Origin of the sequence: Streptomyces sp. ISL-96 (assembly GCF_018614035.1) — a bacterium.
Taxonomy (GTDB): domain Bacteria; phylum Actinomycetota; class Actinomycetes; order Streptomycetales; family Streptomycetaceae; genus Streptomyces.
The window spans coordinates 57,672-103,551 of record NZ_JAGGPA010000022.1 but is presented as its reverse complement, the minus strand read 5'-3'; the positions used below and the strand labels follow the sequence as shown (position 1 = coordinate 103,551).

The following is a 45,880-nucleotide window of genomic DNA, read 5'->3' as shown; positions in this document are numbered from 1 at the left end:
GGTTGCGGGTTCGGGGGGCGGGGGCGGCGGCGGTGGGGGTGGTGGCGGAGGGGGTGGCGGTGGTGGCGGTGGTGGCGCCGGGGTGGGCGTCGGCGGAGGCTTCGGTTTCGGGCCCGCCGTGCACGTCGCGCTCCCCGCGACGGCGACCGCCGAGCCCGACGACATCTCACCGCTGGGCGAAATGGAGGCGTACGAACAGTTGTCGGCGGCGGCCGGTACGGGGCTCAGCAGCAGCCAGACCAAGGTGGTGGCGGCCAACAGGCGTCCTGGGAACGGAGGGTGCACGTTCGGGATCATCGACCCGGCGGGCCACCGGCACGCCACGGTCCCGCTCGCTTCCCCTGATGGGTGGGACTTCAGGGGTTTTGCGTTTGAGATGGCCGGGGCCGCCGCGAAGGTCATTGGGAAATTTCTGCGAACGCATTGAACACCGGGACACTTCCCGCCCGTACCTAGGGCCATGAGCGACGCACAACGGCGTCGCAACACACCCTCGGTGCACAGGAGTCCACATGAAGACCTGGCGGAACGTCTCGCTCGCGGTGACGGCGGCGGCTGTGATGGCGCTGACGACGGCGTGCGGTCAGGACACGGCCACCGAGTCCCCCAACGGTCAGGCGGTGGGAAACGCCAACCCAGCGCAGCAGCCCGCCGACACCGGCTACGGCTCCGACAAGGGCGGTTACGGCGACGACGCCGCCGGCGAGGCCGCCGCCCCCAAGGCCGCGGGTCAACTCGCCGTCTGGGACAGCAAGAAGCTCGGCGAGGTCGTCACCGACAGCGAGGGCTTCACGCTCTACCGGTTCGACAAGGACACCGCCAGTCCGCCGAAGTCGAATTGCGAGGGAGACTGCGCGAAGGCATGGCCGGTCGTACCGGCCGGCGACGCCACGGCCGCCCCCGGTACCGACGCCTCGATGCTCGGCGAGGTGGCGAGGGCCGACGGCACCAAGCAGCTCACCATCGGCGGCTGGCCCATGTACCGCTTCGCCAAGGACGCCAAGCCCGGCGACGCCAAGGGCCAGGGTGTCGGCGGCACTTGGTTCGCCTCCGCCCCCGACGGCAAGAAGGCCGCACCGGGCGCGGCGGGCGGCGGCGCCGGTGACGCGGGTGACGCCGGTGACGCGGGCGAGGCCCAGAACCCCGCCGACCTCGCGGGCATGTCCGTACGCAAGGACGCCAAGCTCGGCGACGTCGTGGTCGACTCCAACGGCATGACCGTCTACCGGTTCAAGAAGGACTCCGCCTGGCCGATGAAGACGGCCTGCACCGGCGCCTGCCTCGACAAGTGGCCGGTCGTCCCGCCGGTCGAGAAGAACGACACCGAAGGCATCCTCAAGAAGGGCTTCGTGACCTTCGACCGCCCCGACGGAATCAAGCAGCAGACGATCGACTGCTGGCCCCTCTACACCTTCTCGGGCGACGCGAAGCCGGGTGACACCAACGGCCAGGGCGTCGGTGGCACTTGGTACGCGGTCTCGCCCGAGGGCAAGCTGGTCGGCGCGCCGAAGTAGCTCCGACAGCGTCCCCACGCTGTGGCGCCCGGCCCGGCCGGCCCGTCTCTCCGCCCCGCCGCGGAAGGGACGGGCCGGTCATTTGTGTCGCACATGCCTGCGGCGTGTGACCGAGAACGGACCGCGAATTTCCGTTTTTGCTCGCTCTGATGCCTGCCGATCAGTAGCCTCGGCTCGAACACCGGTCTTGCTCATGACCGGATGTCCCGTGGCGATGAGTTGGAGACATGATGGAGCGACCCGCCTGGGCACCACAGGGCATCGACCTCACGGTGCCGAGCGTGTCCCGGATTTACGACTTCTACCTGGGCGGTTCGCACAACTTCGAGGTCGACAGGCAAGCAGCCCGCAAGGCAATGGAGTTCATGCCGGGCCTCCCGAAGATCATGCAGGCGAACCGGGCGTTCATGCGCCGCGCGGTGCGCTTCGCGGCCGACGAGGGAATCACCCAGTTCCTCGACATCGGATCGGGCATACCGACCTTCGGCAACGTCCACGAAGTCGCCCAGGCGGCCAACCCCGATGCCCGCGTGGCGTACGTCGACCACGACCCGGTCGCCGTCGCGCACAGCCAGGCGGTGCTGGCGGGTAACGACCGGGCCGGTGTAGCGGCGGCCGACCTGCGCAAACCGCAGGAGATCCTCAGCAGCCCCGTCGTCGGCGAACTCATCGACCTGGACCGGCCGGTGGCGCTGCTGCTCGTCGCCGTACTCCACTTCGTCGAGGACGCCGACGATCCGCAGGCCGCCGTCGACACCCTGCGCGACGCCCTCGCGCCCGGCAGCATCCTGATCCTCACCCACGCCTCCTACGAAGGAATCCCGCTCACCCAGGAGCAGGCGGGCGGCACGGTCGGGGTCTACAAGAACATCAGGAACCCGCTGATCATGCGCTCCCGCGAGCAGGTCACGCGGTTCTTCGAGGGATTCGAGATGGTCGAGCCGGGACTGGTCGCGATGCCCGAGTGGCGGCCGGAGACCCCGCTCGCGCAGGAGGATCCATTCGCCTTCTCGGGCTTCGCAGGAGTGGGACGCAAGGCGTGAGCGTGCCATCGCAGGCACCGGTGGACGACAGACTCGGGCGGTTCGCCACCATCTGGAGCCGGGCGATCTTCCCCGTCACCGCCACCTCCATGACCCGGCCCGAGGTGGAACGGCACCTGCTGCCGCTCGCACGGCAGTTAAGCGCCGCGCTGCACCGCCGCCCCTTCGACACGGCGCCCGCGCACGAAGTCGGCGCCGCCCTGGTCGCCGCCCACTGCACCGACCCGGAAGCCCTCGTCCGTACGCTCGCAGTCGTCGACTCCTACCTGGTGCTGTACTGCGCCGAGGAGGAGGACCCGACCGCCGATCCCGCCGCGATGGAAGAGCACCGAGCTCGCTGCGCCCGGCTCCAGCACGCCATCGCCGGCGGCTTCGCACGGGCCCTGCGTGAGCGCACCCTCGCCGAGCAGGAAGCGGTCGCACGGTCGTCCCTGCTGGCGAGCAGCGAGGCGCAGAAGGCGCTGCACGACACCGAGACGCGCTTCCGCGCGGTCTTCGAGGGAGCGGCGGTCGGCATCGGCATCGCCGACCTCGACGGCAACATCCTGGAGGTCAACGAAGCGCTCATGCGCATGTTCGGCGGCCTCGACCACTACATGCGCGGCCGGAAGGTCAGCGAGTGGGTCCACCCCGAGGACACGCCGCACGTCTGGAAGCTGTACGGCGAGCTGGTGCGCGGCGAGCGCGAGAACTACCGCGTGGAGAAGCCGTACTACCGCACCGACGGCACCGTCCTGTGGACCAATCTGACGGTCTCGCTGCTGCGTGACGCCGACGGGAAGCCGCAGTACCAGCTGGCGCTCATGGAGGACACCACCGAGCGGCGGCTGCTCAACCTGCGGCTCCGCTACGAGGCGACTCACGACGCCCTGACCGGTCTGCCGAACCGTACGCTCTTCTTCGAGCGTCTGGAGAAGGCGCTGTCCGCGGGCGACGGCATGCGCTTCGGCCTGTGCTACCTCGATCTCGACGGTTTCAAGGCGGTCAACGACAGCCTCGGCCACTCGGCCGGCGACCGGCTGCTCGTCGAGGTCGCCGACCGCCTCCAGAGCTGCGCGACAGCGCCCGGCGAGATGGTGGCCAGGCTCGGCGGCGACGAGTTCGTGGCGCTCACCACCGGTCCCGACACCCGCCAGGAGGTCGACGAGCTCGCCGCCCGCATCCTGAACGCGCTGTCGGCCCCGATCCGCATCGAGGGCCGGGATCTGACCGTACGCGGCAGCATCGGCATCGTCGAAGGCCCGGCCGGCGAACGCGGCCCGGCGGAGGTGCTGCGCAGCGCCGACATCACCATGTACCGCGCCAAGTCGGCGGGCGGCAACCGCTTCGAGACCGCCGACGCCGAGGCGGACGCCCGCGCCATCACCCGGCACGGGCTCACCAACGCCCTGCCCGCCGCGCTGGAGCGGAACGAGTTCTTCATCGAGTACCAGCCGCTCGTGCATCTCGGTGACGGCAGTGTGCACGGCGCGGAGGCGCTGGTGCGCTGGTGCCATCCGCAGCACGGCGTGCTCGGCCCCGACCGGTTCATCCCGCTCGCCGAGCACACCGGGCTGATCGTCCCGCTCGGCCGCTGGGTGCTCGAAGAGTCCGTACGCCAGGCCAGGTTCTGGCAGAAGCGGCACACCGACGGCGGTCCGCTGCGCATCAACGTGAACCTCTCACCGATGCAGCTCCACCACCCCCGGCTGGTCGCCGACACGGTGGACGTGCTGGAGCGGGCAGGCCTCGAACCGGGCGCCCTGTGCCTGGAGGTCACCGAGTCGGCGCTGATCGGCGCCGACGACGACCTGCTCAAGCCGCTGCGCCAGCTCGCCGAGATGGGCGTCGACATCGCGCTCGACGACTTCGGCACCGGCTACTCCAACCTCGCCAACCTGCGCAGACTGCCGGTCAGCGTGCTCAAACTGGACCGCTCCTTCACCCAGTCCATGCAGCAGCACCCGGCCGACGACGTCGACCTGAAGATCGTCGAGGGCATCGTGTCCCTGGCGCACAGCCTGAAGCTGGCCGTGACGGTGGAGGGTGTGGAGACGGGCGCGCAGGCCGCGCAGCTGCGCGAGCTGGGCTGCGACACCGCACAGGGCTGGTACTACGCCAGGCCGGGCGCACCGGACCGCATTCACACCTTGCTGCTGGCCGACGCCGTCTGACGGACCCGGGAAGCGAGGAGTACGTTCTGGAGCTCGCGCGCCGCGCGCGGCGGAGCCACGTCGCTGCGGTGCGCGAGTGCGATCGTACGGTGCAGGCCCGGCCGCGCGAGTGGCGTGACCCGCAGGTCGCGCCCCGCCCGCGCGGCCACCATGCGCGGTACGACGGCGAGCCCGAGGCCGGCCCGTACGAAGCCGAGAACGGCGTCCATCTCGCCGCCCTCCACCGTGAACGACGGCTCGAAGCCTTCGGCCCGGCAGGCGGCGACGGTCAGCTCCCGCAGGTCGTAGCCGTGCCGGAACATCACCAGCGGCTCGCCCTCCAAATCGGCGACGCGTACGGACCTGCCGCCTCTTCCGGGACGGGGCAGTGAGGCGGCGGAGACCACGACCAGGTCCTCGTGCAGCAGCTCGACGGTGGTCAGGGCGGGCGACGGCGTCGGCAGCGGCAGCACGACGAGGGCCAGGTCGAGTGCGCCGCGCGCCAGCTCCCGCACGAGATCGTGCGAGCCGCCTTCCTCGATCAGCAGCTGGATGCCGGGATGCAGATCATGAAAGGTGCGCAGTACGTCCGGGAGCAGCCCGGTGCACAGACTCGGCGTCGCACCGAGCCGCACCCGGCCCCGCCGCAGCTGCGCCAGCTCCTGGACTTCATGCCGGGCGGTGTCGGCGTCCGCGAGGATGCGCCGGGCGAGCGGCAGCAGGGCCTCGCCGGCGTCGGTGAGGGCGATGTTGCCGCGGGCGCGGGTGAAGAGGTCGGCGCCCAGCTCCTTCTCCAGGGCGCGGATCTGCTGGGAGAGGGAGGGCTGGGAGACGTGCACCCGCTCGGCGGCGTGGGTGAAGTGGAGGGTCTCGGCGACGGTCACGAAGTAGAGGAGCTGCTGGAACTGCATGAGGCCACGATATCGAGAATAGCCAGAGCCTATGGACATGAGCCGGACCATGTCTTGGACCTCTGAGGGGCGACGGCCCTAACGTCAGCCCCATGGCACTGGCTACGCGGACGGAAGAACGGCAACCGTCACTCACGCGCTCGTTCTGGGGATCGACCGTCGGCAAGAAGACGGTGATGGCCGTCAGCGGCCTGATCATGCTCATGTACCTGGTCGCCCACATGCTCGGCAACCTCAAGATCTTCTTCGGTTCCGGGGAGTTCAACGCGTACGCGCACTGGCTGCGGACCATGGGGGAGCCCCTGCTGCACTACGAGTGGGCGCTGTGGATCGTGCGCGTGGTGCTGCTCGCGGCGGTGGTGATGCACGGCGTCGCGGCGTACCAGCTCAGCAGGCGGGACATCAAGGCGCGGCCGAGCAAGTACGTGCACAAGAGGCGGCGGGCGAGCTACGCGACGCGCACGATGCGGTGGGGCGGGATCATCCTCGCGCTGTTCATCGTGTGGCACCTGCTGGACCTGACGACGCTCACGGTGAACGAGAACGCGCAGCCGGGGCGCCCGTACGAGAACGTCGTCGCGACCTTCTCCACCTGGTACGGGAACGTCATCTACCTCGTGGCGATGCTGGCTGTCGGGCTGCACATCCGGCACGGCTTCTGGAGCGCCGCGCAGACGCTGGGCGTGGGGAACGCGCGGCGCGACCGGATCCTCAAGACCATGGCCAATGGCCTGGCGCTGGTGCTGACCGCCGGATTCATCTCCGTACCGGTCGCCGTGATGACTGGAGTGGTGGGCTGACATGAGTGAGTACAGGGACTACGCCGACTACACGGCCTACGCGACCGGCGCTCCGGTCGTCGACACCAAGGCCCCCACCGGCCCCATCGCCGAGCGCTGGGACACCCGCCGCTTCGAAGCCAAGCTGGTCAACCCGGCCAACCGCCGCAAGCACACCGTCATCGTCGTAGGCACCGGCCTCGCGGGCGGCGCGGCAGGTGCCACGCTCGCCGAACAGGGCTACCACGTCGTCCAGTTCTGCTACCAGGACTCACCGCGCCGCGCCCACTCCATCGCCGCGCAGGGCGGCATCAACGCCGCCAAGAACTACCGCAACGACGGCGACTCCATCCACCGCCTCTTCTACGACACCGTCAAGGGCGGCGACTTCCGCGCCCGCGAGTCCAACGTCCACCGCCTCGCGCAGATCTCCGTCGAGATCATCGACCAGTGCGTCGCGCAGGGCGTGCCCTTCGCGCGCGAGTACGGCGGCCTGCTCGACACCCGCTCCTTCGGCGGCGTACAGGTCTCGAGGACCTTCTACGCCCGAGGCCAGACGGGACAGCAGCTCCTGCTCGGCGCCTACCAGGCGCTGTCCCGGCAGATCGCCGCCGGCAACGTCGAGATGCACGCGCGCACCGAGATGCTCGACCTGATCGTCGTCGACGGGCGGGCGCGCGGCATCGTCGCACGCGACCTGATCACCGGCCGCATCGACACGTACTTCGCGGACGCCGTGGTGCTCGCGAGCGGCGGCTACGGCAACGTCTTCTACCTCTCCACCAACGCCAAGAACTCCAACGCGACGGCGATCTGGCGGGCCCACCGGCGCGGCGCGTACTTCGCCAACCCGTGCTTCACCCAGATCCACCCCACCTGCATCCCGCGCTCCGGCGACCACCAGTCCAAGCTCACCCTGATGAGCGAGTCGCTGCGCAACGACGGCCGCATCTGGGTCCCCAAGGCCCAGGGCGACACGCGCCCGCCGGCCGACATCCCCGAGGACGAGCGCGACTACTACCTGGAGCGCATCTACCCGTCCTTCGGCAACCTCGTCCCGCGCGACATCGCCTCGCGCGCCGCCAAGAACGTCTGCGACGAGGGGCGCGGCGTCGGCCCCGGCGGGCAGGGCGTCTACCTCGACTTCGCCGACGCGATCCGGCGCCTGGGCCGCAAGGCCGTCGAGGAGAAGTACGGCAACCTCTTCGAGATGTACGAGCGGATCACCGCCGAGAACCCGTACGAGGTGCCCATGCGCATCTACCCGGCGATCCACTACACCATGGGCGGCCTGTGGGTCGACTACGACCTCCAGACCACCGTCCCCGGACTTTTTGCCATCGGCGAGGCGAACTTCTCCGACCACGGCGCCAACCGCCTCGGCGCGTCCGCCCTCATGCAGGGACTGGCCGACGGCTACTTCGTCCTGCCGTCCACCATCAACGACTACCTCGCCCGCAACCCCCACCACGACGACGTCGACGCGACCCACCCCGAGGCGGTCCGCGCGGTGGCGGAGACCAACGACCGCCTGGAGCGGCTGCTCGCCGTCGACGGCGACCGCACCCCCGACTCCTTCCACAAGGAGATCGGCGAACTCCTGTGGGAATACTGCGGGATGGCGCGTACGGAGGAGGGCCTGCGCAAGGCGCTCGGTCGCATCCCGGAGATCCGCGAGGAGTTCTGGCGCAGGATCAAGGTGCCGGGTACGGGCGAGGAGCTCAACCAGTCGCTGGAGAAGGCGAACCGCGTCGTCGACTACCTGGAGCTCGCCGAGCTGCTCTGCCTCGACGCCCTGCACCGCACCGAATCCTGCGGCGGCCACTTCCGCGAGGAGAGCCAGACCGCGGGCGGCGAGGCGGAGCGCAGGGACGAGGAGTTCTCGTACGCCGCCGCCTGGGAATTCGCCGGTACGGGCGCGGCGCCCGTCCTGCACAAGGAAACCCTCGAATTCGCCTACGTCCACCCCACCCAGCGGAGTTACGCATGAGGCTCACCCTGCGCGTCTGGCGCCAGCGCAATGCCGACGCCCCCGGCGAGATGGTCACGTACGACATCGACGACATCTCCGAGGACATGTCGTTCCTGGAGATGCTCGACACGCTCAACGAGAAGCTGATCCTGCGCGGTGACGAGCCGGTCGCCTTCGACCACGACTGCCGTGAGGGCATCTGCGGCGCGTGCGGCGTCGTCATCAACGGCGACGCGCACGGTCCGGAGCGCACCACCACCTGCCAGCTGCACATGCGGCACTTCAACGACGGCGACACGGTCGATGTCGAGCCGTGGCGGGCCGGAGCCTTCCCGGTGGTCAAGGACCTGGTCGTCGACCGGTCGGCGTTCGACCGGATCATCGGCGCCGGCGGCTACATCAGCGTCCCCACGGGCGCCGCGCCCGAGGCGCACGCCACACCCGTGCCCAAGGCGGACGCCGACTTCGCGTTCGAGCACGCCGAGTGCATCGGCTGCGGCGCGTGCGTCGCGGCCTGCCCGAACGGCTCGGCGATGCTTTTCACCTCCGCGAAGATCAACCACCTCAATGTGCTGCCGCAGGGCGCACCGGAGCGCGAGACGCGCGTCCTGGACATGGTCGCGACCATGGACGAAGAGGGCTTCGGCGGCTGCACTCTGGCGGGCGAGTGCGCCACGGCCTGCCCGAAGGGCATTCCGCTGCCGTCGATCGCGGCGATGAACAAGGAGTGGCTGCGGGCGACGCGGAAGGCGCCGCGCCGCTGACGCCACAGCGTGGTTGTGGGCATGTCACCCCCTCCTGCTAATCTTTCGCCCCAAGATCGGGAACGGCTTGCAGGCGGGGGAAGATGGCCGGGCAGACGCAACAGGGTGGCTACCGCGTACAGAAGAGCGGGATGGCCGCCGAGGCGGACAAGCTCGACCGCGCGGGCGACGACGCCGGTGACATCGGCGCGGCTCTCCAGGAGCAGCTCTGCTACACGCCGGACGCCCTGGGCGGTTCGGACTCGGGCCCGGCGTTCTCCAACTTCTCCGAAGCGTGGCAGGCCGAGGCCAAGGTCCTGGAGAGCGCGCTGCACGAGCTGGCCGACAAGGTCCGTATCTCAAAGGCGAATTACCACGGCGCCGACGTCAGCACCATGAACGACCTCCAGGCGAGCGGGGGCGGCGGCCTGACGACCATGCCGGCCCCCGCGCCCGCCGGATCTGTACCCGGAATGCGCACCATGCCGGCTGCCGGCCCGCCGCCGCCCGGTTCGCCCCCCGTCGGCCTTGCCGACTTCGGCTGAGCGCTGCCTTCTCCCTCTCCCTGTTGACCTCTCCGAACCGAAATGCCGGAGGCCGCAAAGCCATGCCCGCCGCAGGCGAATCCACCACCGACCGCCGGGAGAAACTCGCCGGTTACCAGCGGTCCATCGCCGGTGCCGGCGACAAGAACACCCTGATCGAGGCCATCCAGAACGCCTTGAACGTCTCCGCGCCCGTCGGTTCCCCCAGCACTCTCGACGACATCGCCAAGCGGTACGCCAAGCAGGCCGAGGCGGCGCGGGACGTCCAGGACCGGGTCGAGCAGGTCGCCCAGAAGGGCCTGCCCGACGCCTGGGTGGGCAGCACGGGCGCCAAGGCTCAGGAGGTGGTCCTCGCCGCGGCACGATCGGCCGAGCAGATGGACCAGGCAATCCGCGGCGCGCGAAGGGTCCTGATCCTCCTCTCCGACGCCCTCACCAACGCCCAGTCCGAGGACAAGGGCGGGCGTGAGCAGCTGCGCGAAGCGCTCGGCATGCTCGGGGGCGAGGACGGCTTCTTCGACGACATGGTCGAGAAGGACGCCGAAGAAGCGGAGCGGCTGCGCGCCCGCAACATCGCCTCCGCCGGAGCGAAGACCATGCACGCGGCGGCGGAGAAGGCCGACGACGCGGCCCGCGAGGCCGCCCGCGACCTGAACAAGCTCGCCGCCGAAGCCCGCGCGGGCAAGATGAAGACCGACAACATCTCCGCCGCCGACCGTCTCGTCCTGGCGGACACCGGGGTGGCGGGCAGATCCGCCGAGTTGAACGAGCTGCTCACAGCCAACGACCTGGAACGCTCGGGCAAGGCCATGGAGCGCATGAACGCCCGCGACCAGGCGGAGTTCGAGCGCATGCTCAAGGAGTCCAAGAGCCCCCAGGAGCGCGCGTACCTGGTGAAGGCCCTCGCGGCGGGATACGACCTGAACGAGGTCTCCGAGTTCCGGGACAAGATCCACGGCAAGGACCCGGACTGGCTGCAGCGGCATTTGACGCCGGTGGTCCACGGGGACCCGAGCGACACCACCACCTACGGTCAGAAGTTCAATGGGAAGGACTGGTCCCAGGACGGTGAAACCTGTGTGCCGTCCACCGTCGTCACTGGTCGCGCCATGGTCGACCCCGTCTACGCCCTTGAAATCACCGGCGGCCCGTCCGGCCAGGAGGACGACCCGGATGCCTTCCGCGAGCGCCTCACCGAGGAACAACTGCGGCTGCACGAGGAAGGCGACGGCAGCGACTCCTACGACTTCCCCTTCGGCAGCACCCCGAGTGGTATGGACAACGAGGGCAAGACCACCATCTCCAACAAGGAGATCAGCCCGCACACCGGCGGTGAGTACGAGCTTCAGGAAACCGGGAGCGCCGACGCCCGCCGTGACGTCCTGCCCGACATCGAGAAGGCAGTCGCCGAGGGCAAGCCCGTCCCGATCGGCGTACAGGGGCAGGAGAACGGTGAACGCGTGGGTCACTCGATGATGATCGTCGGCCAGGAGGGCGACATGCTCCAGATCTACAACCCGTGGGGAACGACCACCTGGGTCAGCGAGGACGACTTCATCAACGGCAAAATGGGCAGTGCGTCGCGCGAGAGTCTGTCCGACCCCTACGCCGTCCACCTTCCCGCCGAGTGAACGGGTCCGACATGCGCCACCGGCTTGCTGCCGCCTTCGCCCTGACCTTGTCCGCCCTCGCGCTGGCGGGGTGCGGCCTCTTCGGGCCGGAAGCCTATGAGACCGACGAGAGGTCCATCGAAGTCGACGCGGGTGAAGACTTCAGACTGACCGTCCCGGCCAGCCCCGGCATGGGACAGAACTGGTATCTCGCCACCCCACATCCGGACGACGACGTCGTACGGCTCACGGGACAGGACGAGGAAACAGAGGGCAGCGACCTGGACGGCGGAGCCAAGGGCACGCAGTTCTTCGACTTCAAGGCGGTCGAACCGGGCACCACGAAGATCAAGCTGCTGCATTGCCCACTGGGCCGCTGCGGCGGCGAGTTCGGTGATCCCGCGCCTTCCCCCTCCACGTCGCCCTTCCCCACCGCGACGGCAACGCCCGGCCTCGATCCCGAGTACTTCATCTACACGGTCACTGTCCGATGACCGGATCCGAGGGACCCATGAACCCCACCCCCCGCCCCACCAAGACCGACGACGACTGCGCCCGCCTCGACGTTGCCACGATGCTGCGCTACGGCATCCCGGCCGAAGGCCCGCACCGCACCGCCCTGTTCGGTGACGGCGCCATCGGAGCCGCGGTGGTCCTGGACCGGCTCGGCGTCCTGCCGCGATCGGTCTCGTTCCTCGCCAAGGTCGTGCGCAGTGGCGGCGTACGGTACGCGGCCCAGCTCCCCGAACTGCTCCCGAACCCGGCCGCCACGGACACCGTCCGCCCCTGGCTGGAGGCGGCCGGGACCGTCGCCCGCCCGGTCGTCGGCGACGAAACCACCGCCCGCTGGCTGGAGTCCGTGGCCGAGCTGATCGGCCTGCGCCGTACCTCCCGCGCCAGGGGCCGGTGACACCGTCCCGATGTCCGCCACGCGCAATCGACTCGCCCCCGCACTTGCCCTGACCCACGAGTACGACGAGAGGTCCATCGAGGTCGACGCGGGCGACGAGTTCACGCTGTCCGTACCGGCCAGTCCCTCGCTCGTCGAGAATTGGTACGTGGCCGATCCCCGCCGCGACGATGCTGCCGCCCTCGCCGCCGCCGGGCCCCAGGTCGATCACCCAGTCGGCGCCCGCGACCACGGTCATGTCCAGGCGCCGGTCGCCGCCTCCGTGCCCGTGAGCCCCACCAGGCGGGCCAGCCGCCGGTACGAGTCCAGGAGTGCCCCGCGGTCGTACGTACTCGTCACGACCAGGTACTCGTCGGCGCCGCTGCGGCCCAGCACCTTCTCCAGGCCGTCCGCGACCTCGTCCTCGGTGCCGTGGATGTGCCCACGCCGGGCGTCGTCGAAGAGCCCGCGCTCACGGTCGCTCATCGGCCGGGCCAGGATCTCGTCGACGGGCGCGAGCGGCGGGAACGATCCGTGGGTGCGGGAGTACGCCGATGCCCAGGCCTCCGGGACCAGCAGCCGCCCGGCCTCCTCGGAGGTGCCGGCCACGGCGACTGTGCCGGACAGGACGACGTACGGCCGCTCGCCCCAGGGGGAGGGGCGGAACGCGTCCCGGTAGCCGTCGATCGCCCGCAGCATCTCGTCCTCGCCGCGCGCCGCCGCGATCACCAGCGGCAGCCCGGCCGCCGCCGCGACCTGGGCCCCGGCGCCGGTGGCCAGCACGAACGCGGGCACCCGCAGCCCCTCGGCGGGGTGGGCGTGGACCTGCGGATGCGCGCTCTGGTCGCCGGTGAAGTAGCCCAGCAGCTCGCTGAGCTGCGTGTCGAACGAACCGGCGTCGTTCTTGTCCCGGCCCAGCGCCTTGCGTATCCCGTCGGTGAAGCCGACGGAGCGGCCGAGGCCCATGTCGATGCGGCCGGGGAAGAGCGACTCCAGTACGCCGAACTGCTCGGCGACGACCAGCGGCTGATGGTTCGGCAGCATGACGCCACCCGTGCCCACGCGGATCGTGGACGTCGCGGCCGCGACAGCGGCGCCGAGCACAGTCGGCGCGGAGCCGGCGACGCCGGGCACACTGTGGTGCTCCGACACCCAGAAGCGGTGGTACCCCAGCGCCTCGATCCGCCGGGCGAGGTCCACGGTGTCCCGCAGCGCCTGCGGGGCGTCGTGCGCCTCGCGCGTACGGGAACGGTCGAGTACGGAGAACCGGGTCTGCGCGATCACTGAGCTCACACCCACTTCAACACCTGGCCCGCGCGGGGATTCCCGGCCGGGGCGGAAAGATCCGCCCCGGACGTCCTATGGTGCCGGAATGACGCACAACAGCAGGCCACTGGCCGTATTCGACCTCGACGGAACCCTCGCGGACACGGCGCATCGCCAGCGCTTCCTGGAGCGCAAGCCGCGGGACTGGGACGGCTTCTTCGGCGCGGCGCCCGACGATCCGCCGCTGCCGGAGGGTGTGCGGATGGTCCAGGAGAGCGCGCGGGAGTGCGAGGTCGTCTACCTCACGGGCCGCCCTGAGCGGTGCCGGCGCGACACGCTCGACTGGCTCGCGGCGCAGGGCCTGCCCGAGGGGCGGGTCTGGATGCGGCGCGACAACGACCGGCGGCCCGCGCGCCACACCAAGCTGGAGATCCTCGAACGGCTGGCGGCGCAGGGTGCGGAGATCCGCATGCTGGTGGACGACGACGAGTTGGTCTGCGTGGCGGCCGAGCAGGCGGGCTTCACGGTGGTGCGCGCGGGGTGGGCGGTGACGTCGGCGGCGCTCAAGGACGCGCAGGAGCGGGAGGGCCGCACCTGATGCGTCATCCGGGTGTTACTGGGTGTCTTCGAGGCGGAATCCGACCTTGAGGCCTACCTGGAAGTGCTCGATCCGGCCTTCGACGATGTGGCCGCGCACCTGTGTCATCTCGAACCAGTCGAGGCCGCGCAGGGTCTGCGAGGCGCGGTCGATGCCGTTGCGGATGGCCTGGTCGAGGCCCTCGGTGGAGGTGCCGACGATCTCGGTGACGCGGTAGGTGTGGTCGGACATGCGGCGCTCCCTCTTGGTGCTGCGGCGCGGGGGGTGTCCCGGCGCGCTTCTACCCACCGTGCCCCACTGCCCGGCGGGGCGCATGTCCGGCTGCTGGGGCTTGGAGCGCCTGCGGCGGGCCTTTTCCCCACCCCGCCCCTTCCCGAACTGGGGGCAAGCCCCCAGCCCCCGGGACGCCCTACGGGCGTGTCCTCAAACGCCGGACGGGCTGGATTCGGCCGCACCATCCAGCCCCCGCCCCGCACCACCCAGCCCCTCCGGCGCTTGAGGACCGGGGTCTGGGGCAGCGCCCCTCACGCGGCGGAGCCGCAAAGTGTCACAGCGGGAAGGGGCGGGGTGGGGAAAGCCCGCCGCAGGCGCCTACACCGCCACCGCCAGCGACAGCGCGAACCGCTCACCCCCATCGGTCCACCACTCCCGCAGCTCCATCCCCGCCCCGGCGAGCTCGCGGCGTACCCCCTCCCTTCGGAACTTCGCCGAGATCTCGGTGCGTATCTCCTCGCCCGCCTCGAACGGCACCGCGATGTCCAGCTCCCGGATCTTCACCGTCAGCGCCGCCCGCGCCCGCAGCCGCATCTCGATCCACTCGTGCCCGCGGTCCCACACCGCGACATGGTCGAAGTCGTCGGGATCGAAGTCCGCGCCCAGCGCGCGGTCGATGACGGACAGGACGTTCTTGTTGAACGCGGCGGTGACCCCCTGCGCGTCGTCGTACGCCGCCACCAGCGTCACCTCGTCCTTCACCAGGTCGGTCCCGAGCAGCAGCGCGTCACCGGGGGCGAGGATCGACCGTACCGACTTCAAAAAGGCCGCGCGCTCGTCCGGCAGAAGGTTGCCGATCGTGCCGCCCAGGAAGGCGACCAGGCGAGGTCCCGGCGTTCCCGGCAGGGCCAGGCCGCGCGTGAAGTCCGCGATCAGTGCGTGTACGGACAGGGCGGGCCGCTCGTGCAGGAGCGACGACGCGGCCGCGGTCAGGGCGCTCTCGCTGACGTCCACCGGGACGTAACTGACCAGCTCGGGCAGCAGCGCGTCCAGCAGGTGGCGGGTCTTCTCCGAGGAGCCCGAGCCGAGCTCCACCAGCGTGCGCGCCCGCGTCGCGGCCGCGATCTCGGGCGCGCGGGCGATCAGGATCTCCCGCTCCGCCCGGGTGGGGTAGTACTCGGGCAGGCGGGTGATCTCCTCGAACAGTTCGCTGCCGCGCGCGTCGTAGAACCACTTCGGCGGCAGCACCTTCGGCGTGCGGGTCAGGCCGTGCAGTACGTCGGCACGCAGATCGGCGTCCGTCGCGTCCTCGGGCAGGGTGCGGGTCAGCAGGAACGGGCTCACGCGGTGGGCTCCTTGAGCGGGGTCAGCAGGACATCGGTGCGGGTGGCGGCAAGGAGGGTGTGGTCCGGGACCTCGCGCCAGTGCGGATCGTCGTCGTACGGCTCGGAGGCCACGATCGTGCGACGACCCGGCTCCGCGTGGTACCAGAGGGTGTCGCCCCAGGCGGTCGCGGCGACCGTCTCGCCGTCCGTGAGGAGCAGGTTCAGGCGCGAGCCCGGCGCCGCCTCTGCCAGCTCCAGGACCGTGTCGGCGAGCGCCTGTCCCAGCTCGTCGCCGTCGCGCAGCCGGTGCAGTACGAGCGCCCAGACCAGCGCCGAGTCGCATCGCGCTTCCAGGGCGAGCAGCTCGGCGGCGGGCAGCGCGCCCGCGAGCAGCGCGGCCGACCGGGGCCAGCCCTTGAGCGCGCCGTTGTGGCTGAACAGCCACGGCCCGGCGGCGAACGGCGCCGCCGCCGCCTCCCCGTCCGCGCCCGCCTGGGTGGCGTCTCGGACCGCCGCGAGCACGGCTGTGGAGCGTACGACCCGCGCCAGGTCGGCGAAGGAGGCGTCGGCCCACATCGGCCCCGAGCGGCGGTAGCGGGCCGGCACCGGGTCGCCCTCGGCGTACCAGCCGACCCCGAAGCCGTCGGCGTTGACGGTCCCGTACCGCTGGAGCCGCGGCGCCCACGCCTGGCGGTACAGGCCGTGGGCCGGCTTCACCAGGAGGTCACCGAGGGGCACAGCAGGCCCGAGGCAGGCGAAGTGGCGGCACATCAGCCACCACCCCCGCCGCGTACGTCCCGCGTGTCCGGCGCGTCGCGCGCCGTACGGAACCCCGAGAAGATCTGACGGCGTACGGGCAGGTCCCAATTGCGGAACGTGCCGCGGCAGGCCACCGCGTCGACAGCGAACGAACCACCCCGCAGCACCTTGTGCGCACTGCCGAAGAAGACCTCGGAGTACTCCCGGTACGGGAAGGCGGCGAAGCCCGGATAGGGCAGGAAGTCGCTGGACGTCCACTCCCACACGTCGCCGATCAACTGCCGTACGCCCAAGGGCGATTCACCGGCGGCGTACGCCCCGACCGGCGCCGGCCGCAGATGGCGCTGGCCCAGGTTGGCGTGGACCGGGGTGGGGTCGGCGTCGCCCCACGGGTAGCGCAGGGAGCGCCCGGACGCCGGATCGTGCCGGGCCGCCTTCTCCCACTCGGACTCCGTGGGCAGCCGCCGGCCCGCCCACCGCGCGTAGGCGTCCGCCTCGTACCAGCTCACATGCAGGACCGGCTCGTCCTCGGGTACGGGCTCCACCACCCCGAAGCGCCGCCGCAGCCACTGGCCGCCCTCGCGGCGCCAGAACAGCGGGGCACGGAGGTCGTGCTTGCGTATCTGCGCCCAGCCCTCGGCCGCCCACCAGCGCTCGTCGGTGTAGCCGCCGTCCTCCATGAAGCGCAGGTACGCGCCGTTGCTCACCGGCACCGTGTCGATGAAGAACGCCGGGACGAAGCGGTGATGCGCGGGCCGCTCGTTGTCGAGCGCCCACGGTTCGGTGGAGGTGCCCATGGTGAACGGGCCGCCGGGGACAAGGACTTCCCGCGGCAGACCGGCCGTCGCGGCCGTGGGGCGCGGGGGCAGGGGAGCGGTGAGAGCCGCAGGTCCGCGCCGGAGCTGATGGGTGATCAGCATGGTCTCGTCGTGCTGCTGCTCGTGCTGCGCGACCATCCCGAAGGCGAAGGCCGCGTCCAGCAGCGGGTTGCCGCGCAGCGGACTGCGTTCGAGTACGTCGAGGGCCCGGCCGCGCACATCGGCGGCGTACACCCGAGCCTCGGCGGGGGCGAGCAGCGGCAGGGTGGGGCGCTCGGAGCGCGGGTGCTCGAAGGCGTCGTACACCGAGTCGATCTCGGGGCGCATCGCGTCACGTCCGGCGACCGTCCGCAGGAGCCACAGCTCCTCCTGGTTGCCGATGTGCGCCAGGTCCCAGACCAGCGGTGACATCAACGGGGAGTGCTGGGCGGTCAGTTCGCCGTCGTCCACACAGTCGGTGAGCGCGGCGGTGCGCTCGCGCGCCCGGAGCAGCGCGTCGACGGCGAGGGTGCGCAGCGCTTCGGGGTCCGTGGTGGCCATGAGGTCGCTCATGTACGGAGGTCCTTCCCGTGTCCGGGGTCGAGCAGATCGTCGGCGGGGCATCGCCCGTGTATGACGTACCGCTCGGTGAACGCGGCGACGGCGCACTGCACGGCAGTGGACGCGCCGAGGCGGGGCAGCGCGTCGAGCGCCGCGTCGAAGCAGAGCTGGGCGGCCGCCCGCAGCTCGGCATCGGCCAGCCCGTACAGCGCGGCGTTGATCCACAGCGGATTGCGGGGCGCGGGCAGGGAACCCGCGGTGTCCGCGAGGGGCTTGACGGCCCGGTACGCGATTTCCGACGCCGCCGGGTCGTCGAAGAGCGCGGTGGTCACGGCGAGCGGAACGATCCAGCCGTCGTCGCCCGGCTGCGCGTCGATCATGCGCAGTTCGAGGTGACCGCGCGGCCGTACCGGCGGAAAGAGCGTGGTCAGGTGGTAGTCGAGGTCCGCGCGGGTCGGCGGTCGCGGCGCCCCGGAGCGTATCCAGGAACGGAAGGACAGCCCGTCCGGTACGTCCCACGGCTGGTCGGCCGCACCTCTCACGCACATCACGGGAGCGTCCAGCACGCGGTCCGTCCACGCGCCGCGTGGCTCCGCGTCGAGGGGCGGGGCGCAGGAGCGGCCGGGGTCGATCTCCGTCCAGATGGCCTGGCGCGTGGAGCGCCAGCCGGTACGACGCCGGTGGTGGAAGGGGGAGTTGGCGAACGCCGCCGACAGTACGGCGCCGAGGAGGTGGGCGAGCAGCCAGCGCCGCCCGTAGCCGAGCGGGCCCGGTTCCTCGGTGCCCGCGTCCAGACAGACCTGGACGGAGGCGGACGAACACATCATGGCCCGGCCGGCGGGGCCTGCCCGGTCGAGATACGCCTCCATCGCGTCGTAACGCGGCTCGTGCATGAGGCGCTTCGGGGGGTGCCAGGGGTCCGTACCGATGCCGGTGAGGCCGAGGTCACGGGAGCGCAGAGCGGCGCGTACGGCGTCCAGGTCCGCGGAGACGGAGTCGATGCACTCCGTCAGGGAGGGGGCCGGGAGGGAGCTGAGTTCGAGCTGGCCGCCCGGCTCGACGGTGAGGGCCGAGAGCAGTGGCAGGGCCCGCAGAGCGGTCATGGCCGCTTCGAGGCGGGCGGGTTCGACGGGGAGTTCGGGGAGGTGGAGCTCGTGGACGAACCATTCGAGTTCGACGCCGACGATGCTCGGTGGACCTGTCTTGAAACAGATGCCGCGCAGTAATGCTTCCGCGCCGGCCTCGGTGACCGGCGCGCCTTCCTGTACGAAGTCGCCTGGGGGCATGGCCTGTTCCTCCTGCCGCGGATCGTGCCTGAGCCCGCCCCGGGGACCGGGACGGGCATCGCCCCCCAGCTAAGCCACTGGCAGCGCATCGCACAAGAGTGTCCTCGCAGGCGCGAAAACTCCGTTGCGCCGGGGACCGCCGGTCGCGGACGATCTCACCTGTGAGTGCACGACTGCGCGGAATCGCGAAAGAGACCGAAGAGATCGTCCGGGCGGGCCGGTACGCCGCCCCGGACGGCCGCGTCGTGCCGATCGGCGAGGAACTGGCCGCCGCCCTGGCGGGGACCAGGGTGTACGGCCCCGACCCGGTCGCCGTCACGCCGGACACCGACCGTACGACGGCCTTCGAGGTCACGGGCGAGAGCAGCCTGGAGGCCGCGCGCAGGCTGACCGGCGGGGGCCGCGCGGAATCCGGCCCGGTCGCCGTGCTCAACTTCGCCTCCGCGCGCAATCCGGGCGGGGGCTACCTGAACGGCGCACAGGCGCAGGAGGAGGCACTGTGCCGAGGCTCGGCGCTGTACGCGACCCTGCTGCGCGCCCCCGAGTTCTACGCCCACCACCGGGCGGACCGCAGCCCGTTCTACACCGACCGGGTGATCTACTCGCCCGGCGTTCCGGTCTTCCGCGACGACCGCGGCGCGCTGCTCGCCACGCCGTACACCGTGGGTTTCCTGACCTCGCCCGCGCCCAACGCGGGAGTGATCCGCAGCCGCGAGCCGGCGCAGGCGCACCGCATCCCCGCCGCGCTCGCGTCCCGGGCGGGGCGGGTCCTGGAGACGGCGGCGGCATGCGGCTACCGGCGGCTGGTGCTGGGCGCGTGGGGCTGCGGCGTCTTCATGAACGAACCGGCAGCCGTGGCGGGCGCGTTCCACACGCACCTCACCGGGGAAGGCCGCTTCTCGGGCCACTTCGACGAGGTGGTCTTCGGCGTACTGGACCGCACGCGCGAGGCATCGGTTCTGGCAGCTTTCCACGCCAGGTTCGCAACGAACCTGGCGCCCAACCCGTAGCCGCAGCCCACTCCCGAGCCGGGGCCGGGGCCCGAGACCCAGACCCAGGGTCAGCTCCAGCCGTAGCGTTCGTGCAGGCGTTGTACGACTCGGTCGAAGCTCGGGCGGTCCAGCGCGCATGCCTCGCGCCGCATCCCGGCCTCGTGCACCCGCAGGACCCGGTCGAGGTCGACCCAGGACTCGCGCCCCGCCCTGTCCCACGGACCCGAACCGATCGCCGCCCACTCGCGGTCGTGGTCGTGCCGCTTGCTGGACAGCCGTACGGCGAGCAGCGTGCCCACCGCCTCGCGGGCGACCACGAGCACGGGCCGGTCCTTGCCCCGCCCGTCGTTCTCCTCGAAGGGCACCCAGGTCCAGACGATCTCTCCCGGGTCGGGATCGCCGTCGCGGTCCGGCGCGTACGAGGTCCGTACCGGACCGATCACCCGCGGGTCCGCCTCGGCGGTCGCGGCCGGGCCGCTCTGACCGGGCAGCGGTTCGGTGATGTCGTCGGAAGAAGTCGTCACACGGGTGAGGGTAGGGCCTGGACGGCCCAGTCCGCGGAGCGGGCCCGGCGACCGGGCCACAGGCTCAGTCCATGGCCACCAGAATCCTGAGCGCCCTCGTCGCAGCCGGACTCATAGGCTCGGCGGTCGCGTCACCGCCCCCGCTCCCGCACTCCGCCGGACCACCCGGCTTCCGTTCCGCGCCGGCCCCGCCCCGCAACGTCTCCGCCTGGCTCCCCTACTGGGACCAGAAAGCCGCCTACCGCGACGCCCTGCGCCACGCCGCCCAGCTGCACACCGTCAGCCCCTTCTGGTACCAGGCCGTCTCGGCCGGGCAGGTCGACGGACATCCGGGCGCGGGCGAGCGGGGCGTCATCGACGGGCTGCGCGCGGCCGGCATCAGCGTCGTACCGACCGTGATGGAGACGATGAAGCCCGGTGCGCTCGGCGAGATCCTCACCAGCCCCACAAGCCGCGCCACTCACATCCGCACCCTCATCGGCATTACCAAGAGCCGCCCGTACGACGGCCTCGACATCGACTACGAGACCATCGCCGCGACCGGCGACGCCTCGTACGAACAAGTGCGCGCCGGATACGCGGCCTTCGTCACCGACCTGTGCCGCGCCCTGCACGACGCCCGCAAGAAGTGCGTCATCACGGTGTCTCCGCAGACCGGGAACACCGGGCGTATCTGGGACTACGCCGCGATAGGCCGGGCGGCCGACCGGGTGCGGATCATGGCGTACGACCTCCACTGGAGGGGCGGACAGCCCGGACCGCTCTCCACCCCGAGCTGGTACGACGAAATCCTGCGCAACGCCACCGCCCTGATCCCGCGCACGAAGATCGAGATGGCACTTCCGGCGTACGGCTGGGACTGGGTGCCCGGCGGCGAGACGAAACACGTCACCTGGAAGGAGGCGGAGGCACTGCGCGTCAAGAAGGGCGCGCCGTACCGGCTCGACGCGGAATCGGGCTCGCCGACGTTCACCTACCAGGAGGGGGAGCAGACACGGACGGTCTGGTACCAGGACGCCCGCGGGGTCGCCGCGCATCTGCCGACGGTGCGCAAGTACAACATCGCGGGTACCGGGCTGTGGGCGCTGAACTTCGAGGACCCCGGGCTGTGGCCGGTGCTGGCGGACGGCTGAACCGGCGTACGGGCTGTGATGTCAGATCCAGCCGTCCAGCGACGTCATGAACGCATCGAAGTCGTCACGGTGAATGGTGTGGCCCGCGCCCTTGACCGTACGCACCTCGAAACCGCGCTCCGCCAGCACGGCCGCCCTGGCCGCGTCGATGAGGAAGCTCGGGTCGGCGAGCTGCACCAGCGACGGCACGACGGGCCCGGCGGGCAGCAGATCGACGCCGGACAGTGCGGCCAGTCCGAGCGCCGACGCCTCGTCCCAGACCCGGAGCGTCTCCAGCTCGATGTCGATGTCCGCCGCTTCCCAGCGCGGATTCATCGCCGCTATCCGCTCCCGGGTCGCCGCCTTGAACTGCGCGAACATCTCGGGACCGAAGCCGTCCTCCGCCGTGGCGAGGTGCCACGCCGGGTCGGAGAAGACGGCACGCTGCGGCCGCAGGCGTTCCACGGCGAGCGAGAGGGTGAGGCCACCGAGCGAGTGACCGATGGCCAGTTCGGCGCCGGCCGGCAGGGTCTCGACGACATCGTCGGCGAAGATCTCCGGCGTGTACTCGCCCCGCTCGCTGGCGCCGTGGCCGCGCAGGTCGACGGCGATGACCTTGTAGCCCTTGTCGGCAAGAGCGGGCCCGACCCGCCGCCAGGTGCGGTGGTCGGCCATGATGCCGTGGATCAGGAGCGCGAGGCGGTCGCCCTCGCCCCAGGTCCGGGTGTGGAGCTGCACAGTGCTTCCCTTCTTGTGGTGACGGTCAGCGCACGGAGCGGATCGGGCGTACGGCAAGCGCGCCCAGCACCGCCAGCCCGGCCGCGACGAGGAAGAGGGTGGTGTAGCCACCGAAGCCGACGATCAGCGAGGCGATGAAGGGCGCGACGATCTGCGGTCCCGCGTTGGCGATGTTCAGTACGCCCATGTCGCGGGCGGCGTCCTCGGCCTTCGGCAGCACCATCGTCACCAGCGCCGTGTCCACGGCCATGTAACAGCCGAAGGCAAGGCCGTTGACGGTGGCGAAGGCCAGCATCGCGGCCCAGCTCGTCGAGACCGCCGGGATGACGAGGGCGACGGCCGACAACGCGGCCGAGGCGCCGACGAACAGCTTCCGCCGGTCGAAGCGGTCCGACAGGTATCCGCCGAGGACGGTCGAGACGATCATGGCCACGCTGGTGACCGGCATCAGGACCGCCACCGCGTCCTCGGGCTTCAGCCCGGCGGGCAGGACGGTGTGGTCCTTGATGATGTAGAGGAGGAAGCCGTTCACGGCGAAGTATCCGAGGATCAGCAGGGCGCGGCCGATGAAGGCCCAGCGGAAGTCGTGCGACTTCAAGGCCCCCGCGAATGCGGCCAGTTGTTCCCGTACCGGCAGCGGCTGACGGGCCGGCATCCGCTGCTCACGGGCGCACGAGGTGAAGAGGACCGCCGAGGCGGCGACCAGCGCGCCGAAGATGAGGTAGCCGGTGCGGTAGTCGTCCGAGAACGCGGCGCCGATCAGCGCGCCGAGGGTGCTGCCGAAGGGCAGGCCGAGGCCCACGGCGGCGGAGGCCTTGCCGCGCGCGGTCATCGGGACGCGGTCGGGGACGACGGAGGTGATGGCGGCCTGGTAGACGTTCATCACGGCCTGGCCGAGACACCAGGCGATGGTGATCATCAGGACCGTGTGCACGCTGCCGAGCAGGAACATCGCGGGGACGGCGAGCAGACCGCCGCCGAGTATCCACGGGTTCCGGCGCCCTGAGCGGTCGGAGAGAGCGCCGGCCACAGGGTTGAAGACGGTCGCGAAGATCGCGGAGACACCGGCCACGAGGCCGAGGTTGGCCACCTTGTTCGCCGGGTCGACGTCCTCGACCTGGAGGGCGAGGAGTACGCCGCCGACGCCGATGTACAGCGTGTACATGGTGGTGTTGCCGACGAGCAGCAGAGGCAGCAGCCCGCGTCTTGTCGCGGACGGGGCCGACGGACCGGCACCGGTCACGTCGGTGCCGGTCCCGGGGGAGGAAGTGGCCACGGTTGCCCTCCTGGGCAGGGGTGAGCGGACGAGGGTAACGCACCAGGTGAGACACGTTTACACGTGTCAGTGATTGCGTGCCCACTGTTTAGCTCACCTCCTGGGCTCTCCGCTAGACCTCTGCCAAGACCGTTATGACGTGCGACGTGATCAACTCCGCCCGGAACTCGCCGGCGCCCTGTGCTACGCGCGCACGGTGGCCGACGGGCTCGTCTTCGCCTATGCCCTCGACGGGCCCACCACCGTGCGGCTTCTCACCGATCCCGACGTGGAGCGCGCGGGGCTGGAGGAGCTGGGTGAGGCGGCGTACGCGAACCTGATGCGCGTACCCGTCGAGCGCGAGGAAGTCTCCGTCGAGGGACGGGCGTTGCTGCACTCCGTGTACGGCGACTCCCCGTTTGTCGCGAGCAAGGCGCTGTTCCTGTCCGAGCTGGCCCGGCAGGTCACCGGCGAGCCGCTTCCGGACGCCGGAGCCCCCGTCGTCGTGCCGACCCGGCACCTGCTGGCGTACCACCCGATCGCCGACGGGTCCTTGGCCGACGCCATCAACGACCTTGCCGCGTACGCCTTCGGCGCCCACGAGGACGGACCGGGCGCGCTGTCCCCGCAGGTTTACTGGTGGCACCGGGGCGGCCTGACGTCCCTCACGGTCATCGACCACGACACCCGCCGGACATCGGCGAGCTCACGCACACCGCCGCCGAGTCGTGCGGCAGCTGCCCAGCACCCCCGCCGAGCCACCCGCGGACGCCCGCGCCTGGCTTGACGCTTTCTGCCTGGCGGTCGTATGCCGCCGGCGAGAGCGGGTCGACCGGCTGTGCGAGGTGCCGCTGGAGGTGCTGCGTCAGGACGACTCCGTCGACGAGTACGTCCTGCACCGGATCGACACGCTACAGACCTACTGGTTCGAACGCCCCATGGACGACGTGGTGAAGAAGCTGCTCGCCACTATGGAGACGTCCGCGCCCGACGCCGTGGCCAGGGCGCCGAAGGACTTCGTGAACCGGATCGACTACCAGCCGGTCGCCCTCTTCCACCGCCTGGTCACACGCGACCACGACGCCTTCGCCGCGGCGCTTGCCGAAGCCCTCAGGCACCACGGCGAGTACTGGGGCGACTCGGCGGCGCCGCGCGCGGGTGGCGCTCGGCCCGCTGGCGATGGCGAGTCTGGCGTACGACTACGGGTTCCCGGTCGCCCTGAAGCAGCCGTACATGCCCACGTATCTGCTCAACCGCGAACGTATCGAGGAGATACCCGGCTGAGTCGTGCGCCGGCTGAGCGGGCGCGGGTCCGGTGCGGTGCCCGCCGGGCAGGAGACCGATCGGCGGGCACCGCTGTCCGGGCGTGGACGGTTACCAGGTGACGGGCAGGCGCTCGGGTATGCGCTTCATGAACCGGGTGCGCCATACGAGTTGGTCGACCGGCACGGCGAGCTGGAGGCCGGGCATCTTGGCGAGCAGTACCTCCAGCGCGATCTCGGTGTGCCGCTTCCCGAGGGCGGTGGCGGGGCAGTAGTGGGCGCCGCCGCCGAACGACAGGTGCGTGGCCGCGTTCGGCCGGTCGATGTCGACCGTGTGCGGATCGGTGAACACGTCGGGGTCGGTGTTCGCCGCCTCTACGAGGACGAGGAGCAGCTCCCCCTTCTTCACCTCGACGTCGCCGAGGGTGACGTCTTCAAGGGCGAGGCGGGGCAGGCCGTCGGCAATGGACAGGTTGACGCGCAGCAGCTCATCGACGGCCGCCGGGATCTTGTCCGGTTCCGCCCGCAACCGCTCCCACACGTCCGGGTTCTGGAGCAGCGAGAAGACGGCCATGGTGAAGAACCCCATGGTGGAGATGACCCCAGCGCCGAACATGGTCACGCCGACGGTCGCCAGCATCTCCTCTGTGAGGTGCGCGTACTCGGGGTTGCCCCGCAGGGCGGCGAGTTCGCGCATGAGGCCGCCGGTCGCCGGGTCGTCGAGCCGCTCGACCATGTATGCGATGTCACGGTCCCAGTTGAGCCGGGCCCCGGTGATCGGGCACGCGGAGTTCATGAACGCGATGTCGAGGCTGGCGGCGAGGCGCGGCGCGTCGGCCTGCGGTATGCCGAGGATGCGGCAGTGGAGGTTTTCGGCGTAAGGGTTGGCGAACCGGGCGCGCAGGTCGGCCGGCGGGCCGTAGTCGAGGAGGTCGTCGACCAGGGCGGTGGCGTGGTCGCGCATCCATTCCGTGAGGCCGTCGGTCTTGGGATTGATGGCCTTGAGGACCGCTTTACGCAGGCCCGCACCGGTGATGTTGCCCATGTTGTTGACGACTTCGGGCGGGATGGTGAGCGCGTACTGGCGGGGCACGCCGGGGGCGGAGGTGTCCTTGAGGCTGAACCGGGGATCTTCGAGGACCTGCTTGCACAGGGCGTACGAGGAGACGAGCCAGGCCGGGTCACCCGCGATGGTGCGCACCCGCTTGACCGGCTCGCCGCGCAGTTGCTCGATCTCCGGGGGGAGCTGGTCGCCGCGAGGGGAGAACGGGAAGTCGAGGAGGGTGTCAGTGGTCATGGTGGCTTCCTTCGGCGGGAGTGACGATGGCGTGTCCCTGGTTGCGGGACGCGCGCAGCCCTGAGCCGCGCGAGTACAGCAGTTCGGCCATCGGCAGAAGCTGGTGGTAGCAGTTCAGGGACGACGGCACGCCGAGGATGGCGGGGGTGTCGAGGAACAGCGGTGCTTCCGCGCAGATGTATTTGAGGCAGACGTCGCGCTGCCGCTCGGTCGCGGTCTCGCCGTTGAGCACCTTCGAGGACAAGAAGCTGTCGACGAGGGCGGTGCAGGTGGTGTGGAACTCGGCGTCAGTGGCCAGCAGGTCGTTGAGGCTCTTGTGGATCTGCTGGTACATGGGGATGTCCAGCAGTGCGGACATCGGCCGGCCGCGGAGCCGGTCGCCGTGGGGGTCGGTCTCGGCGGCGGCGTTGGTGACCTTGGCCCGTACGCCGCGGAGATTCTTGACGGCTTTGCGGCGGGCTTCGTCCGGCGCGTAGCCGAGGGCCTCGTACATGTCGGCTATGTGGAGATCGGTGTATATGAGGTCTACCTGTCGGAAGTTGTCCAGTCCCCAGCGGGCCAGGTCGGTGACGCGGCTGGCTGAGAAGTAGCTGTTGCCCGGAGATATGCCTATGACGGCGTGGTCGCCCTCGTCGCAGATGACTTGGCAGTGCGGTGTATAGGGCTGGGCGGTGAATGCAACAGTCGGTGTGGTCACGTAGTGATGCACCCTTTGGCGCCGCTAGTCCCGGTGGGGCCCTGTGCCCCTGGTGTGGCGGCGCGACATGAAGTTACCGGCGATCTCCACAGAGTTATCATGGTGATCGTTACATGGCCGAAAATGGTTGATCAGAGGCGCGAAACCGACTGCTTTTCCCCTAATAATGGTTGAATTCGTGACAAGTTGCGGCGTGATACTCGCTTCCCCCGCCCCGGACCCGTGAATCAGTTCCGGCCATCCGGCAGATCCTGCTTCATACCGATCTGGAAAGATGCCGAACGCGATGAGCCAGACACCGAAGCAGTCCGCCGATAGCCCCGTCCCGACCAGCACCGATGTCGCGCGCCTGGCCGGAGTCTCGCGCGCCACGGTCTCGTACGTCCTCAACAACACCTCGGCGGTACGGATCAGCGAGCCGACCCGCCGCCGGGTACGTGAGGCCGCCGAGGAGCTGGGTTACGTCCCGCACGCGGCCGCGCGAAGCCTGCGCGCCGGGCACAGCCGCATCGTGCTGCTGCCGACGGCGCACATTCCCGTCGGCCCTCTCTACGGCAGGTTTCTGAACGAGGTCCAGTGGGCCCTGCGGGCGCTGGACTACACGGTCGTGCAGTACGGCAGCCTGGGGCTCGGCGCCGACGAGGCGGCCCGCGCCTGGGCGGAGCTGCGACCGGTCGCGGTGCTCTCCCCCGGTGAGATCGCGCTGAGTCCGCACGGTGTGCAGGTACTGAAGCGCTCCGGCGCCAAGGCCGTGATCACGCTCGGCCCGCAGCGGGTGGAGGGCGCGCACGCCCTGGTCATGGACCAGCGGGCGATCGGCGCCGCGGCGGCGGCGCACCTGCTGGAGCGGGGCCGGCGCGCGATCGGTGTGGTGGTCCCCGCCGAGGAGGGGCTGGACATGTTCTCCCGGCCCCGACTGGCGGGCGTGCGCAAGGCTGTGACGGCTGCCGGTGCCCGGGTCGAACCGCTGACGATGGCGTACGACGAGGAATCCGCCGCGGCGCTTGCCGGGCGCTGGCGCGAGCTCGGTCTCGACGCCGTCTACGCGTACAACGACGAGTACGCGCAACTGCTGATGCGGGCGCTTCAGGATGCGGGGATCGACGTACCGGGGGAGTGCGCGGTGGTCGGCGCGGACGACTTGCTGATGGGGAAGCTGCTGCGGCCGCGGCTGAGTACGGTACACATCGAGCTGCCGACGGGGCGGGAGATAGCGGAGCTGGTGGACCGGGTGGTTCGCGATCCGGAAGGGGAGGCCGAGCGCCATGACCTGATGGCGGCGCACACGATCCCGCGAGAGTCCAGCTGACCCGACTGTTGCCGCGACGCGGCACTGTCCAGCCCTTCCGGCGTCTGAGGACCGGGGTCCGGGACGGAGCCCCGGTTCACCGGGGCCGCCCCGCCGTGCCCAGCGCTCGCAGGTCCGCCTCGATCAGCGCCGCCGCCTCCCGCAGCGCGGGCAGCAGCGCCTCCCGCATCTCACCCGGCGTACCCTCCCCCGCGTGCCGGGCCACGTTCACCGCCGCCACCACGCGACCGTCCGCGCCCCGCACCGGAACCGCCAACGAGCGCAGTCCCTCCTCCAACTCCTCGTCCACCAGGGCGTATTCATCCGACGCGGCCCGCTCGATGATCCCCTCCAGCTCGGCGGGCGAGGTGACCGTACGCCGGGTCAGCGCCGGCAGTACCTCCGGCAGCGGCGGCCGCTCCTCCCGCGCCAGGCCCGCCAGCAGCGCCCGGCCCATCGATGTCGCGTACGCCGGAAAGCGCGTACCCACCGTGATGTTGACGCTCATGATGCGCACCGTGGGAACACGCGCCACGTACCGGATGTCGGCGCCGTCGAGCACCGCCAGCGACGCCGACTCGTGCACGCGCCGTACCAGCGCGGCCAGATGAGGCTGCGCGATCTCCGCGAGCCCGAGCTCGGACAGCCGCGCGCAGCCCAGTTCGAGCACGCGCGGCAGCAGCCGCCACACACGCCCCTCCGCTGCGACGTACCCCAGCTGCTCCAGCGTCAGCAGCGAGCGCCGCGCCGTGGCCCTGGCCAGCCCGGTCGCCTCGGCGACCGCCGTCAGCGCCATCCCGTCACCCCGGTCGGCGCCGAGCGAGCCGAGGACGGCGAGCCCCCGTGCCAGGGACTGCAGAAAGTCCGGCCCGAGCTCGCGCTTGGCCTCCAGCGAAGTGTCCCGTACGGGCACGGCCTGCGGCGCGGGGCGTGGCGCCGCCAGCGCCGCCTCCAACTCCCCCCGTACCGCGCGCAGTCGGGGCAGTACGGTCTCCCGCAGCGACTTCAGGGTGTGCCGGCTGGTGTGACTGACCACGCTCACCGCACACACCACCCGCCCCGCCCCGTCGCGCACGGGCACGGCGACAGCCGCCAGCCCCGGCTCGATCAGCTGGTCGTCTCCGGCCCACCCGTCCACGCCCGCCCGCGCCGCCCGCCCCTCGAAGCCGTCAGCATCCAGCGGCCTGCCCAGCGGCGGCACCGCCGCGAACCCCGCGGCCGACGGATCGGCGTCCCGCCGCTCACGCCACGCCCGCCACGCCTCCCCGTCCCACTCCGCGGCGAACAGCGCCCCGGGCGCGCACCGCTCGGCGGGCAGCAGATCGCCGATCCGGAAGGCCAGCGACATCGTGCGCCGCCGCGTCGTCTGGAGTACGAACCGCACCCCCGCCACCGCGTCGTCCGGCACCGCCACGGACACCGACTCGTCGAACTCGTCCGCGAGCCGCTCCGCCGCCGGCCCGAGGGCCGCCGGAATCCCGCACGCCGTGAGGTACGCGCCGGGCAGCTCCATCAGCCGGGGCGCGAGCGCCACCTCACGCCCGTCGCTGCGCGCCAGACCGAGCCGGTCCAGGGTGGACACCACCCGGTCGACCGTGGAACGCGCCAGGCCGGTCGAGCGTACGAGATCACTGTGCCGAACCCGGTCCTCGGCGCCGGGAGCGGACAGGGCCCGAAGCACGGTGAGCCCGCGCTCCAGAGGCCCGACCGGGTCAGTGGGTTCGGTGCGCGGCATGGGACTCCTCCTGGCAGGCCGTTGACAGCGGACGGTGCCCGGCAGAGACTCGGGGCGAAGTCAGTTATGAACGATAGTTCATTGCGCGAACGCTGAAAACTCTACGACAAGCGGGAGAGACCCGATGAGCATCCGCGACGTCTACATCGTCGACGCCGTCCGCACCCCGATCGGCAAGTTCGGGGGTGCCCTCTCCTCCGTACGCCCCGACGACCTCGCCGCCCACGTCGTCAAGTCGCTCGCCGCCCGGACGCCCGGCCTCGATCCGGCCAGGATCGACGACGTCTACTTCGGCGACGCCAACGGCGCGGGGGAGGACAACAGGGACGTCGCCCGCATGGCCGTGCTGCTCGCCGGACTCCCCGTCTCCGTCCCCGGTGTCACCGTCAACCGCCTCTGCGGCTCCGGCCTGGAGGCCGTCATCCAGGCGGCCCGCGCCGTGGCGGTCGGCGACGCGTCCGTCGCCATCGCCGGCGGCGTCGAGTCGATGTCCCGCGCCCCCTGGGTGCTCCAGAAGCCCGAGCGCGCCTTCCCCGCCGGCCACCAGGAGCTGCACTCGACCACCCTCGGCTGGCGCATGACCAACCCGCGCATGCCCGACGAGTGGACCGTCCCCCTGGGCGAGGGCGCGGAGCTCATCGCCGACAAGCACGGCATCACCCGCGAGCAGCAGGACGCCTTCGCGCTCGCGAGCCACCAGAAGGCAGCGAAGGCCTGGTCAGATGGTCTGTATGCCGACGAGGTCGTCCCGTACGACGGCGTGGACCTCACCCGCGACGAGTGCATCCGCGAGGGCTCCACCATGGAGGCCCTCGCCAAGCTGAAGCCCGTATTCCGCAAGACCGGCAGCGTCACGGCCGGCAACGCCTCACCCCTCAACGACGGCGCCGCCGCGCTCCTGATCGTCGACGAGGAAGGCCTGCGCGCCACCGGCCGCGAACCGCTCGCCCGTATCCGCACCTCCGCCGTCACCGGCATCGAGCCGCAGCTCTTCGGCCTCGGCCCGGTCGAGGCGGTCCAGCGGGCGCTCGCCAAGGCAGGCAAGTCCTTCGCCGACCTCACCACCTTCGAGCTCAACGAGGCCTTCGCCGCCCAGTCGCTCGGCTGCCTCGCCGAGTGGCCGGACCTGGACCCCGCCGTCGTGAACCCGCGCGGTGGCGCCATCGCCATCGGCCACCCGCTCGGTGCCTCGGGCGCCCGCCTCGCCGGATCCGTCGCCCACCAGCTCGCCGCCGCGGGCTCGGGCACGGGCCTCGCCGCCCTGTGCATCGGTGTCGGCCAGGGCCTCGCGCTCGTACTGGAGCGCTGACCGCATGCGTACAACCATCGCGATCATCGGCGCAGGCCCCGCCGGCCTCCTCCTCGCCCGCCTCCTCCACAACGCCGGCATCGACTGCGTCGTCCTGGAGAACAGGACCCGCGCGTACGTAGAACAGCGCCAGCGCGCCGGAATCCTCGAACAGGGCACCGTCGACGCCCTCCGAGCCTGCGGGGCAGGCGCCCGCATGGACGCCGAGGGCCTCGTGCACCACGGCATCGAGCTGCGCTTCGACCGCCAGAGCCACCGCATCGACTTCCCGGACCTCACCGGCGGCCGCTCGGTCATGGTCTACGCGCAGACGGAGGTCGTAAAGGACCTCGTCGCACTCCAGCTCACCGAAGGCCCACCCCTCTTCTTCGAGGCCGAGGCCCTCGCCGTCGAGAAGCCCGAATCAGACCACCCGGTCGTCCGTTTCACCCACGAAGGCCGCGAGCAGACCCTCGACTGCGACTACGTCGTCGGCTGCGACGGCTTCCACGGCATCGCGCGCGCCGCGATCCCCGCCGCCATCCGCCGCACGTACGAGCGCACGTACCCCTACTCCTGGCTGGGCATCCTCGCCGATGTCCCCCCGTCCTGCGACGAGTTGATCTACGCGCGTGGCGAGGAAGGCTTTGCCCTCCACAGCATGCGCTCGCCCACCGTCTCGCGCCTCTACCTCCAGGTCCCCAACGGCACCGACCCCGCCGACTGGTCCGACGACCGCATCTGGGACGAACTCGACCGCCGCTTCGCGATCGACGACAGCGACTGGAGCCTGGCACGCGGCCCGATCACCTCCAAGTCCGTCACACCGATGCGCAGTTACGTCACCGAACCGATGCGGTACGGACGGGTCTTCCTGGCCGGTGACGCCGCGCACATCGTCCCTCCCACCGGAGCCAAGGGCCTCAACCTGGCGGTCTCCGACGTACGGATCCTGGCCCGCGCCTTCGAGCACCACCATCGCACCGGATCGGACGAACTCCTCACCGTCTACTCGGACTTGTGCCTGCGACGTGTGTGGCAAGCCACCCGTTTCTCGTACGACATGACTACGATGTTGCACAGTCAACCAAGCGAAAGCGCGTTCGACAGCCGAGTGCATCTCGCAAGGCTGCACCGTCTCGCGTCCTCCCGGCCCGCCGCCGCCGAACTGGCCGGGAACTACACAGGACTTCCTCTCTGACTGGAGATCCCCCATGCCACTGCTCGACCCCAAGACCTGGCAGCCCGTCCGGCTCTCGGGCGGTGAGTCGGACGTCGTCGAGCCCGCCACGGGGGAATCCCTCGGCCGCGTCACGCTCGCCACCGCCGACGACGTCGCCACGGCCGCGCAGACCTCCGGGGCCGTGCAGTCGGCATGGGCCCGTACGCCGCACTTCGTACGGGCCGCAGTGCTCCGCCGCGCCGGCGACCTCTTCGCCGCGCACGCCGACGAGCTGCGGGAATGGCTCGTACGGGAATCCGGCTCCATCCCCGGCAAGGCCGACTTCGAGCTCCATGTCGCCGCCCAGGAGTGCTACGAGGCCGCAGCCCTGGCCTCCCGCCCCGCCGGACAGGTGCTGCCCAGCGAGGCGCCCCGCCTTTCGTACACCCGGCGGGTACCGGCCGGAGTGGTCGGCGTCATCGCCCCGTTCAACGCTCCATTGATCCTCTCCATACGCTCGGTCGCCCCCGCACTGGCGCTCGGCAACGGCGTACTGCTCAAGCCCGATCCCCGTACCGCGGTGTGCGGCGGCCTGTCCCTCCGCGCCGTATTCGCCGAGGCGGGCCTCCCGGACGGCCTGCTGCACATCCTCCCGGGCGGCGCCGAGACGGGCCAGACCCTCGTCGCGGACCCGGACGTCCCGGTGGTCTCCTTCACCGGGTCAACAGCCGCGGGCCGCGCGGTGGGCGAGGCCGCGGGGCGCGCACTCAAGCGCGTACACCTGGAGCTGGGCGGCAACTCGGCCCTGGTCGTACTGGAGGACGCCGACCTGGAAGGCGCTGTCGCGCAGGCGTCCTGGGGTTCCTTCTTCCACCAGGGCCAGATCTGCATGACGACGGGCCGTCACCTCGTACACGCCTCGCTCTACGACGAGTACGTCGAACGGCTCGCGGCCAAGGCCGAATCCCTCACCGTCGGCGACCCGCACCGCGACCAGGTGCACCTGGGCCCGATCATCGACAAGCACCAACTGGCCAAAATCCACGGCCTGGTGGAGGCCAGCACGGCGAGCGGCGCGAAGCTGGCGGCGGGCGGCACGCACCGCGACCTGTTCTACCGGCCGACCGTGCTCGCGGGCGTGGACGACGACACTCCCGCGTACGCCGAGGAGGTGTTCGGCCCGGTGGCCCCGGTGCGCTCCTTCACCACCCTGGAGGAGGCGGCGGCTCTCGCGTCATCGGGCCCGTACGGCCTGTCCCTGGGCATCGTCACCCGCGACACCGCTGTCGGCCTGGACCTCGCGGAACGCATACCCACCGGCATCGTCCACATCAACGACCAGACGGTGAACGACGAGGCGGTCGCACCCTTCGGCGGCGTAGCGGCCTCCGGTACGGGTGCGCGCTTCGGCGGGGAGGCGAACCTGGAGGCCTTCACCGAACTGCGCTGGACGACGGTACGCCGCGAACCGGCGGACCACCCTTTCTAGAGCGCACAAGAAAGGGGCCCGGCCGCACCCAGCCGGGCCCTCCTCCCGCACTCCGCTCTCAGCCCGCTTCCTGCGTGTCCGTCGAAGAGGCCTTGGCCTCCTCCACAGACTTTCGGACCTCGTCCATGTCGAGCTTGCGGGCCTGCCCGATGACATCCTCCAGCGCCGCCTCGGGCAGCGCGCCGGGCTGGGCGAAAACCGCCACGTTCTCGCGCACGATCATCAGCGTCGGAATCGAGCGGATCTCGAAGGCCGCGGCCAGCTCCTGCTGGGCCTCGGTGTCGACCTTGGCGAACACAAGGTCGTCGTGACGCTCGGACGCGCCCTCGAAGACCGGCGCGAACTGCCGGCAGGGACCGCACCAGGAAGCCCAGAAGTCGATCAGGATGAAGTCGTTGTCAGACACAACCTGATCGAAGTTTTCCTTGGTGAGCTCGACGGTGGACATGGTGTGCTCCTCTTCCTGGCATAACGGGCGAAGCCGTCCCGCACAACGGCATGCGGGCTCGCGGTATTCCGCCTGCCCGGCTGGCCACGGCGCACACCCCCGACCAGACTGCCCGTATGACGAATGCAGCGAGGACCACGGACTACGACGTCGTAGTAGTGGGAGCCGGACCTGTGGGCGAGAACGTGGCGGACCGCACCAGGGCGGCCGGACTGACCACAGCAGTGGTCGAGAACGAGCTGATCGGCGGCGAGTGCTCCTACTGGGCATGCATGCCCAGCAAGGCGCTGCTGCGCCCGGTGACCGCACGCGCCGACGCGCGCCGCGTTCCGGGCCTGCGCGAGTCGGTGCAGGGCCCCCTGGACGTCGCGGAGGTCTTCGCGCACCGCGACTACTACGCGTCGAACTGGAAGGACGACGGCCAGGTGCGCTGGCTGGAGTCGATCGGAGTGGACATCCACCGGGGCAGGGGCCGGCTCGCGGGCCCCAGGCAGGTCACCGTGGAGACCCCGTCGGGCGAGCACTACACCCTCACCGCGAGGCACGCGGTCGTGGTGTCCACCGGCAGCCGCGCCGTCGTGCCCGACCTGCCGGGAGCGGCCGGGGCGAACCCCTGGACCAGCCGCGAGGCGACCAGCGCCGGCAAGGTACCGGACCGGCTCGTCGTGGTGGGCGGGGGAGTGGTCGCGGTGGAGATGGCCACGGCGTGGCAGGCGCTGGGCTCCCGGGTCACCGTGCTCGTACGCGGAAAGGGCCTGCTCACGAGGATGGAGCCGTTCGCGGGCGAGCTGGTCACCGAAGCACTCACAGAAGCGGGCGCCACGGTACGCACCGGAACCTCCGTAGCGGCCGTGGAGCGACGCGAGGGCGGCAGCGGCCCGGTGACGGTAGTCCTCGACGACGGTGGCGAACGGATCGAGGCCGACGAGATCCTCTTCGCCACCGGCCGCGCTCCGCGCACCGACGACATCGGCCTGGACACGGTGGGCCTGAAGCCGGGCGCGTGGCTGACCGTCGACGAAACCTGCCGCGTGGAGGGCAACGACTGGCTCTACGCCGTGGGCGACGTCAACCACAGGGCGCTGATGACGCACGAGGGCAAGTACCAGGCGCGTATCGCGGGCGCGGCCATCACTGCCAGGGCCCACGGCGAACCCCTGGAGACCGCCCGCTGGGGCGCCCACTCCGCCACCGCCGACCACGCCGCCGTACCCCAGGTGGTCTTCACCGACCCCGAGGCGGCGGCGGTCGGCCTCACGCTCGCGGAGGCGGAGGCGGCGGGCCACCGCGTACGAGCCGTGGACTACGACATGGCATCGGTCTCGGGCTCCGGCCTCTACGCCGACGGCTACCGGGGCCGCGCCCGCATGGTCGTCGACCTGGACCGCGAGACGGTACTGGGCGCCACTTTCGTGGGCCCGGGCGTCGCCGAACTGCTGCACTCGGCGACGGTGGCGGTAGCGGGCGAGGTCCCGATCCCACGCCTGTGGCACGCGGTCCCGGCGTACCCGACGATCAGTGAGGTATGGCTGCGCCTCCTGGAGACCTACCGCGGCTGAGCAGCCCGGCGCGCCCCCGCAATGCGACAAACCCAGCACTTGGCGAATCCCAACCCCCCTCCAGTCCCACCAGCCCCAGCCGTATCCCTCCTCGTCACCACGGGAGCGTTTCGGCCCACACCACCACCGGCAGGGTCCGCGCGGACGGCATGTCGCACCAACGGCCGTCCCGTCAGCCGCTGAGCCTGGGGCCGAGCCACTCCCCAACCGGACGCGCCCCACCCACTCACCCGCCGCCCGGCAACGAGACAGCGGCCACTTGCCGGAGTTTCCCGTGGGCTCCCCCGGGGGCCTCCGCCGCCACACTTACTTGTGGCGGCCCCCATCGCAGAAGCGATCAGCGCTCCGGGGTCGCCAACGCCCCGCCGTTCGCAGGAACGCCGGCACACCCGTAAGGGCGCAGGCCCGCGTCCCAGCCGCAGCGCCAAGTGCCGCTGCCGCTGCCGCCGCCAGGGAAGCCGCGGCCAGTACGGCGAAGAGAGCGGGGTAGCCGCCGAGGGTCGGGGCTAGGGCTGCGCCCGCCCAGGGGGCCAGGGCTCCCGCCACCGTGGCGGGAGCGGCCAGCAGTGCGGAAAGGCGGGCGTAGTCGCCGGTGCCCCAGCGTTCGGCGACGGCGGTGGCCTGGAGCAGGGTGAGGTTGCCGCGTACGACTCCCGCCAGCACGGCGAGCAGGATCAGCAGCGGGACCGGGCCCGGTACGAGGGCGAGTGCGGCCGTGGTGGCTCCGCCCGCGGCGATCAGGACCGTGGTGCGGGTGGTGACGCCGGTTCTGCGGGCGAGGGTGGCGTAGAGCGTACGCCCGAGAGTCTGGCCCGCGCCGCCAAGACCCAGCGCCCAGGCGGCAGTTGTCGCGGCAGCACCGCGTTCGATGAGGAGGGGGACGAGGCCGATGACGACCGCGTGCATGGCGAAGCCGGACAGGGCGAACGCCAGGGTCAGAACGAGAAACGGGCGGCTGCGAGCGACCGGCGTACGACCGGCAGTTGGCCCCTCCGCCGACTCCTCCGCCGGCCCGTCCGTCGGCCCACCCGCCGACTCGTCCGGTGGTGACGCGGCGGGCCAGGGGGCGCGCAGGGCGAAGGAGTGGGCCGGGATGGTGACGGCGGCGAGGATGACGGCGAGTACGACGTACGTGGTACGCCAGCCCAGGTGGTCCGCGAGGACGGCCGTCAGCGGTGCGAACACCGTACTGGCGAGTCCGCCGGCGAGGGTGACGATCGTCAGGGCGCGGACGCGCCCGGAGCCCCACCAGCGGGTCACGGCGGCGAAGGCCGGCTGATAAAAGGTGGCGGCCATACCGACGCCGGCCACTACCCACGCGGCGATGAACACGTACACGTTCGGGGCTGCCGCGATCAGCAGGATCGATACGACGGCGATCAGCGAGCCGGTGGTCATCACGGCGCGCGGACCCCGGCGGTCGAGTATGCGACCGACGGGGATTCCGGCGAGGGCCGAGACCAGCAAGGCGACAGAGAACGCGGCGGTGGCGGCGCTCGTGGACCACCCGGTGTCCGCCGTCAGGTGGGGGAGGAGAACGGGGAAGGCGTAGTAGACGACGCCCCAGCCGGTGATCTGGGTGGCACACAGGGCGGGCAGCGCGGCGCGGGGCGGCCGCGGGGGCCTTTTCGCCGTGCCGGTCGGGGCTCCGCCGCCAGGAAGGGCTGTCATCGTCGTCGCCGACCCCTCTTGGTTCGACATCCGTCGATGCTGGTGTGATCAGCCTCCCACCTGATTCGATGAAGGTCAACATAGATGTGCGTCAAATCAGAGCCGATGTGGGTCGAACTAGGCGCGCGAGCCAGCGTGGCGGAGGCGGGTCCAAGTGCGACAGGGCAGGCCGGGACCCGGTGCACCAGACCACCGCGTCCAACCAACGCTAGGCCCGTACCGTCGCCCTACTCGAAGCGCGGGGGGGCGCCGGCCGACCCGGATCAGTTCCGCAGGTCCGTACGCCCCGTACGCCACCCGCATCCCATGCGCCCCATGCGCCCCATGCGCCCCATGCGAGCGGTGAGATCGGTGGCGAGCCCGCCCTGCCCTGCCCGCCACCGATCACCCACCCCATCGCCGTACATCAGGCGCACATCACGCCTGGATCAGCCCTCGCGGCCGGGCGTGCTTACGGCCGTGGCCGCCGGTGCGAACTTCTTCCGCCACGCCAGGGACACGTACACGAGCGCGATGAGCACCGGCACTTCGATGAGCGGGCCGACGACGCCGGACAGGGCCTGCCCCGAGGTCACACCGAACGTGGCGATGGCGACGGCGATGGCCAGCTCGAAGTTGTTGCCGGCGGCAGTGAACGCCAGGGTCGCGGTCCGGTCGTACGCCAGGCCGATGGCCTTGCCGAGCGCGAACGTGCCGAACCACATCAGCGCGAAGTACACGAGCAGCGGCACCGCGATGCGGACGACGTCCAGCGGCTGCGAGGTGATCGTCTTCCCCTGGAGGGCGAAGAGGATGACGATCGTGAAGAGCAGGCCGTACAGCGCCCAGGGGCTGATCTTCGGCAGGAATTCGGACTCGTACCGCTCGCGCGTCAGCCGCTTCTCGCCGAAGCGGCGGGTCAGGAAGCCGGCGAGCAGCGGTACGCCCAGGAAGATGACGACATTGAGGGCGATCTTCCACATCGAGATGTCGAGGTGTTCGCCTTCGCCGAGGCCGAGCCAGCCCGGCAGCAGGTCGAGGTAGAACCAGCCCAGGACGCCGAAGGCGATGACCTGGAATACGGAATTGAGCGCGACCAGCACGGCCGCCGCCTCGCGGTCGCCGCAGGCCAGGTCGTTCCAGATGATGACCATCGCGATGCAGCGGGCCAGGCCGACGATGATCAGGCCCGTGCGGTACTCCGGCAGGTCGGGCAGGAAGATCCAGGCGAGCGCGAACATGACCGCCGGGCCGACGATCCAGTTGATCACGAGGGACGAGACCATGAGTCGCTTGTCGCCGGTGACAGCGTCGAGCTTGTCGTAGCGGACCTTCGCCAGCACCGGATACATCATGATCAGCAGGCCGACGGCGATGGGCAGCGAGACCCCGCCGATCTCGACCTTGGCGAGGGCGTCGTTCAGCCCGGGGATCAGGCGGCCGAGCCCGAGGCCGAGGGTCATGGCGAGGAGGATCCATACGGCCAGGAAGCGGTCCAGCGTCGACAGCTTCGCGACGATCGAGGCGTCGTCGGGCGCCGCCGGAATGACCGGCGTGGTGGCGGGCGTGGTCATCAACAGGCCCGCTTCCGGTTGGTCTCGGCGGTCGTACGGGCGGTGGCGGCCAGGTCCGAGAAGGACGCCGCGAGTGCGTCGAGGACGTCGGGGTGCAGCTTGTAGTAGGTGAAGCGGCCGCAGGGCTCGGTCTCGACCACGCCGGCCTCGCGCAGGACTCGCAGATGGTTGGAGAGGTTGGTCTGCTTCGCGCCCGTTTCCTCCACGAGGTGAGTGGTGCAGAGGGTCTCGTGGGCGAGCAGCGTCACGATCTGGAGCCTGAGCGGATCCGCGAGAACGCGGATCAGATCAGTGGTGGCTGACGTCATCATGGGCTGATACTGTCACATCAGTGGCGGGTGACACCACTGGGTGCTGATGCCAGCCGCATTCGCATCTGGTTTCGCTCCGCTTTCGCCGTTCCGCTTCCGTCGTTCCGCCGTGAGACAAGAGAGACGCCTTGATGTCCGAGAAGCCCTCTGTGCTCTTCGTCTGTGTCCACAACGCCGGCCGTTCCCAGATGGCCGCCGCCTGGCTGACTCACCTGGCCGGCGACCGTGTCGAGGTCCGCTCGGCGGGATCCAACCCGGGCGACGCGGTGAATCCGGCCGCGGTCGAGGCCATGCGCGAGGTCGGCATCGACATCTCCGCCGAGACGCCGAAGATGCTCACGGTCGACGCCGTGAAGGAGTCGGACGTCTGCATCACGATGGGCTGCGGCGACACCTGCCCGGTCTTCCCCGGCAAGCGCTACCTCGACTGGAAGCTCGAAGACCCGGCCGGTCAGGGTGTGGCGGCCGTACGCCCGATCCGTGACGAGATCAAGACGCTCGTCGAGGGTCTGATCGCCGAGATCGCGCCGGCGGCCTCCAGGTGAGTTCACCCGGCCGACTCCGCCTGCGGAGTTCCACCGACACGGAAATCAGGACGATTCGGAAGCCGGGTCGGGATGGCAAGGTGCAGGAGCCGCAGTTGCGACATGGCTGCGGCCGGCGCGGCGATGGCCGGGCCGTGGCACGGAACAAAGGAACGAACCGATGGCAACAGGCACTGTGAAGTGGTTCAACGCGGACAAGGGCTTCGGGTTCATCCAGCAGGACAGCGGCGGCCCGGACGTGTTCGTCCACTTCTCCGCCATCCAGTCCCAGGGCTACAAGGAGCTCCAGGAGGGTGACAAGGTCGAATTCGAGGTCACCCAGGGTCCCAAGGGGCCGCAGGCGGAGCAGGTCACTCTCAAGTAGCCCGCAGTCAGCCGGCAAGTAGCGCCGTCACGTAGCGCACTTGCGGGGTGCCCGGCGGGGTGCCCGGTCCCCGCCCCACGGCCTGAATGACCGCGGGGGCCGGGCACCCGCTCAGCCCGAGGCGTCAAGCCTGAGGCGCGGGCTTGAGGACGGCGAACGTTGCGCCGAAGGGGTCGGCGAGCCAGGCGATCCGGCCGACGTCCGGGATGTCCGCGGCGGGCATGACGACCGAACCACCGTTCCCCTGAGTCTTGGCGACCGTCTCCTCAGCGTCCTCCACCGCGAAGTACGGAACCCAGCGAGATTCCTCGGACGCGTTCTGGAGCGGGGCGATACCGCCAAAGGCGGCCTCCTGCTGGTCGCCTTCGGCGGTGGAGATGACCGTGTACGTCATGCCCGGCGCCGCCTCCATCTCCTGCGCACGCCAGCCGAACAGCGAGCCGTAGAAGCGGAGTGCCGCCGCCGGATCGCCGATGTGCAGCTCGGCCCAGCACAGGGTGTTGTCTTCTGAGGCCTTCTCCAGTCCCTTGACGGCGGTCGGCTGCCATACGGCGAACTCCGCGCCACCCGGGTCGGTGAGGCAGGCCATCCGCCCTGCGTCCATGACATCGAAGGCCTCGACGCGGACGGTTCCGCCACCTTGCTCGGCCGCCCTGACCGTGGCATCCGCGTCGGGCGTCTGGAAGTACACCGTCCATGCGGAACTGGCCCCCTCCTCCGTCAGTGGCCCGAGGGCGGCGACCGTCTTGCCGTCCAGCTGGAAGAAGCCGTATCCGCCCGCCTCGGGGCCCACCGACAGGAAGTCCCAGCCGAAGACGCTGCCGTAGAACGCGGCGGCGGCCGAGGTGTTCGGGCTGCCGAGGTCGAGCCAGTTGGGGGATCCGGTGACGAAGTCGGTGCTGAGCATGGTGGTACGCCCTGCCTCTCTGGAGGTTTCCCGCGGGGTGGTCGACGCAGCACCTGCCACCCTTGCCGATCGCCCCCATGCGGGCGTCAGCCATCGCAGTGGCAGGGAGCCGGATTCATCCTCATGGACCAGCGGCTCATGGACCAGCGGCCGCTCACCGCCCGCCACCCACCGCCCCCGGCGCGGGCCTGACTGACTCAGGCCTGAGTGACTCGGGCCGGGGGCGAGGGCAAGCTTGGGCGATCGAATCAGTGGAAGATCACCGAGCGCACCTCCAGCCGCTCGGAGCCGTGGCCGGTGTGTGCCCGGAGGGTGAACTGGCGGCCCGTGCAGCCGGCACCGGAGTAGACAGTGGCGGGCCCGTCGGTGGCGTTCCTCGGCGTGTGCGCGGGCGGCACGAAGTCGTCGGCCACTTCGGGGAGGGTGATGCAGGGGCCGCTCGGAGGATCGATCAGTTCGACGGTGATCCGCTCGCGGGACATGTCGTCGTACTGGTAACTGAAAGCGCCGACGGCCGCTCCGGCCGAGGTGGGCATGGTCAGGACGAGCGTGAGGGCACCGAGAGTGGCGGCGACGGCGTGACGAAAGCGCATGAGTGCTTCCTTCTGCGGTAGGCGATACCGGACGCCGTGTCCTTCCCGATGCGACACCCCGGAATGCGCCGGGTCATTCGTACGGGGCCGCAAAAACGATCCAGCACCCGCTGTTCGGGCGGTGTTCCACCCCTGATCAGGACGGCGGACGGCCGGTCAGTGCTGGTGCCCGGAAGACTCCTTCCCTTCCGCCGTCGCCTTCCCGGCCTCGACGGTGAAGGCGGCGGTGCGGACCTTGCCGTTGTGCTGGAAGTCGAGGAACAGGCGGTACGCCCCGGGGCTGGGGGCGGTCGCGGTGAAGGAGATGTCCGGGCCGGGCTTGGTGGTGCCGTCGTCGGGTTCGCCGTTGGGGTGGACGTGGAGGTAGGCGAGGTCGCCGGAGCGCAGCGCGACGAGGTGACCGTAGGCGCCGAGGTAGGGCTGGAGGTCGGTGACGGGCTTGCCGTCCTTCGCGACGTTGAGCCGAAGCTCGCTGCTCTTCCCCGGGCGCAGTCCGCCGGAGAGGGTGACGTCGTATCCGTCGACGTTGGTGGTGGCGGCGGGGGCGGGCAGCTCGGCTGGGGCGTAGTTGCCGGAGACGGCCAGGTCGGCGCCGAGGGTGATTGCGGTGGCGTCCTTCTTGGCGGGCTTGAAGTCCGCGAAGGTGCGGTACGCGCCGGCGGTGGGGAGATCGGCTGTGGTGCTCCAGGTGCCGTCGGCGGCGCGGGTGGGGTGGAGGTGGCGGTAGACGGTCAGGTCGCGTGAGGCGACGATGAAGTGCAGTTCCTTGCCGTGTTCGCGCTCGTAGGCGGTGATCTTGCGGCCGTTGTCGTCCTGGATCGAGAAGCGGAGTTGGGTACGTTCGCCGGTGGCGACGCGGGGGGTTTTGAGGGCGAGGGTGTAGCCGCCTTCCGAGATCTGCAGGCCCCCGGCGGCCGGTGCGGTCTTGTCGTCGCCGTGTCCGCCGTCTCCGCCGTGCCCACCGCCCGCGGCGGCATCGGTCTCCTTCGCCTCCCCGTGCGCGGCGTGTTCCGTCGGCTGCTTGTCCGCGACGACGGGGCCGACGCCCTTGCCGACGCCGTACGCGGTGCCGAATGTCGCGGTAATCGCCGCAGCGAAGGCTGTGATCTTCAGTCCGGTGTTCATGACGCTCCCCTGGCGGTATGAGCCGCTGCTGAAGTGGCGGCCGATGCACCAAATATACCCCCCAGGGGTATAAAGCTCAAGGCCTGCTCAGCTCAGCTCAGGCTTCACCGAGCAGCGGGCCGAAGGTTTCCCGCCCCAGCAGCTCCGCCTGCCGGGGACCGAGAACCTGGCCCCGTATCTCCGGGTGGTCCGCCGCCCAGCGCAGCGCCGACGCGCTGTCGGCGAAGAAGTTCAGGGAGGAGCAGCAGGCGTCCACCGCAGGTCCGGAGCACGCACCGGTGGAAACGAGGACCACTGCGGACTCGGGCTCCCACACAGCGGCGCCGTCGCGGAAGGCGACCGTGATGTCCCGCCCGTTGTGCGGGTCGGCCGAGCGGATCTCCACGTCGCGGCCGAGCATCGGCGCGATGCCCAGCGCGTCCACCGCGCACATCGCCCACACCTGCGGGCCGCCCGAGATCTCCACGCGATGCACCGTCGGTACGGGCGAGAAGGGGTACGCCGCGCGAATCCGGCCGTCCGCCCCCAGAACCAGATAGTCGGCGGCGGAGAGCTGGGCGAGCACATCGGCGGGCGGAAGACCGAAGGGCGCGGCGGCTTCGGCGAGTTCGTCATCCGTGGGCGGCCGCCCATGCGTGGCGAAGGCGCGCAGAACCGCCCGCTGTACGGCGCGCTGCCCGCCCTCGGCCGGTGCCAGTCGCCCCCGCCCGCCGCGGGCGAGCACGTCGGCCGCGAAGTGCTCGCCGAGAGTCGCGCGCAGGCGCTCGACCGAGGGCACTCCGCTGACCGCGTCCTGTTCCGGTCCGTACAGCCGGCACGACAGGCTCGCCGTCTCCCCCTCCCGCGCGAAGGGATCGACGCCATTGACCAGCAGGGTCGGAGATCCGCGCATCCCCAGTCGCACAGCCTCGCTCTGTCCGCTCACCTCACGCCATGCCACCTGTACGTCGTTCCGCCCGGCCAGCACCTCGGCCAGCCGTCCGCGCAGCACCTCGGCCAGGGGGCACTCGGGGACCGCCAGCACTGTCAGTTCCATGACTGCCTCCTCGTCCGTCCGTACTGGCGACGCTAAACGTTCCAGTGCGGTGGAAGGTCAAGGGCGTACGGTGAATGCATGCGCATCGGAACCCTCGCAGCCGAAGCAGGCGTGAGCACCAAGGCCATCCGCTTCTACGAGGAGGCGGGACTGATGCCCGCGCCGCCGCGTACCCCCGGCGGCTACCGCGACTATCCGCCACGGGCCGCCGACCGGCTGAGCTTCATCCGCAACGCCCAGGCAGCCGGGCTCACGCTCGCCGAGATCCGTGACGTGCTGGCCATCAGGGACGGCGGGCAGGCGCCGTGCGAGCACGTCGGCGCGCTGATCTCCGAGCATCTGCGGCAGGTCGAGGAACGGATCGCCGACCTCACGCGCGCCCGCTCCGCACTGCTCGAACTGGAAGCGGCGGCCGCCGCGACGGACCCCGCCACCTGCCCGGACGGGCCGATCTGCCGCATTCTCAACGCGACCGCTCGGTCGTCCGCCGCTCAGGCGGTCCGGTCGTTGCGGTCGCGGCGGCCGCGGCGGTCCGGTTCCTCGTCCGGACCGTGACCGGCCCGCGCGCGCGGCACCAGCGTCGGGGCGACGTTGCCGAGCACGGTGTCGCGACCGACCACGACGCGGGCCACGTCGTCCCGGCTCGGCACCTCGTACATCACGTTGAGCAGGATCTCTTCGAGGATGGTGCGCGCCGCCCGCGCGCCGGTGCGGCGCAGAAGCGCCTGGTCGGCGATCGCGCCGAGGGCGTCCTCGGTGAACTCCAGCTCCACGCCGTCGATTTCGAACAGCCGCTGGTACTGCTGGACCAGCGCGTTGCGCGGCTCGGTGAGGATCCGTACCAACGCCGCCCGGTCGAGCGGCTGTACGGTCGACATCATCGGCAGCCGGCCGACGATCTCCGGGATCAGACCGAACTTCAGCAGGTCCTGGGGCATGACCCCGGCGAAGGCGTCCTGCTCTTCCCTGCTCTCCTTGCCCGCCGGGATCGTGGCGCCGAAGCCGATGCTCTGGCGAGTGGCCCGCTGCTCGATGATCCGCTCCAGACCGGCGAACGCCCCGCCGACGATGAACAGCACGTTGCTCGTGTCGAAGGGGATGAGCTCCTGCTGCGACTGCTTGCGGCCGCCCTGCGGCGGAATGCTCGCGGTCGTGCCCTCCAGGATCTTCAGAAGCGCCTGCTGTACGCCCTCACCGCTCACGTCACGCGTGATCGACGGGTTCTCGCTCTTGCGGGCGATCTTGTCGATCTCGTCGATGTAGATGATCCCGGTCTCGGCCTTCCTGACGTCGAAGTCGGCGGCCTGGACCAGTTTGAGCAGGATGTTCTCGACGTCCTCGCCGACGTACCCGGCCTCTGTCAGAGCTGTCGCGTCGGCGATGGCGAACGGGACGTCGAGCGTTCGGGCGAGGGTCTGGACGAGGTACGTCTTGCCGCAGCCGGTGGGGCCGAGCAGCAGGACGTTGGACTTGCCGAGTTCCACTTCCTCCTCTCCACCCCGTCGGCCGGCCACCCTCACCGCGCCGATGCGCTTGTAGTGGTTGTAGACCGCCACGGCGAGCGCCTTCTTCGCGCCGTCCTGCCCGATGACGTACTCGTCGAGGAAGGCGCGGATCTCCCACGGCGTCGGCAGCTTTTTCCGCTCGCCCGAGGCCTGCCCGTCCGGCCCATCCGGTTCCTCCGCGATGAGTTCGTTGCACAGGCCGACACATTCGTCGCAGATGCAGATGCCGCCGGGGCCCGCGATGAGCTTCTTGACCTGCTTCTGGCTCTTCCCGCAGAACGTGCACTTCAGCAGGTCGCCGCTGTCACCGATACGTGCCACTCGGGAACGTCCTCACTCATCGAAATGTTGCAACCATATGACGTCACCATCTGGATGCGACGGTATCTTGAACCGACACGGACGGCAACGCGCAGGCAAGTGAGGACCATGGGCCGGCTCAGCAGGGCGGAGCTGCAGGAGCACAACCGCGCCAGGGTGC

46 protein-coding genes and 1 pseudogene (1 of these 47 running past the window's edge) are annotated in these 45,880 nt (G+C 70.7%); 25 read left to right on the top strand and 22 right to left on the bottom strand.

The features are described 5' to 3' along the window. From J7E96_RS15880 to J7E96_RS15865, 4 genes are all read left to right on the top strand, one after another. The coding region (locus tag J7E96_RS15880; RefSeq protein ID WP_215131922.1) for a hypothetical protein at nucleotides 1–427 on the top strand (427 nt) is incomplete at its 5' end. Between the two features lie 85 nt (nucleotides 428–512). Further along, nucleotides 513–1,514, top strand: a complete 1,002-nt coding sequence (locus J7E96_RS15875) for an SCO0930 family lipoprotein (protein WP_215131920.1) — start codon at nucleotides 513–515, stop codon at nucleotides 1,512–1,514. A 230-nt stretch (nucleotides 1,515–1,744) separates the two neighbouring features. Beyond that, nucleotides 1,745–2,557, top strand: coding sequence for an SAM-dependent methyltransferase (locus tag J7E96_RS15870; RefSeq protein WP_215131936.1), 813 nt, complete (start codon nucleotides 1,745–1,747; stop codon nucleotides 2,555–2,557). Beyond that, nucleotides 2,554–4,710: a putative bifunctional diguanylate cyclase/phosphodiesterase gene (locus J7E96_RS15865; RefSeq protein ID WP_374196684.1), complete on the top strand. Its 2,157-nt coding sequence runs from the start codon at nucleotides 2,554–2,556 to the stop codon at nucleotides 4,708–4,710. Before J7E96_RS15870 ends, J7E96_RS15865 begins: the two co-directional genes overlap by 4 nt. On the opposite strand, the gene J7E96_RS15860 is transcribed toward J7E96_RS15865, so the two are convergent. Further along, a complete protein-coding gene (locus tag J7E96_RS15860; RefSeq protein WP_215131918.1) occupies nucleotides 4,680–5,600 on the bottom strand; it encodes a LysR family transcriptional regulator in 921 nt (306 codons plus the stop codon). The two genes, J7E96_RS15865 and J7E96_RS15860, sit on opposite strands and share 31 nt — an antisense overlap. Before the next feature lie 92 nt (nucleotides 5,601–5,692). Here J7E96_RS15860 and J7E96_RS15855 point away from each other — a divergent pair, with 92 nt between their 5' ends. The 7 genes from J7E96_RS15855 (at nucleotide 5,693) to J7E96_RS15825 (ending at nucleotide 12,159) form a co-directional block, all read left to right on the top strand. After that, on the top strand, nucleotides 5,693–6,400 hold the full coding sequence (locus tag J7E96_RS15855; protein WP_215131916.1) for a succinate dehydrogenase cytochrome b subunit: 708 nt from the start codon (nucleotides 5,693–5,695) through the stop codon (nucleotides 6,398–6,400). A 1-nt stretch (nucleotide 6,401) separates the two neighbouring features. After that, nucleotides 6,402–8,369 carry a fumarate reductase/succinate dehydrogenase flavoprotein subunit gene (locus J7E96_RS15850; protein WP_215131914.1) on the top strand — a complete coding sequence of 656 codons (1,968 nt, stop codon included), beginning with the start codon at nucleotides 6,402–6,404 and terminating at the stop codon, nucleotides 8,367–8,369. Further along, entirely contained in the window at nucleotides 8,366–9,115 is a 750-nt protein-coding gene (locus J7E96_RS15845) for a succinate dehydrogenase/fumarate reductase iron-sulfur subunit (protein WP_215131912.1), read from the top strand. Before J7E96_RS15850 ends, J7E96_RS15845 begins: the two co-directional genes overlap by 4 nt. Before the next feature lie 83 nt (nucleotides 9,116–9,198). Further along, entirely contained in the window at nucleotides 9,199–9,639 is a 441-nt protein-coding gene (locus tag J7E96_RS15840; RefSeq protein ID WP_215131910.1) for a hypothetical protein, read from the top strand. A gap of 62 nt (nucleotides 9,640–9,701) precedes the next feature. Then, the gene (locus J7E96_RS15835; RefSeq protein ID WP_215131908.1) at nucleotides 9,702–11,270 is read left to right on the top strand and encodes a WXG100 family type VII secretion target; all 1,569 of its coding nucleotides are present in this window, start codon (nucleotides 9,702–9,704) and stop codon (nucleotides 11,268–11,270) included. Then, nucleotides 11,267–11,743 carry a protease inhibitor I42 family protein gene (locus J7E96_RS37405; protein WP_215131906.1) on the top strand — a complete coding sequence of 159 codons (477 nt, stop codon included), beginning with the start codon at nucleotides 11,267–11,269 and terminating at the stop codon, nucleotides 11,741–11,743. Before J7E96_RS15835 ends, J7E96_RS37405 begins: the two co-directional genes overlap by 4 nt. Before the next feature lie 17 nt (nucleotides 11,744–11,760). Continuing rightward, nucleotides 11,761–12,159, top strand: a complete 399-nt coding sequence (locus J7E96_RS15825) for a hypothetical protein (RefSeq protein ID WP_215131904.1) — start codon at nucleotides 11,761–11,763, stop codon at nucleotides 12,157–12,159. A gap of 234 nt (nucleotides 12,160–12,393) precedes the next feature. On the opposite strand, the gene J7E96_RS15820 is transcribed toward J7E96_RS15825, so the two are convergent. Continuing rightward, nucleotides 12,394–13,431, bottom strand: a complete 1,038-nt coding sequence (locus tag J7E96_RS15820) for an LLM class flavin-dependent oxidoreductase (protein ID WP_215131902.1) — start codon at nucleotides 13,429–13,431, stop codon at nucleotides 12,394–12,396. A 79-nt stretch (nucleotides 13,432–13,510) separates the two neighbouring features. On the opposite strand from J7E96_RS15820, the gene J7E96_RS15815 reads away from it, so the two are divergent. Then, nucleotides 13,511–14,002 (top strand): HAD family acid phosphatase, encoded by a 492-nt coding sequence (locus J7E96_RS15815; protein ID WP_215131900.1) that lies wholly within the window; start codon nucleotides 13,511–13,513, stop codon nucleotides 14,000–14,002. 15 nt (nucleotides 14,003–14,017) lie between these two features. Here J7E96_RS15815 and J7E96_RS15810 read toward each other — a convergent pair whose 3' ends face one another. From J7E96_RS15810 to egtA, 5 genes are all read right to left on the bottom strand, one after another. Further along, nucleotides 14,018–14,233 carry a dodecin gene (locus tag J7E96_RS15810; RefSeq protein WP_215131899.1) on the bottom strand — a complete coding sequence of 72 codons (216 nt, stop codon included), beginning with the start codon at nucleotides 14,231–14,233 and terminating at the stop codon, nucleotides 14,018–14,020. A 360-nt stretch (nucleotides 14,234–14,593) separates the two neighbouring features. Next, complete coding sequence (egtD, locus tag J7E96_RS15805; protein WP_215131897.1) at nucleotides 14,594–15,559, bottom strand: L-histidine N(alpha)-methyltransferase; 966 nt, start codon at nucleotides 15,557–15,559, stop codon at nucleotides 14,594–14,596. Further along, entirely contained in the window at nucleotides 15,556–16,311 is a 756-nt protein-coding gene (gene egtC / locus J7E96_RS15800; RefSeq protein ID WP_215131894.1) for an ergothioneine biosynthesis protein EgtC, read from the bottom strand. Before egtC ends, egtD begins: the two co-directional genes overlap by 4 nt. After that, nucleotides 16,311–17,669, bottom strand: coding sequence for an ergothioneine biosynthesis protein EgtB (gene egtB / locus J7E96_RS15795; RefSeq protein ID WP_215131892.1), 1,359 nt, complete (start codon nucleotides 17,667–17,669; stop codon nucleotides 16,311–16,313). Before egtB ends, egtC begins: the two co-directional genes overlap by 1 nt. Next, nucleotides 17,666–18,943: an ergothioneine biosynthesis glutamate--cysteine ligase EgtA gene (gene egtA / locus J7E96_RS15790; protein WP_215131890.1), complete on the bottom strand. Its 1,278-nt coding sequence runs from the start codon at nucleotides 18,941–18,943 to the stop codon at nucleotides 17,666–17,668. The genes egtB and egtA overlap by 4 nt, the downstream gene beginning before the upstream one ends. Before the next feature lie 161 nt (nucleotides 18,944–19,104). Between egtA and J7E96_RS15785 the strand changes: the two genes are divergently transcribed. Beyond that, the gene (locus J7E96_RS15785) at nucleotides 19,105–19,953 is read left to right on the top strand and encodes a TIGR02452 family protein (RefSeq protein ID WP_215131888.1); all 849 of its coding nucleotides are present in this window, start codon (nucleotides 19,105–19,107) and stop codon (nucleotides 19,951–19,953) included. A gap of 50 nt (nucleotides 19,954–20,003) precedes the next feature. Here the strand turns inward: J7E96_RS15785 and J7E96_RS15780 are convergent, their stop codons facing one another. After that, nucleotides 20,004–20,459, bottom strand: a complete 456-nt coding sequence (locus J7E96_RS15780; RefSeq protein ID WP_215131886.1) for a type II toxin-antitoxin system PemK/MazF family toxin — start codon at nucleotides 20,457–20,459, stop codon at nucleotides 20,004–20,006. A gap of 71 nt (nucleotides 20,460–20,530) precedes the next feature. Between J7E96_RS15780 and J7E96_RS15775 the strand changes: the two genes are divergently transcribed. Beyond that, nucleotides 20,531–21,592 (top strand): glycosyl hydrolase family 18 protein, encoded by a 1,062-nt coding sequence (locus J7E96_RS15775; RefSeq protein WP_215131884.1) that lies wholly within the window; start codon nucleotides 20,531–20,533, stop codon nucleotides 21,590–21,592. A gap of 21 nt (nucleotides 21,593–21,613) precedes the next feature. On the opposite strand, the gene J7E96_RS15770 is transcribed toward J7E96_RS15775, so the two are convergent. Both J7E96_RS15770 and J7E96_RS15765 read right to left on the bottom strand, forming a co-directional pair. After that, a complete protein-coding gene (locus J7E96_RS15770) occupies nucleotides 21,614–22,309 on the bottom strand; it encodes an alpha/beta fold hydrolase (protein ID WP_215131882.1) in 696 nt (231 codons plus the stop codon). A gap of 25 nt (nucleotides 22,310–22,334) precedes the next feature. Next, nucleotides 22,335–23,585 (bottom strand): MFS transporter, encoded by a 1,251-nt coding sequence (locus J7E96_RS15765; RefSeq protein WP_215131880.1) that lies wholly within the window; start codon nucleotides 23,583–23,585, stop codon nucleotides 22,335–22,337. 139 nt (nucleotides 23,586–23,724) lie between these two features. On the opposite strand from J7E96_RS15765, the gene J7E96_RS37400 reads away from it, so the two are divergent. Next, nucleotides 23,725–24,351 (top strand): hypothetical protein, encoded by a 627-nt coding sequence (locus J7E96_RS37400; protein ID WP_251069956.1) that lies wholly within the window; start codon nucleotides 23,725–23,727, stop codon nucleotides 24,349–24,351. After that, nucleotides 24,293–24,949: an immunity 49 family protein gene (locus tag J7E96_RS37395; protein ID WP_308295979.1), complete on the top strand. Its 657-nt coding sequence runs from the start codon at nucleotides 24,293–24,295 to the stop codon at nucleotides 24,947–24,949. Before J7E96_RS37400 ends, J7E96_RS37395 begins: the two co-directional genes overlap by 59 nt. Here J7E96_RS37395 and J7E96_RS15755 read toward each other — a convergent pair. Next, a complete protein-coding gene (locus J7E96_RS15755) occupies nucleotides 24,939–26,123 on the bottom strand; it encodes a cytochrome P450 (protein ID WP_215131878.1) in 1,185 nt (394 codons plus the stop codon). The genes J7E96_RS37395 and J7E96_RS15755 overlap by 11 nt on opposite strands. Beyond that, nucleotides 26,113–26,820, bottom strand: a complete 708-nt coding sequence (locus J7E96_RS15750) for a tRNA-dependent cyclodipeptide synthase (RefSeq protein WP_308295978.1) — start codon at nucleotides 26,818–26,820, stop codon at nucleotides 26,113–26,115. Before J7E96_RS15750 ends, J7E96_RS15755 begins: the two co-directional genes overlap by 11 nt. A 286-nt stretch (nucleotides 26,821–27,106) precedes the next feature. On the opposite strand from J7E96_RS15750, the gene J7E96_RS15745 reads away from it, so the two are divergent. Continuing rightward, nucleotides 27,107–28,129 carry a LacI family DNA-binding transcriptional regulator gene (locus tag J7E96_RS15745; protein ID WP_215131874.1) on the top strand — a complete coding sequence of 341 codons (1,023 nt, stop codon included), beginning with the start codon at nucleotides 27,107–27,109 and terminating at the stop codon, nucleotides 28,127–28,129. Nucleotides 28,130–28,205: 76 nt separating this feature from the next. Here J7E96_RS15745 and J7E96_RS15740 read toward each other — a convergent pair whose 3' ends face one another. Then, the gene (locus tag J7E96_RS15740) at nucleotides 28,206–29,843 is read right to left on the bottom strand and encodes an IclR family transcriptional regulator C-terminal domain-containing protein (protein WP_215131872.1); all 1,638 of its coding nucleotides are present in this window, start codon (nucleotides 29,841–29,843) and stop codon (nucleotides 28,206–28,208) included. 124 nt (nucleotides 29,844–29,967) lie between these two features. Between J7E96_RS15740 and J7E96_RS15735 the strand changes: the two genes are divergently transcribed. Genes J7E96_RS15735 through J7E96_RS15725 form a run of 3 tightly spaced genes read left to right on the top strand, consistent with a single transcriptional unit; the run spans nucleotide 29,968 to nucleotide 33,782 of the window. Next, on the top strand, nucleotides 29,968–31,152 hold the full coding sequence (locus tag J7E96_RS15735; RefSeq protein WP_215131870.1) for a thiolase family protein: 1,185 nt from the start codon (nucleotides 29,968–29,970) through the stop codon (nucleotides 31,150–31,152). A 4-nt stretch (nucleotides 31,153–31,156) separates the two neighbouring features. Then, on the top strand, nucleotides 31,157–32,332 hold the full coding sequence (locus J7E96_RS15730; RefSeq protein ID WP_215131868.1) for a 4-hydroxybenzoate 3-monooxygenase: 1,176 nt from the start codon (nucleotides 31,157–31,159) through the stop codon (nucleotides 32,330–32,332). Between the two features lie 13 nt (nucleotides 32,333–32,345). Then, entirely contained in the window at nucleotides 32,346–33,782 is a 1,437-nt protein-coding gene (locus J7E96_RS15725; RefSeq protein ID WP_215131867.1) for a benzaldehyde dehydrogenase, read from the top strand. A gap of 58 nt (nucleotides 33,783–33,840) precedes the next feature. Here J7E96_RS15725 and trxA read toward each other — a convergent pair whose 3' ends face one another. Beyond that, nucleotides 33,841–34,230: a thioredoxin gene (gene trxA, locus J7E96_RS15720; RefSeq protein WP_215131865.1), complete on the bottom strand. Its 390-nt coding sequence runs from the start codon at nucleotides 34,228–34,230 to the stop codon at nucleotides 33,841–33,843. Between the two features lie 116 nt (nucleotides 34,231–34,346). Here trxA and J7E96_RS15715 point away from each other — a divergent pair, with 116 nt between their 5' ends. Next, the gene (locus J7E96_RS15715; protein WP_215131863.1) at nucleotides 34,347–35,789 is read left to right on the top strand and encodes an NAD(P)/FAD-dependent oxidoreductase; all 1,443 of its coding nucleotides are present in this window, start codon (nucleotides 34,347–34,349) and stop codon (nucleotides 35,787–35,789) included. A gap of 306 nt (nucleotides 35,790–36,095) precedes the next feature. On the opposite strand, the gene J7E96_RS15710 is transcribed toward J7E96_RS15715, so the two are convergent. The 3 genes from J7E96_RS15710 to J7E96_RS15700 form a co-directional block, all read right to left on the bottom strand. Next, nucleotides 36,096–37,490: an MFS transporter gene (locus J7E96_RS15710; protein WP_374196683.1), complete on the bottom strand. Its 1,395-nt coding sequence runs from the start codon at nucleotides 37,488–37,490 to the stop codon at nucleotides 36,096–36,098. Nucleotides 37,491–37,888: 398 nt separating this feature from the next. Beyond that, nucleotides 37,889–39,013: an ACR3 family arsenite efflux transporter gene (gene arsB / locus J7E96_RS15705; RefSeq protein WP_215131861.1), complete on the bottom strand. Its 1,125-nt coding sequence runs from the start codon at nucleotides 39,011–39,013 to the stop codon at nucleotides 37,889–37,891. Beyond that, nucleotides 39,013–39,324, bottom strand: a complete 312-nt coding sequence (locus J7E96_RS15700) for a helix-turn-helix transcriptional regulator (protein ID WP_215131859.1) — start codon at nucleotides 39,322–39,324, stop codon at nucleotides 39,013–39,015. The genes arsB and J7E96_RS15700 overlap by 1 nt, the downstream gene beginning before the upstream one ends. Before the next feature lie 131 nt (nucleotides 39,325–39,455). Between J7E96_RS15700 and J7E96_RS15695 the strand changes: the two genes are divergently transcribed. Further along, nucleotides 39,456–39,869 (top strand): arsenate reductase ArsC, encoded by a 414-nt coding sequence (locus tag J7E96_RS15695; RefSeq protein ID WP_215131857.1) that lies wholly within the window; start codon nucleotides 39,456–39,458, stop codon nucleotides 39,867–39,869. Between the two features lie 160 nt (nucleotides 39,870–40,029). Beyond that, nucleotides 40,030–40,233 carry a cold-shock protein gene (locus J7E96_RS15690; protein WP_215131856.1) on the top strand — a complete coding sequence of 68 codons (204 nt, stop codon included), beginning with the start codon at nucleotides 40,030–40,032 and terminating at the stop codon, nucleotides 40,231–40,233. A gap of 124 nt (nucleotides 40,234–40,357) precedes the next feature. Here J7E96_RS15690 and J7E96_RS15685 read toward each other — a convergent pair whose 3' ends face one another. The 4 genes from J7E96_RS15685 to merB all read right to left on the bottom strand — a co-directional run bounded on the left by J7E96_RS15685 (nucleotide 40,358) and on the right by merB (nucleotide 43,894). Beyond that, complete coding sequence (locus tag J7E96_RS15685) at nucleotides 40,358–41,140, bottom strand: VOC family protein (protein ID WP_215131854.1); 783 nt, start codon at nucleotides 41,138–41,140, stop codon at nucleotides 40,358–40,360. Nucleotides 41,141–41,388: 248 nt separating this feature from the next. Then, the gene (locus J7E96_RS15680; protein ID WP_215131851.1) at nucleotides 41,389–41,733 is read right to left on the bottom strand and encodes a hypothetical protein; all 345 of its coding nucleotides are present in this window, start codon (nucleotides 41,731–41,733) and stop codon (nucleotides 41,389–41,391) included. A 156-nt stretch (nucleotides 41,734–41,889) separates the two neighbouring features. Then, on the bottom strand, nucleotides 41,890–42,858 hold the full coding sequence (locus J7E96_RS15675) for a hypothetical protein (protein WP_215131848.1): 969 nt from the start codon (nucleotides 42,856–42,858) through the stop codon (nucleotides 41,890–41,892). Between the two features lie 97 nt (nucleotides 42,859–42,955). Then, entirely contained in the window at nucleotides 42,956–43,894 is a 939-nt protein-coding gene (gene merB, locus J7E96_RS15670; protein WP_215131846.1) for an organomercurial lyase, read from the bottom strand. Between the two features lie 78 nt (nucleotides 43,895–43,972). On the opposite strand from merB, the pseudogene J7E96_RS15665 reads away from it, so the two are divergent. Then, a pseudogene (locus J7E96_RS15665) lies at nucleotides 43,973–44,359 on the top strand (heavy metal-responsive transcriptional regulator); the annotation flags it as partial. A 26-nt stretch (nucleotides 44,360–44,385) separates the two neighbouring features. Here the strand turns inward: J7E96_RS15665 and clpX are convergent. Further along, nucleotides 44,386–45,720 (bottom strand): ATP-dependent Clp protease ATP-binding subunit ClpX, encoded by a 1,335-nt coding sequence (clpX, locus tag J7E96_RS15660; protein ID WP_215131841.1) that lies wholly within the window; start codon nucleotides 45,718–45,720, stop codon nucleotides 44,386–44,388. Between the two features lie 108 nt (nucleotides 45,721–45,828). On the opposite strand from clpX, the gene J7E96_RS15655 reads away from it, so the two are divergent. Continuing rightward, nucleotides 45,829–45,880, top strand: the beginning of a protein-coding gene (locus J7E96_RS15655) for a TetR/AcrR family transcriptional regulator (protein ID WP_215131838.1). The gene runs 1,112 nt beyond the window's last position; the window shows 52 of its 1,164 coding nt (coding positions 1–52); the start codon lies at nucleotides 45,829–45,831; its stop codon lies beyond the right edge, outside the window.

Coding starts and splice junctions, on each gene's coding strand:
- J7E96_RS15875 (WP_215131920.1), top strand. CDS start 513: ATGAAGACCTGGCGGAACGTCTCGCTCGCGGTGACGGCGGCGGCTGTG.
- J7E96_RS15870 (WP_215131936.1), top strand. CDS start 1,745: ATGGAGCGACCCGCCTGGGCACCACAGGGCATCGACCTCACGGTGCCG.
- J7E96_RS15860 (WP_215131918.1), bottom strand. CDS start 5,600: ATGCAGTTCCAGCAGCTCCTCTACTTCGTGACCGTCGCCGAGACCCTC.
- J7E96_RS15855 (WP_215131916.1), top strand. CDS start 5,693: ATGGCACTGGCTACGCGGACGGAAGAACGGCAACCGTCACTCACGCGC.
- J7E96_RS15850 (WP_215131914.1), top strand. CDS start 6,402: ATGAGTGAGTACAGGGACTACGCCGACTACACGGCCTACGCGACCGGC.
- J7E96_RS15845 (WP_215131912.1), top strand. CDS start 8,366: ATGAGGCTCACCCTGCGCGTCTGGCGCCAGCGCAATGCCGACGCCCCC.
- J7E96_RS15840 (WP_215131910.1), top strand. CDS start 9,199: ATGGCCGGGCAGACGCAACAGGGTGGCTACCGCGTACAGAAGAGCGGG.
- J7E96_RS15835 (WP_215131908.1), top strand. CDS start 9,702: ATGCCCGCCGCAGGCGAATCCACCACCGACCGCCGGGAGAAACTCGCC.
- J7E96_RS15825 (WP_215131904.1), top strand. CDS start 11,761: ATGAACCCCACCCCCCGCCCCACCAAGACCGACGACGACTGCGCCCGC.
- J7E96_RS15815 (WP_215131900.1), top strand. CDS start 13,511: ATGACGCACAACAGCAGGCCACTGGCCGTATTCGACCTCGACGGAACC.
- J7E96_RS15810 (WP_215131899.1), bottom strand. CDS start 14,233: ATGTCCGACCACACCTACCGCGTCACCGAGATCGTCGGCACCTCCACC.
- egtC (WP_215131894.1), bottom strand. CDS start 16,311: ATGTGCCGCCACTTCGCCTGCCTCGGGCCTGCTGTGCCCCTCGGTGAC.
- egtB (WP_215131892.1), bottom strand. CDS start 17,669: ATGAGCGACCTCATGGCCACCACGGACCCCGAAGCGCTGCGCACCCTC.
- egtA (WP_215131890.1), bottom strand. CDS start 18,943: ATGCCCCCAGGCGACTTCGTACAGGAAGGCGCGCCGGTCACCGAGGCC.
- J7E96_RS15775 (WP_215131884.1), top strand. CDS start 20,531: ATGGCCACCAGAATCCTGAGCGCCCTCGTCGCAGCCGGACTCATAGGC.
- J7E96_RS15755 (WP_215131878.1), bottom strand. CDS start 26,123: ATGACCACTGACACCCTCCTCGACTTCCCGTTCTCCCCTCGCGGCGAC.
- J7E96_RS15745 (WP_215131874.1), top strand. CDS start 27,107: ATGAGCCAGACACCGAAGCAGTCCGCCGATAGCCCCGTCCCGACCAGC.
- J7E96_RS15740 (WP_215131872.1), bottom strand. CDS start 29,843: ATGCCGCGCACCGAACCCACTGACCCGGTCGGGCCTCTGGAGCGCGGG.
- J7E96_RS15735 (WP_215131870.1), top strand. CDS start 29,968: ATGAGCATCCGCGACGTCTACATCGTCGACGCCGTCCGCACCCCGATC.
- J7E96_RS15730 (WP_215131868.1), top strand. CDS start 31,157: ATGCGTACAACCATCGCGATCATCGGCGCAGGCCCCGCCGGCCTCCTC.
- J7E96_RS15725 (WP_215131867.1), top strand. CDS start 32,346: ATGCCACTGCTCGACCCCAAGACCTGGCAGCCCGTCCGGCTCTCGGGC.
- trxA (WP_215131865.1), bottom strand. CDS start 34,230: ATGTCCACCGTCGAGCTCACCAAGGAAAACTTCGATCAGGTTGTGTCT.
- J7E96_RS15715 (WP_215131863.1), top strand. CDS start 34,347: ATGACGAATGCAGCGAGGACCACGGACTACGACGTCGTAGTAGTGGGA.
- J7E96_RS15710 (WP_374196683.1), bottom strand. CDS start 37,490: ATGTCGAACCAAGAGGGGTCGGCGACGACGATGACAGCCCTTCCTGGC.
- arsB (WP_215131861.1), bottom strand. CDS start 39,013: ATGACCACGCCCGCCACCACGCCGGTCATTCCGGCGGCGCCCGACGAC.
- J7E96_RS15700 (WP_215131859.1), bottom strand. CDS start 39,324: ATGATGACGTCAGCCACCACTGATCTGATCCGCGTTCTCGCGGATCCG.
- J7E96_RS15695 (WP_215131857.1), top strand. CDS start 39,456: ATGTCCGAGAAGCCCTCTGTGCTCTTCGTCTGTGTCCACAACGCCGGC.
- J7E96_RS15690 (WP_215131856.1), top strand. CDS start 40,030: ATGGCAACAGGCACTGTGAAGTGGTTCAACGCGGACAAGGGCTTCGGG.
- J7E96_RS15685 (WP_215131854.1), bottom strand. CDS start 41,140: ATGCTCAGCACCGACTTCGTCACCGGATCCCCCAACTGGCTCGACCTC.
- J7E96_RS15680 (WP_215131851.1), bottom strand. CDS start 41,733: ATGCGCTTTCGTCACGCCGTCGCCGCCACTCTCGGTGCCCTCACGCTC.
- J7E96_RS15675 (WP_215131848.1), bottom strand. CDS start 42,858: ATGAACACCGGACTGAAGATCACAGCCTTCGCTGCGGCGATTACCGCG.
- merB (WP_215131846.1), bottom strand. CDS start 43,894: ATGGAACTGACAGTGCTGGCGGTCCCCGAGTGCCCCCTGGCCGAGGTG.